Source organism: Nostocoides veronense, assembly GCF_039531185.1.
GTDB classification, from domain to species: domain Bacteria; phylum Actinomycetota; class Actinomycetes; order Actinomycetales; family Dermatophilaceae; genus Nostocoides_A; species Nostocoides_A veronense.
Genome location: NZ_BAAAPO010000001.1, coordinates 72,026 through 126,940, shown reverse-complemented (window position 1 = coordinate 126,940; position 54,915 = coordinate 72,026). Strand labels below are relative to the sequence as shown.

General features: G+C 68.5%; 47 protein-coding genes, 1 tRNA gene, 1 other RNA gene and 1 pseudogene (1 of these 50 running past the window's edge). 31 read left to right on the top strand and 19 right to left on the bottom strand.

Going from position 1 to position 54,915, the window contains the following annotated elements; genetic code table 11:
• The first annotated feature begins 83 nt into the window (after positions 1–83).
• The gene (locus tag ABD225_RS00605) at positions 84–2,087 is read left to right on the top strand and encodes a GH32 C-terminal domain-containing protein (protein ID WP_344079734.1); all 2,004 of its coding nucleotides are present in this window, start codon (positions 84–86) and stop codon (positions 2,085–2,087) included.
• A 141-nt stretch (positions 2,088–2,228) separates the two neighbouring features.
• Here the strand turns inward: ABD225_RS00605 and argG are convergent, their stop codons facing one another.
• Positions 2,229–3,644 carry an argininosuccinate synthase gene (argG, locus tag ABD225_RS00600; protein ID WP_344079731.1) on the bottom strand — a complete coding sequence of 472 codons (1,416 nt, stop codon included), beginning with the start codon at positions 3,642–3,644 and terminating at the stop codon, positions 2,229–2,231.
• 26 nt (positions 3,645–3,670) lie between these two features.
• On the opposite strand from argG, the gene ABD225_RS00595 reads away from it, so the two are divergent.
• Positions 3,671–4,459: a maleylpyruvate isomerase family mycothiol-dependent enzyme gene (locus ABD225_RS00595; RefSeq protein ID WP_344079728.1), complete on the top strand. Its 789-nt coding sequence runs from the start codon at positions 3,671–3,673 to the stop codon at positions 4,457–4,459.
• Positions 4,459–5,496: a glycerophosphodiester phosphodiesterase family protein gene (locus ABD225_RS00590; protein WP_344079726.1), complete on the top strand. Its 1,038-nt coding sequence runs from the start codon at positions 4,459–4,461 to the stop codon at positions 5,494–5,496. The genes ABD225_RS00595 and ABD225_RS00590 overlap by 1 nt, the downstream gene beginning before the upstream one ends.
• An 18-nt stretch (positions 5,497–5,514) precedes the next feature.
• On the opposite strand, the gene ABD225_RS00585 is transcribed toward ABD225_RS00590, so the two are convergent.
• Together ABD225_RS00585 and ABD225_RS18635 are read right to left on the bottom strand one after the other, a co-directional pair.
• The gene (locus ABD225_RS00585; RefSeq protein WP_344079723.1) at positions 5,515–6,138 is read right to left on the bottom strand and encodes a chitobiase/beta-hexosaminidase C-terminal domain-containing protein; all 624 of its coding nucleotides are present in this window, start codon (positions 6,136–6,138) and stop codon (positions 5,515–5,517) included.
• 97 nt (positions 6,139–6,235) lie between these two features.
• Positions 6,236–6,682: pseudogene (locus ABD225_RS18635) on the bottom strand (Ig-like domain-containing protein); the annotation flags it as partial.
• On the opposite strand from ABD225_RS18635, the gene ABD225_RS00580 reads away from it, so the two are divergent.
• Positions 6,582–7,049 carry a formate--tetrahydrofolate ligase gene (locus tag ABD225_RS00580; RefSeq protein ID WP_344079720.1) on the top strand — a complete coding sequence of 156 codons (468 nt, stop codon included), beginning with the start codon at positions 6,582–6,584 and terminating at the stop codon, positions 7,047–7,049. The pseudogene ABD225_RS18635 and the gene ABD225_RS00580 overlap by 101 nt on opposite strands.
• A gap of 81 nt (positions 7,050–7,130) precedes the next feature.
• On the opposite strand, the gene ABD225_RS00575 is transcribed toward ABD225_RS00580, so the two are convergent.
• From ABD225_RS00575 to ABD225_RS00540, 8 genes are all read right to left on the bottom strand, one after another.
• On the bottom strand, positions 7,131–8,018 hold the full coding sequence (locus ABD225_RS00575) for a hypothetical protein (protein WP_344079717.1): 888 nt from the start codon (positions 8,016–8,018) through the stop codon (positions 7,131–7,133).
• A 12-nt stretch (positions 8,019–8,030) separates the two neighbouring features.
• Positions 8,031–9,431: an FGGY-family carbohydrate kinase gene (locus ABD225_RS00570; RefSeq protein WP_344079714.1), complete on the bottom strand. Its 1,401-nt coding sequence runs from the start codon at positions 9,429–9,431 to the stop codon at positions 8,031–8,033.
• Between the two features lie 118 nt (positions 9,432–9,549).
• On the bottom strand, positions 9,550–10,638 hold the full coding sequence (locus ABD225_RS00565) for an ABC transporter substrate-binding protein (RefSeq protein WP_344079711.1): 1,089 nt from the start codon (positions 10,636–10,638) through the stop codon (positions 9,550–9,552).
• A 14-nt stretch (positions 10,639–10,652) separates the two neighbouring features.
• Complete coding sequence (locus ABD225_RS00560; protein WP_344079708.1) at positions 10,653–11,726, bottom strand: ABC transporter permease; 1,074 nt, start codon at positions 11,724–11,726, stop codon at positions 10,653–10,655.
• Positions 11,723–12,490, bottom strand: a complete 768-nt coding sequence (locus tag ABD225_RS00555; RefSeq protein WP_344079705.1) for an ATP-binding cassette domain-containing protein — start codon at positions 12,488–12,490, stop codon at positions 11,723–11,725. Before ABD225_RS00555 ends, ABD225_RS00560 begins: the two co-directional genes overlap by 4 nt.
• Positions 12,491–12,572: 82 nt before the next feature.
• The gene (locus ABD225_RS00550) at positions 12,573–13,595 is read right to left on the bottom strand and encodes a zinc-dependent alcohol dehydrogenase family protein (protein ID WP_344079702.1); all 1,023 of its coding nucleotides are present in this window, start codon (positions 13,593–13,595) and stop codon (positions 12,573–12,575) included.
• A 203-nt stretch (positions 13,596–13,798) separates the two neighbouring features.
• Positions 13,799–14,791 carry a LacI family DNA-binding transcriptional regulator gene (locus ABD225_RS00545; RefSeq protein ID WP_344079699.1) on the bottom strand — a complete coding sequence of 331 codons (993 nt, stop codon included), beginning with the start codon at positions 14,789–14,791 and terminating at the stop codon, positions 13,799–13,801.
• Between the two features lie 31 nt (positions 14,792–14,822).
• Positions 14,823–15,371 (bottom strand): P-loop nucleotide/nucleoside kinase family protein, encoded by a 549-nt coding sequence (locus tag ABD225_RS00540; RefSeq protein WP_344079696.1) that lies wholly within the window; start codon positions 15,369–15,371, stop codon positions 14,823–14,825.
• A 40-nt stretch (positions 15,372–15,411) separates the two neighbouring features.
• Here ABD225_RS00540 and ABD225_RS00535 point away from each other — a divergent pair, with 40 nt between their 5' ends.
• Positions 15,412–16,446 (top strand): glycerophosphodiester phosphodiesterase family protein, encoded by a 1,035-nt coding sequence (locus ABD225_RS00535; protein ID WP_344079693.1) that lies wholly within the window; start codon positions 15,412–15,414, stop codon positions 16,444–16,446.
• On the top strand, positions 16,433–17,452 hold the full coding sequence (locus ABD225_RS00530; RefSeq protein ID WP_344079690.1) for an NAD-dependent epimerase/dehydratase family protein: 1,020 nt from the start codon (positions 16,433–16,435) through the stop codon (positions 17,450–17,452). Before ABD225_RS00535 ends, ABD225_RS00530 begins: the two co-directional genes overlap by 14 nt.
• 57 nt (positions 17,453–17,509) lie before the next feature.
• On the opposite strand, the gene aceE is transcribed toward ABD225_RS00530, so the two are convergent.
• A complete protein-coding gene (gene aceE, locus ABD225_RS00525) occupies positions 17,510–20,284 on the bottom strand; it encodes a pyruvate dehydrogenase (acetyl-transferring), homodimeric type (protein ID WP_344079687.1) in 2,775 nt (924 codons plus the stop codon).
• A gap of 137 nt (positions 20,285–20,421) precedes the next feature.
• Between aceE and ABD225_RS00520 the strand changes: the two genes are divergently transcribed.
• From ABD225_RS00520 to ABD225_RS00465, 12 genes are all read left to right on the top strand, one after another.
• Positions 20,422–20,910, top strand: a complete 489-nt coding sequence (locus ABD225_RS00520) for a PH domain-containing protein (protein WP_344079684.1) — start codon at positions 20,422–20,424, stop codon at positions 20,908–20,910.
• A complete protein-coding gene (locus ABD225_RS00515; RefSeq protein WP_344079681.1) occupies positions 20,907–22,634 on the top strand; it encodes a PH domain-containing protein in 1,728 nt (575 codons plus the stop codon). The genes ABD225_RS00520 and ABD225_RS00515 overlap by 4 nt, the downstream gene beginning before the upstream one ends.
• The gene (locus ABD225_RS00510) at positions 22,631–23,053 is read left to right on the top strand and encodes a DUF3052 domain-containing protein (protein ID WP_344079678.1); all 423 of its coding nucleotides are present in this window, start codon (positions 22,631–22,633) and stop codon (positions 23,051–23,053) included. Before ABD225_RS00515 ends, ABD225_RS00510 begins: the two co-directional genes overlap by 4 nt.
• A gap of 29 nt (positions 23,054–23,082) precedes the next feature.
• Positions 23,083–23,571: a peroxiredoxin gene (locus ABD225_RS00505; RefSeq protein WP_344079675.1), complete on the top strand. Its 489-nt coding sequence runs from the start codon at positions 23,083–23,085 to the stop codon at positions 23,569–23,571.
• 64 nt (positions 23,572–23,635) lie between these two features.
• Positions 23,636–23,708: transfer RNA gene (locus tag ABD225_RS00500), tRNA-Val, on the top strand.
• A gap of 1 nt (position 23,709) precedes the next feature.
• Positions 23,710–24,552, top strand: a complete 843-nt coding sequence (locus tag ABD225_RS00495) for a Nif3-like dinuclear metal center hexameric protein (protein WP_344079672.1) — start codon at positions 23,710–23,712, stop codon at positions 24,550–24,552.
• 10 nt (positions 24,553–24,562) lie between these two features.
• Positions 24,563–25,303 carry a zinc ribbon domain-containing protein gene (locus ABD225_RS00490; RefSeq protein WP_344079669.1) on the top strand — a complete coding sequence of 247 codons (741 nt, stop codon included), beginning with the start codon at positions 24,563–24,565 and terminating at the stop codon, positions 25,301–25,303.
• Between the two features lie 6 nt (positions 25,304–25,309).
• Positions 25,310–26,542 carry a bifunctional RNase H/acid phosphatase gene (locus ABD225_RS00485; RefSeq protein WP_344079667.1) on the top strand — a complete coding sequence of 411 codons (1,233 nt, stop codon included), beginning with the start codon at positions 25,310–25,312 and terminating at the stop codon, positions 26,540–26,542.
• Between the two features lie 52 nt (positions 26,543–26,594).
• Positions 26,595–27,266, top strand: a complete 672-nt coding sequence (locus ABD225_RS00480) for a CDP-alcohol phosphatidyltransferase family protein (protein WP_344079665.1) — start codon at positions 26,595–26,597, stop codon at positions 27,264–27,266.
• Complete coding sequence (locus tag ABD225_RS00475; RefSeq protein WP_344079662.1) at positions 27,263–27,787, top strand: VTT domain-containing protein; 525 nt, start codon at positions 27,263–27,265, stop codon at positions 27,785–27,787. The genes ABD225_RS00480 and ABD225_RS00475 overlap by 4 nt, the downstream gene beginning before the upstream one ends.
• A gap of 195 nt (positions 27,788–27,982) precedes the next feature.
• Positions 27,983–28,468 carry a hypothetical protein gene (locus ABD225_RS00470; protein ID WP_344079659.1) on the top strand — a complete coding sequence of 162 codons (486 nt, stop codon included), beginning with the start codon at positions 27,983–27,985 and terminating at the stop codon, positions 28,466–28,468.
• Positions 28,465–29,223: a substrate-binding domain-containing protein gene (locus ABD225_RS00465; protein WP_344079656.1), complete on the top strand. Its 759-nt coding sequence runs from the start codon at positions 28,465–28,467 to the stop codon at positions 29,221–29,223. Before ABD225_RS00470 ends, ABD225_RS00465 begins: the two co-directional genes overlap by 4 nt.
• A gap of 68 nt (positions 29,224–29,291) precedes the next feature.
• On the opposite strand, the gene pulA is transcribed toward ABD225_RS00465, so the two are convergent.
• Positions 29,292–35,189, bottom strand: coding sequence for a pullulanase-type alpha-1,6-glucosidase (pulA, locus tag ABD225_RS00460; RefSeq protein WP_425564290.1), 5,898 nt, complete (start codon positions 35,187–35,189; stop codon positions 29,292–29,294).
• 156 nt (positions 35,190–35,345) lie between these two features.
• On the opposite strand from pulA, the gene metZ reads away from it, so the two are divergent.
• Genes metZ through ABD225_RS00445 form a run of 3 tightly spaced genes read left to right on the top strand, consistent with a single transcriptional unit; the run spans position 35,346 to position 37,225 of the window.
• Entirely contained in the window at positions 35,346–36,536 is a 1,191-nt protein-coding gene (gene metZ / locus ABD225_RS00455; protein WP_344079650.1) for an O-succinylhomoserine sulfhydrylase, read from the top strand.
• A 37-nt stretch (positions 36,537–36,573) separates the two neighbouring features.
• Positions 36,574–36,807 carry an AbrB/MazE/SpoVT family DNA-binding domain-containing protein gene (locus ABD225_RS00450; RefSeq protein WP_344079647.1) on the top strand — a complete coding sequence of 78 codons (234 nt, stop codon included), beginning with the start codon at positions 36,574–36,576 and terminating at the stop codon, positions 36,805–36,807.
• Complete coding sequence (locus tag ABD225_RS00445; RefSeq protein ID WP_344079644.1) at positions 36,791–37,225, top strand: type II toxin-antitoxin system VapC family toxin; 435 nt, start codon at positions 36,791–36,793, stop codon at positions 37,223–37,225. Before ABD225_RS00450 ends, ABD225_RS00445 begins: the two co-directional genes overlap by 17 nt.
• A 7-nt stretch (positions 37,226–37,232) precedes the next feature.
• Here the strand turns inward: ABD225_RS00445 and ABD225_RS00440 are convergent, their stop codons facing one another.
• From ABD225_RS00440 to ABD225_RS00430, 3 genes are all read right to left on the bottom strand, one after another.
• A complete protein-coding gene (locus tag ABD225_RS00440) occupies positions 37,233–38,432 on the bottom strand; it encodes a hypothetical protein (RefSeq protein WP_344079641.1) in 1,200 nt (399 codons plus the stop codon).
• Positions 38,429–38,917, bottom strand: a complete 489-nt coding sequence (locus tag ABD225_RS00435; RefSeq protein WP_344079638.1) for a SigE family RNA polymerase sigma factor — start codon at positions 38,915–38,917, stop codon at positions 38,429–38,431. Before ABD225_RS00435 ends, ABD225_RS00440 begins: the two co-directional genes overlap by 4 nt.
• Positions 38,918–38,996: 79 nt before the next feature.
• Positions 38,997–39,743 (bottom strand): YaaA family protein, encoded by a 747-nt coding sequence (locus ABD225_RS00430; RefSeq protein ID WP_344079635.1) that lies wholly within the window; start codon positions 39,741–39,743, stop codon positions 38,997–38,999.
• Between the two features lie 79 nt (positions 39,744–39,822).
• Between ABD225_RS00430 and ABD225_RS00425 the strand changes: the two genes are divergently transcribed.
• The 5 genes from ABD225_RS00425 to ABD225_RS00405 all read left to right on the top strand — a co-directional run bounded on the left by ABD225_RS00425 (position 39,823) and on the right by ABD225_RS00405 (position 43,269).
• Complete coding sequence (locus ABD225_RS00425) at positions 39,823–41,298, top strand: RNB domain-containing ribonuclease (RefSeq protein WP_344079632.1); 1,476 nt, start codon at positions 39,823–39,825, stop codon at positions 41,296–41,298.
• A gap of 70 nt (positions 41,299–41,368) precedes the next feature.
• Positions 41,369–41,754: RNase P RNA component class A (rnpB, locus tag ABD225_RS00420), an RNA gene on the top strand.
• 41 nt (positions 41,755–41,795) lie between these two features.
• Positions 41,796–42,452: an MBL fold metallo-hydrolase gene (locus tag ABD225_RS00415; protein WP_344079629.1), complete on the top strand. Its 657-nt coding sequence runs from the start codon at positions 41,796–41,798 to the stop codon at positions 42,450–42,452.
• Positions 42,453–42,458: 6 nt separating this feature from the next.
• Entirely contained in the window at positions 42,459–43,013 is a 555-nt protein-coding gene (locus tag ABD225_RS00410; protein WP_344079626.1) for a class I SAM-dependent methyltransferase, read from the top strand.
• A gap of 70 nt (positions 43,014–43,083) precedes the next feature.
• Positions 43,084–43,269, top strand: coding sequence for a hypothetical protein (locus ABD225_RS00405; protein ID WP_344079623.1), 186 nt, complete (start codon positions 43,084–43,086; stop codon positions 43,267–43,269).
• A 3-nt stretch (positions 43,270–43,272) separates the two neighbouring features.
• Here ABD225_RS00405 and ABD225_RS00400 read toward each other — a convergent pair whose 3' ends face one another.
• Positions 43,273–43,476, bottom strand: a complete 204-nt coding sequence (locus ABD225_RS00400; protein WP_344079621.1) for a methionine aminopeptidase — start codon at positions 43,474–43,476, stop codon at positions 43,273–43,275.
• 54 nt (positions 43,477–43,530) lie between these two features.
• Between ABD225_RS00400 and map the strand changes: the two genes are divergently transcribed.
• Positions 43,531–44,394 (top strand): type I methionyl aminopeptidase, encoded by an 864-nt coding sequence (map, locus tag ABD225_RS00395; protein ID WP_344079619.1) that lies wholly within the window; start codon positions 43,531–43,533, stop codon positions 44,392–44,394.
• 107 nt (positions 44,395–44,501) lie between these two features.
• Here map and ABD225_RS00390 read toward each other — a convergent pair whose 3' ends face one another.
• Positions 44,502–45,419: a DUF559 domain-containing protein gene (locus ABD225_RS00390; protein ID WP_344079617.1), complete on the bottom strand. Its 918-nt coding sequence runs from the start codon at positions 45,417–45,419 to the stop codon at positions 44,502–44,504.
• A gap of 162 nt (positions 45,420–45,581) precedes the next feature.
• Positions 45,582–46,445 (bottom strand): 3-methyl-2-oxobutanoate hydroxymethyltransferase, encoded by an 864-nt coding sequence (panB, locus tag ABD225_RS00385; protein WP_344079615.1) that lies wholly within the window; start codon positions 46,443–46,445, stop codon positions 45,582–45,584.
• Between the two features lie 216 nt (positions 46,446–46,661).
• Here panB and ABD225_RS00380 point away from each other — a divergent pair, with 216 nt between their 5' ends.
• The 4 genes from ABD225_RS00380 to hisD form a co-directional block, all read left to right on the top strand.
• Positions 46,662–48,986, top strand: a complete 2,325-nt coding sequence (locus tag ABD225_RS00380) for an immune inhibitor A domain-containing protein (protein ID WP_344079614.1) — start codon at positions 46,662–46,664, stop codon at positions 48,984–48,986.
• 146 nt (positions 48,987–49,132) lie between these two features.
• On the top strand, positions 49,133–50,470 hold the full coding sequence (locus tag ABD225_RS00375) for a glutamine synthetase family protein (RefSeq protein WP_344079613.1): 1,338 nt from the start codon (positions 49,133–49,135) through the stop codon (positions 50,468–50,470).
• 216 nt (positions 50,471–50,686) lie between these two features.
• A complete protein-coding gene (locus tag ABD225_RS00370) occupies positions 50,687–53,722 on the top strand; it encodes a bifunctional [glutamine synthetase] adenylyltransferase/[glutamine synthetase]-adenylyl-L-tyrosine phosphorylase (RefSeq protein ID WP_344079612.1) in 3,036 nt (1,011 codons plus the stop codon).
• A gap of 44 nt (positions 53,723–53,766) precedes the next feature.
• Positions 53,767–54,915 carry the 5' portion of a histidinol dehydrogenase gene (gene hisD, locus ABD225_RS00365; RefSeq protein ID WP_344079611.1) on the top strand. Its footprint extends 189 nt past the window's final position, so only the first 1,149 of its 1,338 coding nucleotides appear in the window; its start codon is at positions 53,767–53,769; its stop codon lies beyond the right edge, outside the window.

Below are 54,915 nucleotides of genomic sequence, written 5' to 3'. Positions count from 1 at the left end.
TCAGGCACGCCGCCAACCTGTGGGCTGATTTCCCAGCCAGATGCCGATCTAAGTCAGACGCATAGCAGGGGACCTACTGGGTCATGGCGGCCGTGGAGGCACTCGAGCACCGCGTGCTGCTTTACAAGTCGACAGACCTGAAGAACTGGACCTACCTGAGTGACTTCGGCCCCGCGAATGCCGTTGGCGGGCAATGGGAATGCCCAGACCTCTTCCAGCTCGGAGTGCAGGGCACATCGACGCGCAAGTGGGTCATGGTCGTCAACATCAATCCCGGCGCGGTCAACGGCGGGAGCGGCGGGCAGTACTTCGTCGGTGATTTCGACGGCGAGCGCTTCACCTCCGAGACCACCGTGACGGCGGATTCCCTACCGCCGGGCCGCTCGTTCGCCGACTTCAACGACGGCAGCTATGGCGACTGGACGGTTGAGAACGAGCCGGGCAACTGGAAGAACGGTCCGTGGGGCTCCGCGCCCGCGACTGGCACCCTCGATGGCCAGAACCCCGTGAGTGGGTTCATCGGCAATGGCCTGGTCAACGGCTTCCTGGACCACGACTGGCCGTTGGGGAAGATGACGTCTCCGGAATTCACGGTCGATTCGGCATACCTCAACTTCCTGGTCGGCGGCGGCAACCACCCGCACGTTCCGGGCGGGCAGTTGGCCAATGACCCGCCGGCGGGCACGCTGCTGTGGGACGGTTTCGAGTTCCCCGACGGCACCTCCCTTGCGGACACCGGCTGGTCCATGACCGGCGATTTCGCCACCGAGCCATGGCGCAATCCCTCGACCGCAGGCGGCGACTATTACATCGGTCGCAAGCGCATCAACAGTTGGGAGGGCGGGCCGCGCGGCGACGACAACCAGGGCACGATGACCTCACCCGCTTTCGAGGTCACCGGCGACCATCTGAGCATGCTCGTGGGAGGCGGCAAGCGCACTGACGGCAGTCTCGAGGTGCAATTGCTGGTCGACGGCGAGGTCGTTCGCCGACTGACCGGCCCTGAGGGTGGGTCCTTGAACTGGCAGTCCTGGGATGTGTCGGATCTGCGCGGGCGTCAGGCGCAGCTTCGGGTGTGGGACAAGACGGGCGGCGGTTGGGGGCATTTGACCCTCGACCATGTGGTCATGGGCGAGGTAGCCGCCACGCCGCGCTCCGATGAGACGGCGGTCAATCTCGTCGTCGACGGGGAAGTCGTCGCGAGCGCGACTGGCGCGAACAGCGAGTACCTCGACTGGCAGTCCTTCGATCTGCGGCCATTCGCCGGCAAGACCGCTCACCTTGAGATCGTCGACAACAACCGTTTCGGTTGGGGCCACATCCTGGCCGACGAGTTCCGGTTCGGCGACAGTCCGGCGCCCTCGCGTGCCGAGAGCTACGACTGGCTCGACTATGGCCGGGACTACTACGCCGCCGTCTCGTGGAATGACGTCCCCGCTGGAAAGCGGGTGATGATCGGCTGGATGAACAACTGGGACTACGCCAACGACATCCCGACCTCGCCGTGGCGCAGCGCCATGTCGCTGCCGCGCAATGTCTGGCTCGCCAAGACCCCAGCCGGGCCGCGCATCGTTTCTCGCGTCGTTCCGCAGGCCGGTGACCTGGCCCTCTCCGGGCAGGCGTATGCCGCTGCGGCACAGTCTTTCTCGGGTCCCGTGGTGCTGCCGAAGCGGACCGGCCTGGCCCGCATCGATGCGGTCCTGCGCCCGGGCACCGCGAACAAGCTTGGGCTGACCGTGCACGCGTCGGCGGACGGTTCGGAGCGCACAGTGATCGGCTATGACGTGAGCACCGGACGGCTCTACGTCGACCGGACCAAGAGCGGCAAGGTCGACTTCAACGGCTCCTTCCCGTCGATCGATGATGCCCGGGTCGCGTTGGTCAACGGCAAGCTGACGCTGAGCATCTACCTCGATCGCTCGTCCGTGGAGGTCTTCGCCCAGGGTGGCAGGACCACGATCACCGATCAGGTCTTCCCGTCTGCTGGCAGCGACCGGATCGGCATCTTCGCCGAGGGCGGCTCGGCTCGCCTCGACTCCCTGACGATCACGCCGCTGGCGCCGTCGATGTTCGTGAGCGGGGGCTAGGTGTAGGTTTCCCGCCCGATGCCAGAAACCCTTTGTTTGTGCCGGAAAGAATCTGACACAAACAAAGGGTTTCTGGCACCGGGAGGAAAACCTGTGACGGGTGTGACGTGACCCGGGTGTGACGTGACCCGGGCGGAGGCGTCAGTCGGTGCCGAACTCCATGGCGGCGGCGTCGAGGGCGTCGTCGGCGGAGGCGTCGACGGAGGTGTTCTCGGCGATCTGGGCGGCGCCGCCGGACTCCAGCCTGCCGACCAGCACCTGGTGGCCGCCGGAGAGCTGGCCCTGGGCGGCATACAACTCCAACTTGGCGCGGGAGTCGGCGATATCGAGATTGCGCATCGTCAGCTGGCCGATCCGGTCCACCGGACCGAAAGCCGCGTCCTCGACTCGCTCCATCGACAGCTTGTCCGGGTGGTAGCTGAAGTTCTCGCCGCGGGTGTCGACGATCGTGTAGTCATCGCCGCGCCGCAGGCGCAGCGTGACCTGGCCGGTGATCGCGGAGGCGACCCACCGCTGCAGCGATTCGCGCAGCATCAGCGACTGCGGGTCGAGCCAGCGGCCCTCATACAGCAGCCGTCCGAGGCGGCGGCCCTCGGCGTGGTAGTTCGCGACGGTGTCCTCGTTGTGCACGGCATTCAGGAGCCGCTCGTATGCCGCGTGCAGCAGCGCCATCCCCGGCGCCTCATAGATTCCGCGCGACTTGGCCTCGATGATGCGGTTCTCAATCTGGTCGGACATGCCGAGCCCGTGGCGGCCGCCGATGGCGTTGGCCTCCATGACGAGGTCCACCGGCGACAGGTCGCGCCCATTGATCGCGACCGGCCGGCCCTGCACGAAGGTGATCGTCACGTCCTCGGCATCGATAGCGACCGACGGGTCCCAGTGCTTGACGCCCATGATCGGCTCCACCGTTTCCAGCGAAACATCAAGGTGCTCAAGGGTTTTGGCCTCGTGCGTGGCGCCCCAGATGTTGGCGTCCGTGGAGTAGGCCTTCTCCTGGCTGTCGCGATAAGGCAGCTTGCGCTCGGTCAGCCAAGCGCTCATCTCGTGCCGCCCGCCCAACTCGGAGACGAACTCTGCGTCCAGCCACGGCTTGTAGATCCGCAGCGCCGGATTCGCGAGCAGCCCGTAGCGGTAAAACCGCTCGATGTCATTGCCCTTGAAGGTCGACCCGTCGCCCCAGATGAAGACCTGGTCCTCGTGCATCGCGCGCACCAGCAGGGTGCCAGTCACCGCGCGCCCGATCGGGGTGGTGTTGAAGTAGGTCTTGCCGCCGCTGCGGATATGGAAGGCGCCGCACGCGATCGCCGACAACCCCTCCTCGACCAGCGCGCTGCGGCAGTCGACGAGCCGCGAGATCTCGGCGCCGTACTGCCCCGCGCGCCCCGGCACGGTGTCGATCTCCGGCTCGTCATATTGCCCGAGATCGGCGGTATAGGTGCACGGGATCGCGCCCTTCTCGCGCATCCAGGCCACCGCTACCGAGGTGTCGAGGCCGCCGGAGAAGGCGATGCCGACGCGCTCGCCCACGGGAAGTGAAGTCAGGACTTTGGACACGGCGCCCAGCCTAATGAGCCCCACGTATGCCGTGCGCCCACCGTCCGGATGGTGCGCGGGTCGGCGACAATGGCGGCGTGGACGTCTACGCCGACCTCGCCGCGGAGGAGGAGCAGCTCGCCGCCCTGCTCGATGCGCTGCCCCCGGAAGACTGGCGCGCCCCGTCGCGATGCGCGGGCTGGACGGTGACCGATGTGGTGCTGCACCTGGCGCAGTGCGAGGAGGCCGTCGTCGGCGCGGTCACCGGCGGCACGGCATACGCCCCCGTCGACTGGACCCGGCTCGGCAACACGGTGGAGACGGCGATGGACGCCTATGTCGAGACCGAGCGCGCCGACGCCCAGAGCGTGCGGCGGCGGTGGGAGTCGGCGCGGGTGGCCGCCCTCGGTGCCCTGCGCGCCGCCGATCCGAAGCGGAAGGTGCAGTGGGTGACCAATCTGCTGAGGCCGACGACGCTGGCGACGACCCGCCTGGCCGAACACTGGGCGCACGCGCTCGACATCGCCGAGCCGCTGGGGCGCGACCATCCCGACACGGCCCGCCTGCGGCACATCCTGTGGCTCGCGCACGCGACGCTGCCCTACGCCTGCGCTGTCGACGGCCGGGCCGCCCCGGTGGTCCGGATCGAGGCCACGGGACCCGTGGGCGAGCACTGGGCGATCTCCCCTGAGGACGCCGACGTGGTCCTCTCCGGCGGTGCCGGCGAGCTGTGCCGTATCGGGGCGCGCCGGCTCGACCCCGCCGCCTCCTCGGTGACCGCGTCCGGCCCCGGCGGCGCCGAGGTCCTCTCGCTCCTGCGCACCTTCGCCGTCTGATGGCGCCGAGTCGGGGGCTGCCCGTCGATCCCGCGCCTCCGCCGACCCGGGCGGCCAGGGTGGTGGCCCACCGCGGAGCGAGCGGATATCTGCCCGAACACACCCTGGCGGCCTATGAACTCGGCATCCGGCTCGGCGCGGACGCCTTCGAGATCGACGTCGTGCCGACGGCCGACGGGCATCTGATCGCCCGGCACGAGAACGAGCTGTCCGGATCGACCGATGTCGCGCAGCGGCGACGGTTCGCCGATCGCCGCACCACCACCGTGATCGACGGGGTGACGCACACCGGATGGTTCGCCGAGGACTTCACCCTCGCCGAGGTGCGCGAGTTGCGGGCGCGCCAACCCCTGCCGGGGCTGCGCGGCACCGAACACGACGGGCGGTACGACGTGCCGGCCCTCCCCGAGATCCTTTCTCTGCGAGCGAGATTGGCCGAGGAAATGGATCGTGAGGTGGGCCTCGCCCTCGAGGTCAAGTCGCCGGTGCACTTCGCCGCGATCGGTCACGCCGTCGAGGAGCGGCTGATCGCCGACCTCGAGGCCGCCGGCGGATCGGGGCCGGACTCCCCGGTCGAGATCATGAGCTTCGACCTGGCCCATTTGCGTGACCTACGCCGCCGCGGGATCAAGAACCGGATGGTCTTCCTCGTCGAGGAGGACTCCGAGCGGGTGGTGCCGGGCGAGGACGGCGCCACCTACGGCGAGCTGACCACCCCCGCCGGGCTCGCGCGTGTCCGGGACCTCGCCGAGGCGGTCGGGCCCGGCCGCCACGCGCTGTTCACCGGTATGCCGGGTGCTCGGCTCGGCGCGCCGCGGCGGCTCTTCGCGGACGCCAGGGCGGCCGGTCTGCGGTTGGACTGCTGGACCTTCCGCGCCGAGAACGCCTTCCTGCCCGCGGATTTCCGCCTCGGCGACGACCCGGCCACGCTCGGCGACCTGGCCGGCCTCGTCACGGCATACGTCGAGCACGGCCTGGACACCGTCATCACCGACCACTCCGACCGGGTCTTCACGGCCACCCTGGCCGTCGAGTGAGCGCAACACGCCGAGTTCTCACGTGAGAACTCGGCGTGTTGCGCTCACTCGACAGGCCGGGTCGCGGGTGCGCGGTGGCGCCGCGGGAGGGCCCGCCTCGATCAGCGCGTCACGGTCACGGTGACCACGGGGGATTTGCGGTAGTTGCCGGCCGCATCGAGCGCCGCGACCTGGAGGGTGTGCGAACCCACGGCGGCGGTGCGGGTGTCCCAGAGCCATTGCAGGGGCGCTGGTTCGCGACCCCACCTGGACCCCGTCGATCCAGAACTTCACGCGCACGACGCCGACATCGTCGGCGACGGACGTGGTGATCGCCGTGGTGCCGGTGACGGTTGCTCCCGCGACCGGCGCCGTGATGACCGCCCGGGACGGCGCGACGGTGTCCACCTGCAGTTCGAGGGTGTGGACCTCCTCCGCGTTTCCGGCCCTGTCGTAGGCCCGGTAGCGCACGGTGGCACTCGAGCCGATGGAGAGGGGAGAGTCGTAGGTCGTGCCATGACTGATAGTCGGCTCGCTGCCGTCCGTCGTATAGCGGATGACGTCGACCCCCGATCCGGAGTCGAGCGCCGCCAGCCGGACGTTCTGGCCGGACGCCACCCAGGTCGTGGGGCAGGCGGTCCCGCCACAGGTGGCGGTGCTCACCGGCGGCGTGACATCGCTCGCGAGATTGGCGCCGTGACGGTGACGGGGTCCGACGTGGCGGCGTTCCCGTGCGGTCGACCGCGGTCGCGGTGATCGTCGCGGGCCCGTCGGGCAGGGCGGATGAGTCCAGCATCACCTCCCACGGTGCCGAGCTCGTCGTGGCGACGAGCTGTGTGTCGACGGCGAACTGCACATAGGAGATCGCATCGTCGTCGCTCGCCTCGGCGCCGCAGGTCACCTGGCCGTTTAGCACATCGTCCGGCGCCGGCGAGGTCAGCACCACGCTCGGTGGCGTGGTGTCCACGGGGCTGTCGTTGGCCACGGTCACCATGCGGGCCGTCGTGACCGTGACATTCCCCGCGCGGTCGGTGATGCGGGCGTCGATGCCGAGGGTCCGGTCCGGGACCGCCGTCGTGTCCCAGGAAACCGTGTAGGGGGCGCTGGTGGCGGTGCCGACCGGAGTGCCGCCGGCGAAGAACTCGACCTTCGCCACGCCGCCGGCGTCATCGGCCTGTGCCGTCAGGTCGACCGTGCCACGAATCACCGAGTTGTCGGCCGACGACGCGGCCCACCTGGTCGCCAAGATCGAGGCCGTGGCCAAGCAGGTGTATGGCGCGGACGGCGTCGACATCGCACCCCCGGCAGCGAAGGCGCTGGCGGAGTATGAGCGGCTCGGGTTCGGTGGCCTGCCCGTCGTCATCGCCAAGACCAACCTGTCGATCTCACACGATCCGGCGCTGCTCGGCGCGCCGACCGGCTGGCGGCTACCGGTGCGCGAGGTCCGCGCCGCCGCGGGCGCCGGCTATGTCTATGCCATCTGCGGTGACATGCGCACCATGCCTGGCCTGTCCAGCCACCCGAACGCCGAGAAGATCGACCTCGTGGACGGGGAGATCACCGGACTGAGCTGACCTCGACACCAGATCGCCGGGTCGACACCCGTTGCAGGGGGTGTCAACCAGGCGATCTGGTGTCGAGGTGACGATCTGGTGTCAGGCTCCGTCGACGGCGGTCGCGAGCTCGCGCAGGCGCGGCAGGGCGCGCTCGGTGAGCAGGTCGGCGCGACGCTGGGGATCCACGGCCAGGCTGTCCTTCCACAGCGACCGTCCTGCCATGGCGCCGGCGCAGCCATTGGCGACGGCGGTGCGCACCTGCTCGATGAAGGTCTCGTGATCCACGCCCGCGGAGAGCACCGCCCACGGCACGCCCGCGGCCGCCTCGGTGACCGCGGCGCACGCCTCGGCCGATCCCGGGTAGGGCAGCTTGAGCACCTTGGCGCCGCACTCGACGCTCAGCCGGGCGACATCGGCGATGAAGCCGGGGAAGGCGGCTGTGTAGTCCTCCTCGCTCTCGCCCTCGAGGCCATAGGTGAGGATCTCGACGATCAGCAACACGCCCTCGGCCGCGCACGCAGCCGTCAGGTCCCGGATCTCTTGCCCCACACGGGAATCGGCGTCCTGCCGGTCGGGCCGGACATACCACAGCATCTTCGCCGCATCGCCGCCGAGGTCGCGCACCGTCCGGGGCGTCACCCCCTCGACGAGGCGGGTGAACCGCAGCCCGTCGACCGTCTCATACCCGGACTGGTCCATCCCGACGACCAGCGCCGAGCCTCGGGCGAGCACCCCGTCGTCCACGACAGCGGGCAGAGCCACCTGGGGGTCGAGCAGGATCGCCGGTGCATCGTTGCCGAGGTGGCGCACCAGGTCGGCCTTGGCGTCGACGAGCTGCTCCGTGGTCACCGAGTCCGCCCCCGCAGGTGCGTCGGCCATGACCGCCTTCATACTGTTGCGTTGGTCGGCGGCGACGATGAGCATGTGCCCGGCAGGGGTCGAGATCCGTTGCAGGGCACGGCGTTCGATGGTGGTCATGGTGGTCATGGGATTCTCCTGTCAGAGGGTGGTATGCGGTGTGCGCGCCGGTGGCGGCGCGGTCTGGTCGGTGAGTAGTCGGGCGGCGATCCGGGCGGCGCCGTACGCCGTGTCCTCACCCCGCGTGGACACCTCCAGGCCGGGAAGCACCTGGGACCGGGCCCGGCGGACGCTGGCCATGCCGGCCCAGCCGCCGGTGAGGATTGTGGAGCGAGCCGGCGGTATGACGCCGTCCAGCACCTCGACGAGGCGGACGATCTCGTCGTTGCCGTGTCGCAGAACGGCATTGAAGAGCTCGGCTGGCGTGGCACCGTCGCCGCGCACCGTCAGCGACAGGACGCCGTCGTCGTTGCGAGCGCCGCGCACCTCGATAGCGTCCCGTGGCAGGAGGCCTTCCAGCGGGATGGCACATGCGGCCGCATCGAGGGTGTCCCGGCCCGCACGGTCGGAAATGCCCGCCAGTTGCAGCGCCCGGCGCATCAACAGGCCGGTCTTCACGCCGGCGACGACGGCATACTGCCCCGGCACGATATGCCGCACGCAGTTGATCAGATAGCCGGCGAGGTGGGCGCGCGCGGCATACGGGATCGGCTCGTCCAGCACGCGCAGCAGCACTTCGGCGGTGCCCATCGACACCAGATAGCGGTCCGGGTCGAGGCCCCCGCCGGCCACAGTGGACACCAGGTGGTCATGTCCGGCGACGGTCAACCGCGCCCCGGCGAACATCGGCGGGGCCCACGCGGCCGCCACTGCGCCGGTGTCGGTGCCCGAGGTCACCATCGGCGGCAGGAAGTCGTCACCCACCCCGAGATGGTCGGCGAGCTCCCACCACAACTGCCCCGAATCCTGATCCAGCAGACCGGTTCTCGAGGCCAACGACAGCTCGCCGGCGGATGTGCCACCGAGGGCCAGCGCGACATACTCGGGCAGGTTGAACCACCGGCATCCGGTCAGGGGGACGCCGTTGTCACGCAGGTGCAGCAGTTTGACCGCCGAGACCTGGACCCCCAGCGGCAGACCGGTCCGCCCCGCGAAGTCGCCGCGCAGCGTCTCCGGCAGTGCGGCGACCTGCTCCGCGCCCCGCGGATCGAACCAGGCGATGCCCGCGGATCGTGGACTGCCCTGCGAGTCCACGAGCACACCGGTTTCGCCCATGCCCGAGATGGCCAGCGCCTCGACCCGGCCGCAGCCCGGGCGATCGTCGAGCCGCGAGGCCGCTTCGTCGAGGAGACCGGCCAGGGTGTCGAGGAGGGCCCGGGGCTCGAGCTCCGTTGTGCCACCCGGGCCGTGCTGCCAGGGGGTCGGCCGCTGCAGCGCGAGGAGCTGCGTTCCCGCCTCGTCGGTCACCAGGATCTTGACGCCGGTGCTGCCGAGGTCGAGACCGGCGACCCATCTCGACGAGGCCGGCGCTGACTGGGTCATGACCTACCTCCCGTGATGGTCGAGTCGAGACGTGCCGTCATCATCCCGGGCACCGGCGCCGGGTGGGCGTGCCGCGCGAAGCGGAGCACCCACCCGGATCGGGCCGTTCAGTGGGTCGTCAGCACTTGGACTGGTAGATGGCAGGGTTGCCGTCGACGTTCTCCTTGGTGATGACACTGAAGCCGGTCTGCACCAGCGGCGGCACGGTGCCGCCGTCGAGCGCGGTCACGGCGGCGTCGAGGCCGTACTGACCGATGGTCGCCGGCTGCTGCGCCACCAGGGCCTGGACGGTGCCCTCGTTGAGCGCCTTGACCTGGTTGGGGCCGGCGTCGAAGCCGACGACGCTCACGGCGCCCGCCTTGCCGGCCTGGCGCAGACCGGTCGCCGTGCCCTCGGCGGCGAAGAGGTTGGCCGCGAAGACGCCGACGATGTCGGGGTCCTTCTGCAGCTGCGCGCTGATGAGCTGGGCAGCGGTCGCCGGGTCGTTGTGCGAATACTGCACGCCGACATACTCGAACTTCGAGTCGGTCTTGACGGCCTCCTCGAAGCCCTTGACACGAGCGTCGACCGTCGAGATGCCGGGGTCGGTCGACATGACCATGACCTTGCCGCCCTCGGGCTTGAGCTGCTGGATCGCCTCGAAGGCCGCCTTCCCGCCACCGAGGTTGTCCGAGGCGATGCCGGTGACGGCGATCGACGGGTCGTTCAAGGTGGTGTCGACGAGGACGATCTTGGTCCCGGCGGCGGCCGCCGCGGCGAGCGGCGTCTGCATCGCGGTCACGTCGGTCGGGGCGATGAGGATGGCGTCCGGCTTGCCCGCGGCGACCGAGTCGACGATGGGCTTCTGCAGGGTCGGGTCGAACTTCTGCGGGCCCTGGGTGTTGACCGTGACGCCGAGCTTCTCGGCCTCGGCCTCGATGCCGCACTGCATGGAGATATAGAACTCGTCGCCGGCGACGCCCTGGATGAAGGAGATGTTGTAGTTCTTCGATGCCTTGGCGGGCGCGGTGATCGAGCTGGCGGCACCACCGGTGTCGCCGGAGGCGGATGCCGACGCGGACGTCGAAGCGGAGGCGGACGCGGAGGTGCCACCACCGGCGCTCACAGTGACCGTCTCGGCCGGCTTGCTATTGCTGCAACCGGCCGCGGTGGCGAGGGCTAGGAGTGCGACGGCTCCTGCGGAGGTGCTGGCGCTGAAGCGCTTCATAGGGGTTATTCCTTTCACTTGTTCCGGCGCAGGAGTGCGCCCAGCCGGGAGGTGGATTTGGCGCCACGCAGGGCGGCGGCTCGGCGGGACTGGTCGATATAGACGGCGGCCACGAGGACGGTGCCGACGGCGACGCCCTGCCAGAACGGCTGGACGCCGATGATGACGAAGCCGGCCTGCAGGACGGCGGGGATGAACAGACCGACGATGGTGCCGAAGATCGAGCCCTCGCCACCGAAGATCGAGGTACCGCCGATGACGACTGCCGCGATGACATTGAGGTTGGTCAGCGACTGGCCGGCGATCGTCGTGGTGCCGAACTGCGCCAGCGACATCATCGCGGCAAAGCCCGCGAGCAAGCCGGAGAGCGCATAGATGGCGATGAGGTGCCGGTCGACCTTGACGCCGACCCGACGCGCGGCCTCCTCATTGGACCCGACGGCATACGTGTAGCGACCGAACTTGGTGCGGTGCAACAAGATCCCGCCCAGGATCAGCACGATGAGGGCGATGAAGGGCAGCGTCGGGATGCCGGCGATCTTGATATAGGTGTTGAAGTCCGTCAGCGCCTCGGGCACCGAGCGCACGTCGATGCCGTCGGTGATCACCTGGGCCAGGCCCAGGGCGACCGACAAGGTGCCCAGGGTGACGATGAGCGCGGGGATCTTCGCCTTGGCGACCAGGACCCCGTTGAGGGCGCCCCAGAGCACGCCACAGACAAGAGCGGACAGTATGCCGACCAGGGCCGTGCCCCAGCCCTGCCCACCGACCGCTTCCATCACCTTGGCGGCGACCACGCTGGAGAAGACGAGCACGGAGCCGATCGACAGGTCGATGCCGGAGGTGATGATGACGAAGGTCATCCCGACCCCGAGCACCGCCCATACGGCGACGTTCTGGGAGATGAGCGAGAAGTTCGACGCCGAGAGGAATTTGTTGCCCGCGACGATCGAGAAGAAGGCGACGATCGCCAGCAGGACCCCGAGGATCCACACCGACTGGGTGTTGGCCAGGCGCTTGCCGAGCGTGCCGGACCCCTCGGACGGATCGACGACGGCGACATCGTCGGGCTGGGTGACGACACTCATGCCGCGTCCCCCTTCTTGTCCAGGGCGCCGGTCATGGCGCCGACGAGTTGTTCGACGCTCGTGTCGGCCGCGTTGTAGGTGGCGACGCGCGTCCCCAGGCGCAGCACCTGCACCCGGTCGGCGACCTCGAGCACGTGCGGCATCGAGTGCGAGATCAAGACCACGGCGATGCCCTTGTCGCGCACTCGCTTGATGCTGTCGAGGACGTTCTGGGTCTGCACGACACCGAGGGCCGCGGTGGGCTCGTCGAGGAAGACGATCTTGTCGGCCCAGCTGATCGCCCGGGCGATGGCGACCTGCTGTCGCTGGCCACCCGACATCGAGCCGATGGGGGCGGTCATCGACCGCACCGTGCCCCCGAGCTCGGCGAAGCTGTTCCGTGCGGCCTCGGTCATGGACTTCTCGTCCATGAACCCGAGCTTGCCGAGGATGCCTTTGCGGGGGATCTCCCGCCCGAGGTACATGTTCTGGACCGGGTTCAGGTGCGGGGCGAGAGCCAGGTCCTGATAGACGACCTCCATGCCCAGCGCCGTCGCTTCTTGCGGAGTGTTGATCGACACCGGTCGGCCCTCGAACAAGATCTCTCCGGAGTCCAGGGCGAGGTTGCCGGTCAGTGCCTTGACGAGCGTGGACTTGCCCGCGCCGTTGTCGCCGATGATCGCGACGACTTCGCCGGGTGCGATATCGAAATCACAGTCGATCAAGGCCCGGACGTGGCCGAAGCTGCGCGACAGTTGTCGCGCTTCGAGTATGGGTTGCGTCATTGCTAACCACCTGTGCGTTGATGGGCTGGTCGCCCGGGGTGTGGTGATGGGCTCGCTGGTGGGCGCGCCCGGTAGCGCGGCGTCAGGGGTGGATGACGACCTTGTGCGCGGAGCGATCGTTGGCCACGGCGTCGAGAGCCTCGGCGTACTGATCGAGCGAGAAGCGGTGGGTGATGATGCCGTCGGTGCGCACCCGCCCGGCGCGCAGCGCATTGATCGCTGCGCCGAAGGACGTGATCTCCGCAAACGATCCCTTGATGGTGATCTCGCGGCGGAAGACGTCGAAGGGGTGGAAGCTGACAGTCTCCTCGGCGGTGGTCACGCCGTAGACGAGGACCGTGCCCCCGTTGCGGGTGAGGGGGACACAGATGTCGAAGACATCGGTGGAGCCGGTGGCCTCGATGACATAGTCATAGCCGTCGGCACCGGATGCCTCGAGCAGGGCGGCCTTGTTGGCCTCCATGTCGCCGCGGTCGATGAGGACGGTCTTGTCGATCCCGAGCGCGGTCGCGGTGTCCAGTTTGTATGCCGTCGGCGCCGCCACGGTGACCGACGTGGCTCCTCCTGACTTGATGAGCTGCGCCAGGAGGAGTCCGGTCGGGCCGGCTCCGAAGACGAGCGCAGAGCCACCCGGGCGCATCGCCAGACTCTCCAGGCCGTGCATGGCGCAGGCAGCGGGCTCGGTGAACACCGCAGTGTCGGGTTCGATGCCATCGACCGAGAAGACGAGATCCTCTCGGACAGTGACGAATTCGGCGAAGAATCCCGGGAAGTTGCTCCCCAGCCCCTTGAGATTGGGGCACAGGATGAGCCGGCCGGCAAGGCAGTAGTCGCAGTTGCCGCAGTGCACATTGGGGTTGACCGTCACCTGCTCGCCGACCACGACTCGGGTCACGCCTTCACCGATCTCGTCGACCGTGCCGACGAGTTCGTGGCCCGGGATCAACGGAAAGACCGCGTTGAAGTCACCGTGGTGGATGTGCAGGTCCGTTCCGCAGATGCCGACCTGGATGACCTTGATGCGCACTTCCCCAGGCCCGACCGACGGCACGTCGATGTCCCGCACCGCATAGACCTCAGGTGCGTCGTAGACGACTGCTTTCATGGCAACTCCTGCCTGTCACGAATGTCGGGCGGCGACCTGCGATCGACGACGATGTGGTCGTCGTCGACCGGCCCGATAGCCCGAGACTAGAGCACTGAGTGGCGATGTGTCACCGGTGACATACAAGTTTTTTTCGAAAGATGTGTCACCGGTGTCATGCGAGGGGGGTGCCACGGCTCGCCCATCCCCGGGGGTGGTGGCGATCAGATATCCAGCCGGCAGGACTCCCGCTCGATGAGGTGAACCGGGAGCACCGTGCGGCGGCGCATCCGCTTGTCCGGATCGGCGATGCGCGCGAAGAGCCTCTCGGCGGCGAAGGCACCGAGCGCGCTCGCGTTTTGATCGATGACGGTGACCGGTGGCGTGAGAGCGTCGGCGAGCGGGAAGTCGCCGAAGCTCACGACCGCCAGCCTGGGACCCGCTGCATTGGCGAGTGCCGGGATCAGGCGAAGAGTGCACCGAGCGTTCGAGGAGAAGATCGCCGTCGGGGGCCGGGACAGGGCACCGACCCCGCGAACCGCTTCTGCCGCCGAGCCCGCATCGGTGACCTCGGCACGCACGAGGTCGTCGTCGCGCGGGATGCCGGCGTCGTCGAGCGCTGCCAAGTAGCCCTCGAGCCGTTTTGCCGTGGTGGTGACAGTCGGGGGGTCGCCGAAGAAGGCGACCCGTCGATGCCCGTGGCCGATCAGGTGTGTGGTGGCCTCATAGGCTCCCCCGCGGTCGTCCTCGATCACGCTGTCGGCGGTGATCCGCCCTGGTGACCGGTCGACGAAGACGACCGGCGTCCGCAGCAGCCACGACTTCAGATAGGACTGGTCCGTTGAGACCGGGCACGCGATCAGGCCGAGCACCTGCCGTTGGAGCAACGTTTCGACAGCTGCCTGCTCGCGACTCCCGTCATAGCCCAAGCTCGTGACGATGACCGCGATATTTCGTTGGCGCGCGACGGATTCCACCGCTTGCACGATCTCCGCGAAATAGGGATCGGCGATGTCCGGCACCGCGACTCCGACCGCTGCATCGCGTCCTGCGCGAAAAGTGACCGCCAGCAGGTTGGGGACGTAGTTCAGCTCGTCGACGGCAGCGAGGACGCGGGCGCGGGCGTCCTCGGAGGCGTAGCCCTCGCCGCGCAACACCCGCGAGACGGTCTTGGCGCTCACGCCCGCGCGCGCAGCGACCTCCCGCATCGTGCTCATCGTCGCCTCCGGTCCTGGTGTCGCGCCGAGACTATGCCAGCAGCACCTCTCCCAGCACGTCCTGCGCGATCTTCGCGGGCGTCCGGCGTGCGTCGACCGCCACGTGAGCCACCGCGGGGGGCTCGAGGTCGAGCGCCGCCACCCACTCCGGGTCGACCTTCGCCAGGTCCCGGCCCGCGCCGCGGCCACGGATTCGCCGGGCCACCTCCTCGGCGTCGATCCGCAACCAGATCAATATCGCTCGGCCACCCGCTTCCGCCATCCGCAACCGGGCGGTCTCCCAGGCAGCGGGATCGCGACGCTCACGCGTGAAGGGCGCGACCAGGACCACATCCGTCCCGACGCGAAGGGAGTCGAGGGCGAGCGCCTCGATCGCGGCATACCGCGCATCCCGGGTGGCTCGTGCGAGCCGCGGATCGTCTAGATCGTGCACGCCGAGAAGGTCACCGACGACCGCGGTCATGGTCTCGGTGGCGGTGTCCAGATCGATCAGCGCGCCGCGCAGGCGCCTGGCCAGTTCGGCCCCCACAGTGGATTTGCCGGACCCCGGGGCACCGGTGACGAACAGGGCGAGCGACATACGGTCAGTATGCGCAGCGGGTCGGGTCACACACACCTTCTTGCCGCGGCGTCACTCGATCACCGCATCGGCACCCGGGGCGAGTGGCTACCTTCCCGAGCACACGCTCGCGGCCTATGAACTCGGCATTCGCCTCGGCGTCGACGCTTTCGAGATCGACGTCGTCCCGACCGCAGACGGCCAACTCGTCGCGCGCCATGAGAACGACCTAACCGGCTCGACGGATGTTGCCGCGCACCCCGAGTTCGCCGCGCGGCGCACCACAAAAATGATCGAGGGGGTCCGGCATACGGGCTGGTTCACCGAGGACTTCACCCTCGCCGAGATCGGCACGCTGCGCGCTCGCGAGCCGCTCCCCGCCCTGCGCTCAACCGAGCACGATGGGCAGTATGCCGTCCCCGCCCTCCCCGAAATCCTCACTCTCCGAGCCCAATTGGCGCAGGAAATGGGTCGCCCAGTCGGTCTGAAGCTCGAGGTGAAGTCTCCGGTTCACTTCGCGGGCATTGGCCATGCTGTCGAGGACCTGCTGCTCCGGGACCTCGCCGCGGCGGGCATGCTCGGCCGGGAATCGCCGGTCGAGATCATGACCTTCGACCTGCACCACCTGCGCCCGCTGCGTGAGCGTGGCGTCGAAAACGGCATGGTTTTCCTCGTCGAAGAAGACCCGTCGCGCCCCGTGCCCGGCGAGGCCGGCGCGACCTATGGCGACCTGACCACCCCCGCGGGTCTGGCCCGGGTCCGGGAGACCGCCCAGGCTCTGGGGCCCGGTCGCCACGCCCTCTTCACGGGTATGCCGGGCACCCCCCTCGGCGAGCCCCGTCGCCTCTTCACCGACGCCAAAGCCGCGGGTCTGCGGCTCGACTGCTGGACCTTTCGCGCCGAAAACATTTTCCTACCAACAGATTTCACGCGCGGAGACGACCCAGCCGGGCTGGGTGACATGGCCGGTCTCGCGGCGGCATACGTCCGCGCCGGCCTCGACACCGTCATCACCGACCACCCCGACCGCGTGCTGGCGGACGGTGTTCGCCGTAGCAAAGCCGCTGGCCGACGGATCTGTGATGCGGCAACCTGACGTCATGCGCATGCTCATCCTCGGCGGCACGGCCTTCCTCGGGCGCGCGCTGGCGCGGCGGGCCGTGGCCCAGGGCATCGAGGTCACCGCTCTCGCGCGGGGCAGCGCTCCGGTGCCGGACGGGGTGCGATTTATCCGCGCTGACCGGGACCGCGACGATGCGCTCGTGCCGGTCGCTCACGAGCAGTGGGACGCAATCGTCGATCTGACGCGACAGCCCGGTCACGCACGTCGAGCCGCCACGGGTCTTCACGCGCGGCACCGGATTCTCATCTCGTCGGCCAATGTTTACGCCCGCTTTGATCAGCCCGAACGATCAGAGGACGCGGCGCTCCTGGCACCCCTGGACGCCGATGAGCTGCCGGACATGAGCCACTACGGCGAGGCGAAAGTCGCGTGCGAACAGGCCGTCTCGCTGGCCGCGCGCCGAGATGGATCGACGGCGACCATCATTCGGGCCGGGCTCATCGGTGGGTATGGCGATTGGTCCGGTCGCAGTGGCTACTATCCCTGGCGCTTTGCCCACCCCACCGGCCGAGACGTGCTCGTCCCACCGGACCTCGACTTTCCGGTGGCGCTCATCGATGTCGACGATCTGGTGGCGTGGGTGCTGCAGTGCGCCGAGCGGCGCGTCGATGGGGTCTTCAACGCCACGGGCGAGACGACCACGCTCGGCCATCTCCTCGACATCTGTAAGGGTGTCGCCGCCAGTCCAGCCCGACCGCGCCCGGTCGAGGCCCACCACCTCGCCGCCGCGGGAATTGGTGCCTGGATGGGCACGCCATCGCTGCCGCTTTGGATCGATGACCCGGATTGGCGCTGGTTCGCAACGCTGGACACGCGGGCGGCTCGGGCGGCCGGCCTGCATACCCGGCCCCTCGCCGAGACGCTTCGCTCCGCGCTGGCCTACGAGCAGCAGCGCGAGGTCGCTCGCGCCACCGGACTCACCGACGACGAAGAACGCGCACTCCGCGCCCGCCTGACCGGTGACACCACCCTCACGTGAGTGGGACCAGGGCCATGACCCTGGTCCCACTCACGCGACGCCCGACGTCGAGGTGACTTAGGCGTCGCCGCCCGCGTTGCCGGAGGCGCCGGCGGTGACATCGAGCAGGCGGTACTTCTCGGCCGCCTGAGCCGGCACGGAGGCGTCGATCTCGCCCCGCGCCGCCAGCGCCTGCAGCGCTCGCACCGCCACCGACGGGCCGTCGATGTGGAAGTAGCGGCGCGCGGCAGCGCGGGTGTCGGAGAAGCCGAAGCCATCGGCGCCGAGCGAGTGGAAGTCGCCGGGCACCCACTGGGCGATCTGGTCCTGGACTGCACGCATGTAGTCGGAGACCGCGATCACCGGGCCGGGCATGCCGCTGAGGCGCCGCGTGACATACGGATCCTCAACCTCGACCTCGGGGTGCAGGAAGCGCTTCTTGTCGACCTCCAGCGCCTCTCGCCGCAACTCGTTCCATGAGGTCACCGACCACACATCGGCGTTGACGCCCCAGTCGTCGCGCAGCAACTGCTGGGCCTCCATCGCCCACGGCACCCCGACACCCGAGGCGAGCAGTTGCACCGACGGATTCGCCTCTCGCCCAGCGCGATCCGCGTCGGCGAGCCGGTACATCCCCTTGATGATGCCCTCGCTGTCGACATTCTCCGGCTCGCTCGGCTGCACCATCGGCTCGTTGTAGAGCGTGAGGTAGTAGATGACATTCTTGGCGTCGCCGTCGCCGGTCTCTGCATACATCTCCTCCAGGCCGCGCTGCATGATGTGCGCGATTTCGTACCCGAAGGCGGGGTCGTATGACCGGATGGCCGGGTTGGTCGAGGCCAGCAGGTGCGAGTGCCCGTCCGCGTGCTGCAGGCCCTCACCGGTCAGGGTCGTGCGACCGGCGGTGGCGCCCAACAAGAAGCCGCGGCTCATCTGATCGGCCGCCGCCCAAATCGAGTCAGCGGTGCGCTGGAAGCCGAACATCGAATAGAAGATGTACATCGGCACCATGACCTGGCCGTGCGTCGCATAGGACGTGCCGGCGGCCGTGAAGGCCGCCATCGAGCCGGCCTCGTTGATGCCGGTGTGAATGATCTGGCCCGCCTCAGACTCCTTGTAGGCCAGCATCAGGTCGGCATCGACCGAGGTGTAGTGCTGCCCGTGCGGGTTGTAGATCTTGATGGTCGGGAAGAAGCTGTCCATCCCGAAGGTGCGCGCCTCGTCGGGGATGATCGGCACGACGCGCTTGCCAAAGTCCTTCTCGCGCATCATGTCTTTCAGCAGTCGCACCCACGCCATGGTGGTCGCGATCTGCTGCTTGCCGGAGCCCTTCTTGACGGCGGCATAGGCCTCCGGCTTGGGCATCGGGAGGGGGTCGTATGTCGGTCGCCGGGCGGGGAGCCCGCCGCCGAGCTTGCCGCGCCGCTCCAGGGCATACTTCACGGCCTCGTCCTGCGGGCCTGGGTTGTAGTAGGGCGGCTCGTAGGGGTTGGCCTCGAGCACCTCATCGGAGATCGGGATGCGCAAGCTGTCGCGAAGGCCCTTCAGGTCATCGAGCGTGAGCTTCTTCATCTGGTGGGTCGCATTGCGGCCGGCGAAGTGGCTGCCCAGGCCATAGCCCTTGATGGTCTTGGCGAGAATGACCGTCGGCTGACCGGTGTGCTCAACGGCGGCCTTGTAGGCGGCATACACCTTGTGGAAGTCGTGGCCACCGCGCTTGAGCTTCCACCAGATGTCGTCATCGGACCAGCCATCCACGAGCTTGGCGGTGCGCGGGTCCCGCTCGAAGAAGAACTCCCGGACGTACTTGCCGTCATTGGCCCGGAACGTTTGGTAGTCGCCGTCCGGCGTCTTGTTCATGAGGTTGACCAGCGCACTGTCGCGGTCGGCCGCGAGCAACGGATCCCAGCCGCGGCCCCACACGATCTTGATGACATTCCAGCCGGCCCCGCGGAAGAAGGCCTCCAGCTCCTGGATGATCTTGCCATTGCCACGGACCGGGCCATCGAGGCGCTGCAGGTTGCAGTTGATGACGAAAGTCAGGTTGTCGAGCTCGTCATTCGCCGCCGTCTGCAGCAGACCGCGCGACTCGACCTCGTCCATCTCGCCGTCGCCGAGGAAGGCCCACACGCGCTGCTGGCTGGTGTCCTTGATGCCGCGGTTGTGGAGGTACTTGTTGAACTGCGCCTGATAGATCGCGTTCATCGGGCCCAGGCCCATCGACACCGTCGGGAACTGCCAGAAATTCGGCATCAACCGGGGGTGCGGATAGGACGGCAGCGCCTCGACCTGGCCATCGACGACATGGCTGTGCTCCTGGCGGAAGCCGTCGAGTTCGGTCTCGGTGAGGCGGCCTTCGAGGAAGGCCCGGGCATACATGCCGGGGGAGGCGTGTCCTTGGAAGAAGATCTGGTCGCCACCGCCGGGGTGGTCCGGGCCGCGCCAGAAGTGGTTGAAGCCCACTTCATACAAGGTCGCCGCGGAGGCATAGGTCGAGATGTGCCCGCCCACGCCGACGCCGGGGCGCTGGGCTCGGTGCACCAGCACGGCGGCGTTCCAGCGCAGGTAGGCCCGGAAGCGCCGCTCGATCTCCTCATCGCCGGGGAACCACGGCTCCTTCTCGGCGGGGATGGTGTTGATGTAGTCGGTGGTCGTCAGCGACGGCACCCCGACATTCATCGCCCGCGCGCTCTCCAGCAGGCGCAACATGACGTACCTCGCCCGGTCCCGCCCCGCCGAATCGACGAGCCCGGCAAGCGATTCGACCCATTCGCGGGTCTCTTCGGGATCGATGTCCGGCAATCCGGTCGGGATTCCGTTGAGGATCGGGCCTACATCCTGCGTCTCGGCCACGAGGGCCCTCCTAAGATCGGCGTCGGTCTTGGGCGTCAACCCCCATCCTCTACCCGAACGTGGCCGTTATCACAATCGGGGCGCCCCGATTCGTCCGCAGGGCGGAATCGCCCCCGCCGAGCAGGCAGACTGGTCGCGTGAGCGTCACTCTGTATGGCGAGAGCCCCGGCATCCTGTGGCAGCCGGTCAGCCCCCGGCTGGCCGTCGCGCGGCGAGTCGGCGCGCTCGCCGGCGCCGTGCCGACGCTGGCTGCCGCCGCGGTCGTCGCCGTGCTGTGGACGCGGTGGGCGTGGATCGCCTTCGGCCTGCTGGCGCTCGGCCTGGTGATCGAGCTGGCAATCATTGGCCGGCAGGTCAGCGCCATTTCGTATGCGGAGTTGCCGGACGAGATCATCATCCGCCGGGGCCGGTTGATGCGCCGCCTCGACAGCATCCCGTACGGCCGGCTGCAGTATGCGGACATGCAATCCGGGCCGATGGAGCGCCGGCTCGGCCTGGCGAGCGTCACGATTCATACGGCAAATCCCGCGACCAGCGGCAACGTCCCCGGCCTGCCGCTGGCGGAGGCCGAGGCGCTGCGGGAGCGCCTGACCGCCCGCGGCGAGGCGCAGCGGGCTGGCCTGTGAGCCTGACCGGCCCCGACGGGCCGCCGCCCGCCGTCGGCGATCAGCCGACCGGCGCCCAGCCCGCCGTCGGCCAGCCGACCGGCGCCCAGCCCGCCGTCGGCCAGCCGACCGGCGCCCAGCCCGCCGTCGGCCAGCCGACCGGCGCCCAGCCCGTGGATCAGCAGCCCGGCGACCAGCCCGCCGTCGGCCAGCCGACCGGCGCCCAGCCCGTGGATCAGCAGCCCGGCGACCAGCAACGGGAGTGGCAGCGCTTCCACCCGCTGACGCCCCTGCTGCGCGGTGGCGTCGTGGCGCTCGGCGTCCTCGGGTATGTCATTTCCGGACAGCTCAACCGCATCTTCGGCGCCGACCCGGACGATCCGACTCAGGGCCACTGGGGGATCGCGGCCGTCGTGCTCGCGGTCGTCGTGCTCGGGGTCATCGGCTTCAGCGCGATCGCCTGGCGGGCGGCGTCATACCGCCTCGGCACGACCACCGTCGAGCTGCGCACCGGCGTCTTCGCCAAGCAGCACCGGCAGGTGCGCTATGACCGCATCCAGGCGGTGGACATCAGTCGTCCGCTGCTCGCGCAACTCTTCGGGCTCTCCTCGGTGCGGGTCGAGGCGGCCGGTGGCAGCGACTCCAATATCGAGCTCGCCTACTTGCCCAAAGGCGAGGCCGACGCCCTGCGCGCCGATCTGACGCGACGAGCCGGCCAGGCTCCGTCGCCCACCGAAAACGGCACGCAGGACACCGAGGAGGCGCCGGCCACGCCGGAGCGGTTGATCGCCGCCATACCGGCCGGTCGGGTCTGGCTGGCCACCGCGATGAGCTTCAACAGCGCCGTGCTCATCGTGACCATCCCGCTGCTTCTCGGCGCCCTGGTCACCGGCAATCTCGGCCTGGTGCCGGTTGTTGGGCCGATCGCGCTCGGTTCGGCCGGCGCCCAGTTCGGCCGGTTGTCGTCGTGGATGAACTTCCGCGTCGAGGCCGGTTCGCAGGCGATTCGCGTCCGCCACGGCCTCACCGAGCAGCGCACCTCCACCATTCCGCTGCACCGGATTCAGGCAGTCGAGATCAGCCAGCCGGCCCTGTGGCGCGCCCTCGAATGGTGGCGGATCCGGGTCAATGTCGCCGGGGTCCACGGCGAGCCGGGTAAGCAGGAGGACGCGCTGATCCCGGTCGGCACCCGCGAGGAGGTGCTGACGATCCTGGCCGCGATGGGTCCGCGGTGGTCCCTCCCGGAAGTCGTGGAAGGCCTGGATGCCCCGGGGCCCTCGCCGTCCTTCGTCGGCGTGCCGCCGGCCGCGCGCTGGCTGGATCCGTTGTCCTGGAAGCGCATTGGGTATGCCGAGACCCCCACGGCCCTGCTCTCGCGCGGCGGGTGGCTGGGCCGGAATGTCACCCTGGTGCCCTACGCGCGTATGCAGTCGCTGGTGCTGGAACAGGGCCCGATCGAGCGCCGGCTCGGGCTCGCCGGGGTGCGTCCGATTTCCACCCATGGCAGCGTGCGGCCAGCGGTGCGCCACCTCTCACTCGCCAGCGCCAATACCCTGCTGGTGGCCACCGCGGATCGCGCGCGGGCCGCCCGCCGCGCCGAAGCAGACCCGACCCTCGTCGTGGAGCCCACAGAACCGACGTCTCCGCAAACACCCACGGCAGAGCAGCCCGCGCTACCGTTCAGGGACCACGGTGTCGACCTGTCGGCGCCAACATCTGGTCAGCAGGATGGAGAGACGGCGTGAACACCCCCGCCGCGTCTGGGCCCCCCGGTCTGGGCAAGCTCGGTTTCGCCGAGGGGCAGATCGTCCAAGAACTCGGCTACGACGATGACGTGAGCAATGACTTCCGCTTCAGCGTCGAGGATCGGATCGGCAGCGAGTTGGAGTATGACGATTACACCGGAGTCACCGATGCCGTGCTTCTGTGGTGGCGCGAGGGCGATGGCGATCTCGTTGACGCCCTCGTCGATGCGCTGACCAATTTGAGCGAGGGCGCGAGCGTCATACTCCTGACCCCCAAGGCCGGCCGGCCCGGCGAGGTCGATGCCGCGGAGATCCAGGAGAGCGCGACGACGGCCGGGCTGCATACGACCGCCACGGCCGGCATTGGCGCGGACTGGACCGCGACCCGGCTGCTGGCGCCCAAGGGCGCCCGGCGCTGACCGCCGCGGGCGCGGTCATACTGAGAGGTATGAACGCGTCCACCCCGATCGAGATCGGCTCTCGGGCCCCTGACTTCTCGCTGGTCACCCAAAACGGCGACCGGCGTGGCCTCGCGGAGCATCTGGGGGTCAAGAATGTGCTGCTCGTGTTCTATCCCTTCGCGTTCTCGGGCATCTGCACCGGGGAGCTGAGCGAGATCCGCGACCATCTCGAGGACTTCGAGTCCGAGGATGTGCAGGCGTATGCCGTCTCCTGCGACCCGATGTTCGCCCTGCGCGGCTGGGCCGACCAAGAGGGCTACTTCTTCCCGTTGCTGTCCGACTTCTGGCCGCACGGTGAGGTCGCCCGCGCGTATGGCGTCTTCGATGAGGAGCGGGGTATGTCGATTCGCGGCACCTTCCTCATCGACACCGAGGGCATCGTGCGCTGGACCTTGGTCCACGGCGCGGGGCAGGGCCGCGACTTCGACGGCTACCGTGCCGCGCTCGCGGACCTCACGGGCGTCTCCGCTCGGTGAGCCGCAGGCACCGGCGCCGGCCTGGCACAATGGCCGTCGCGATTGCCGCCGCCCCGGCGATCGGGGGCCTGTAGCTCAGTTGGTAGAGCGCCACGTTTACACCGTGGATGTCGTCGGTTCGAGCCCGGCCGGGCCCACGTGCACGACGATCCCACGCTCGCCGATGTCGTCGCGATCCTCGCCGAGCGATTCCCGCCCGACACGGCGCAGTCGTGGGACCAGGTCGGCCTGGTCACCGGGGATCCGGCGCAGCCGGTGCGGCACATCCACCTGGCCCTCGACCCGACGCTCGCGGTGATCGAGGAGGCTCGGGCGGTGGGAGCCGATCTGCTGGTGACGCACCACCCGTTGCTGATGCGAGGCGTGCACTCGGTGGCAACGACCTCGGCCAAGGGAGCCAGCGTCACGGCCCTCGTCGTCGCCGATATCGCCTTGTATGTCGCCCACACCAATGCCGATATCGCCGAGCGCGGCGTGAGCGAGGCCCTGGGCCGGGCCTGCGGCTTGAGCGAGATGGAGCCGCTGGTCCTGGAGGAGGGGCGAGCGATGGGCCGCGTGGGGGAGCTGCCCGAGCCAATGACGTTGGGGGAGTTCGCGACTCGGGTGGCGAACGGCATACCTCAGGCCCCGGTGGGGCTGCGAGTCAGCGGCGATCCGGACGCCCAGGTCCGGCGGATCGCGGTCGCCGGAGGCGCGGGTGATGGCTTCTTCGCGGCTGCGCGGGCGCACGGCGCGGACGTCTATGTGACCGCCGACCTGCGCCATCACCCGGCGTTGGAAGCGCGCGAAGAGTCCCGGGGTGGGCCGCCCTATCTGATCGACGCAGGGCACTGGGCGAGCGAGGCGTGCTGGCTGCCGCTATTGGCGGACGATCTGCGGTCGGCGCTGCCGGGCGTCGACCTCACGGTGAGCTCGATCGTGACCGATCCATGGACCTTCGTGCTTCCCGGCAACGAGGGCGCTCGGGCGCACCGGCTTTAGGGTGGGGCTTGTGAAAGCCGACCCTCGCGACCAGCAGCGCCTGCTCGACCTGCAGGCCATCGACACGCGCGCCGCGCAACTCGACCGGGCCCGCTCCAAGTTGCCGGTCCTGGCCCGCCTGGAGGAACTGGCACGCACCCGGATGCTCGCCAATGATGATGTCGTCTCGGCGCAGACGGAGCACGGCGATCTCGAGCGCGAGGTGACCAAGGCCGAGGCCGATGTGCAACTCGTGCGCGACCGGGCCGCCCGCGATCAGGCGCACCTGGACTCCGGCCGCGGCACCGCCAAGGAACTGACGGCCCTGCAACACGAGATGGCCTCCCTCGCCCGCCGGCAGAGCGAGTTGGAAGAGATCGAACTCGATGTCATGGAACGCGCCGAAGCGGCCGAGATGGAACTCGCTCGCGCCCGGACCCAGCTGGCGCAGGTGGATGCCCAGATCAGCGAAGCGCGTGCCGAACGCGATGAGCAGCAGGCCGATCTTGGGGCGCAACTGGCCGAGGCGCTGGCCCCGAGGGATGCCCTTGTCGCCGAGCTTCCAGAGGATCTGGTTGCCCTGTACGAGAAGCTCCGCGCCAGCCACGGCGGGCTCGGGGCGGCCATGCTGCACGCGCGCCGTTGCCTCGGCTGCCAGCTCGAACTCAATGCCGCAGACATGACGCGCATCCGCGACGCCGCCGCCGATGAGGTGCTGCGCTGCGAGGAGTGCAGCCGCATCCTCGTGCGGACCGCCGAGTCCGGTCTCTGAGGCTGTATGCCGCGCGTCCTGCGCATCGAGGCCGACGGCGGGTCCCGGGGCAACCCCGGGGTGGCCGGGTATGGCGCAGTCGTCCTCGACGAATCCGGAGCAGTCCTGGCGGAGCGAGCCGCGCCGCTGGGGCAGGCGTCGAATAACGTTGCCGAGTACTCCGGCCTCATCGCCGGTTTGGAGGCGGCCCGCGCCATCGACCCCGGCGCCCGGATGAGCGTCGCCATGGACTCCAAGCTCGTCGTCGAACAAATGGCAGGCCGCTGGAAGATCAAACACGAGGACATGCGGCGGCTGGCCCTGCAGGCCAAGGAACTCGTCAGAGCGGTCGTCGCGCAAGGCGGTTCGGTCTCCTTCGAGTGGATTCCCCGCGAGCGCAACAAGAAGGCCGACAAGCTGTCCAATGACGGAATGGACGGATTGACGATCGAGCGCGACCTCTGGCGTGGGGCGGAAAGGGGGAGCGAGCCCGCCCCGCCCGAAGCGCCCGAGCCGGCGCTCGCCGAAGTCAGCGAACCGGGGGCCGAGGCTGAAGCCGGGGGCCTTGCGGCCGGAGACCCAGCACTTGAGGACCGGGCACCAGCGGATGCATCCCGAAGGGCGTCGTCCTCGACGGCCTCCCGGGGGCGGGGGGAGCCGACACGGATTGTGCTGGTTCGTCATGGCGCCACGGAGTTCACCGAACAGTTCCGGCTCGACGGGCGCGGCGGCGCCGATCCATCGCTCTCCGCGCTCGGACGCGGCCAGGCCGAGCGGGCGGCAGAGCTCGTGGGTGCCCTCCTCGCCGGCGCACCAGCCAACCTGACGACCTCCACCTTGGCCCGAGCCGTGGAGACGGGGGCCGTCATCGCCGCCCGGCTAGGGCTCACACCGGCAACCGATCCGGCATGGGATGAGCAGAACTTCGGCGACTGGGATGGCGTCGCCATGCCCGAGCTGCTGCGCACCGATCCCGAGGCGGTCGACTCCCTTCGCAGCGACCCGGCCTACCGCCGGCCCGGCGGGGAGAGCCACGAGGAGTTGACGCAGCGGGTGCGGTCCGCATACTCCCGGCTCGTGGCGGGTGGCGGAACCCATGTCGTCGTCTGCCACCGCAAGCCGATCCTCGTCGTCCTGGCCGAGGTGCTCGGACTCGATATGACGCTCGTCTGGCGGCTCGCGGCCGCACCGGGCTCGCTGACCGGAATCGAGGCGTGGCCCGACGGCGCGGCAACCGTCGCCTTCACCAATCGCACCTGAAAATGGGGGCTCAGGGCACTCCGGCCCTGGTCGGACGCGGGGAGGAGGCCGTATGTCGCCTGCCCCTGCCCCGCGGCATAGCCCCCTCCCGTTGCTGCCCCGCGAAAGCGTCCGCACGCTGGCGAACCTCGTCACCGTGGTCCGAACGATTCTCGGGATCGGCTTCGGCGTCATCGCGCTGGCGCAGCATTCCCTCGGCTGGCTCGTCGCGGCCTATCTGACCTATTGGGCCGGCGACATTCTGGATGGAATCGTGGCCCGTCGCCGCGGCGAGGAAACAATCATCGGCGCGGTCTTCGATGTCGTCTGTGACCGCGCCTGCACGACCGTCGCGGCGGCCGCGTTCGTCGCGATCGAGCCCTCGGTGGCGCCGGCGATCGGGGTCTTCCTCGTGCAGTTCTGCATGCTCGACACGCTGCTAACGCTGGCCTTCCTTTATGCGCCGGGAGTCATCAGCCCGAACTACTTCTATCGCGTCGACGGCCCGACCTATCGCTGGAACTGGTCGCCCGCCGCCAAGGCCGCGAACACCAGCTTCGTGGTCTTGCTGTGCCTCGCCGGCCTGCTCTGGTCCTCGGCCTTCATCCTCGTCGCGACAGCCTGGGCGCTGCTGATGATGGTCCTGAAGGTCGTCTCCGTACGCCGGGTGCTGGCCATCCTCGACGGGTCGCTGGCGCCCGCGCCGCGTCCCGTGGACGCCCGACCAAGCCCGCTGTTCGGGTGACGCCGATCGAGTCCTCGGTCGCCGGGATCGAATTGACGGCGGCCAATGTGTTGCCGGTTGCGCTGGCCTACGGTTTCGGATCGGCGTGGATCCCGATCCTCAATGCCGAGGTCTTTGTCGCCGCCCTGGTCGCGGTGATGCCCCATGCGTGGTGGTGGCCAGTCATCGTCCTCGCCGTCGGGCAGACCCTCGGCAAGTGCGCGATGTTCCTGGGCGCCCGGCGCGGGGCAACCTGGTTGACCTCGCGCGAGCGGCCCCGCAAGGAGCGGGCGGCTCCCGGACCGTGGCGCACCCGCGTGGCCGTGTGGAGCCGGATGATGCTGGAGTTGCTTGATCGTCGGGTGCAGGGATTCCTCGTCGTCTTGCTCGCCGCGAGCGTGGGAATTCCGCCGCTGGCGATCGTCGCCGTGGTCGCGGGCACGCGTCGGCTGCCCTTGCCGGTCTTCTTCGCCGCCTGCCTGCTGGGACGAGTGGCCCGATTTCTGGTGCTGGCCTGGCCCATCGCCCGCGCCGTGTCCTGACCCTTCGGCGGCGCCGGTCGAGAAAAGAAGACTGGGCATCGCTGCTGCGGCAGTGGCAGCGCTGACCGGTGGCGGCTTGTTCGCGCGGTCGCCTTGGAGCGGTCGCTAAGGGTCTGGCGCCACCTCAGGCTCCCAGACCTCGACTCGTCGAAGTCCACCACGACGGCGACCAACGGCTGCCCACCGCCGCTGCGCTTGTGGGCCGGCAGTGCCAAGGACCCGCTGCTCGCCCCCATCGCGACGTCCTCTGTGGCGGCCGAGCACCCCAAGTGCGCGATGCCGCAGACCTCTGAGTTCGCGGCCGCTGACGCGGCGGCGGCGGCCGTCACGATTGCCCCGGCAACCGAGCCGACCAGCAAGCCGGTGGCGACCAGCCAGGTCGTTTTCGGGATGCCGCAGGAGATGGCCCGCGCCCTGGGCTGGCCGCAGGCGCTCACCCCCGACATGGCCCAAGACCTTTTCAACGAGAAGGTCACCTGGAAGTCGCTCGGCTACCCGCAGTGGGGCACCTTCCGCATCGCCAGCCCGGATCCGAACAAGACGCTCGTCGGTGCGGTGGGTTCGGAGCCATCACCACGCTGGCCAATGGCGGGCAGTTCCTCACCAAGGCGCCGGACTATGCCAATCCCAGCGAAAGCGATTTCGCTGTTGTGCACTCTGAGCAGCGCATTGAGACGGTGACGAACACCTCCGAGGAAGCCGATGCCCTGATAGGCGCCGCGAGCCTCGAGGAGTTCACCAAGTCGGCATCCGCGATCATCACCACCGAGCGGGCTGTGATCGCCCACAACCAGGCCGATCCGAAGAACCCCTTCGTCGCCATTCCCTTCCTCGATGGCGCGGCGAGCGTCCCGATCGTCGTGACCCCCAAGGACCCCAACAACGCCGACGCCAAGGCCTTCGCCGACCATTTCGCCACGCCAGCCGCCGCAGCAGCCTTGCGTCAGGCCGGTTTCCGCGGCGTCATGGGCGAGCTTCCGAGCGTCGGCACCTCCGCCCTCGCCAAGACGTCCACCGGTCCGTTTCCCTTGACCGCCGAGATGCTCGCGGGCGTGCGCCGGGCCTGGTCCTTGATGCACGCGCGCAGTTCCACGCTCGCGGTCATCGACCTGTCCGGGTCGATGCGCAATGCCTTCGACCCCTCGCGTTCCTGGGGCGGACCATCCCGATCGCCCAAGGGAGCCACCGGCTTGCCCCGCCCGCACTCACCCGAGTCCGCCACCTCGTTGACGCTCGCGCAGTTACAGGCGTTCGTTCAAAAGACCTTCGACAAGAACCGCCCGGTCGCCATCAACTTCTTCCTCATCGACCCGGGCGTGCACCTCGAGCCGCTGCAACGGATCGCCGAGTTGACCGGCGGCACCGCGGCCCATGTGACCCAGATGTCGCAGGTCCCCGACGCCTTCGCGCAAGCACTCTTCAGCGCGCCGAAGTAGTCCACGCCCCCAACGGTGAGGGGGCGGGAGCCGACCGGCTCCCGCCCCCTCACGTGTTTCCGGGTGGGTCAGGGCTGGACGAAGACCGCCACAGTCCGGGCCGGGACGTATGCCGTCCCGCTCGCCGCCGTCCACGTCGCGTCCTTAGCCACCGAGTCCGCGCCATTGGCCTGGACCGGCGACAGGGTCAAGCTCGCCCCGGCCAGGCCGGGCACGGCTTGGCTCACCGGTTCCGGCGTGGCATTGAAGACGACGACGAGTCCCTTCAGCGCCGGGTCGAGATCGGCGCCCACGGTGTCGTCGATCCGCATGACGATCACGCCCGGAGTCGCCTGATCGGTCCCGCTGAGCGGGAAGCTGACCTTCGCCTTGATCGCGCCGGTGGTGCCAAGGCGGAACAGGCGCGTGGAATTGCGCAGTCGCAGCAGGTCCTGGGCGGCGGCTGTGGCCGCCGCGACATCGGACGCCGCTGGCTTCAGCGCCGCATTGGCCAGCAGCGGCCGCATATACGCCCACTTCGCCTCGTTATCGCCCTTGAGCGGCAGACCGTGACCAAAGCCATTGTCGGTGCCGGTCCAGTCGAGTCGGTTGAACCAGTCGCCGCTGTCATAGGAGTTGCGGTCCAAGGACTTGCTGCGCAGCAGATCCGCGCCGGCATGCCAGAAGGAGGGCGTCTGGGACAGTGCCGTGGTGGCGAGGGAGAGCGTGTTCATGCGCACTCGGTCCGCCATCGAGGTCGCCACTGGCAACTTGAAGGTCAAGCTGTCGAAGAGCGTCTCGTTGTCGTGCGCGTCGACATAGGTGATCACCTCGTCGGGGGCGCTGGCATAGCCGGCGGGGGAGCCGTTGTAGTCGACCTCCTTGCCGGTGACGACCTGGCCCGAGGAGTTGAGCCGGAAGCTGAAGTCCTTGAGATTGCCGGCCAGGCCGAGTTGGACGAGGTCGGTGTCATGCCGCAGCGAGGCCTCCGCGCCACTGTTGATGGCCGCGCCATTGCCGTCGGTGAACTCTCCGCTACCGAAGCCCTGCTTGCGGGGGTCCTCATCGAATGGCCCACCGCCGCGGACGGCATCGCGCAAGCGGTCACTGAAGGTGCCGATATGCGTGCCACCGAGCTGGCCTTGGGTGGCCTGCGTGAAGAGGGCGTTGTCGGCGACCTCGCCGAAGTTCCAGCCCTCCCCATAGAGGTAGACCTTGGTTCCGTCGATACCGCTATTGGCGGGGGTTAGCTTGTTCAGTGCCGCGCGGATCGCGAGCATATTCGCGCGGCTGTGATGACCCATGAGGTCGAACCGGAAGCCGTCGATCTTGTAGTCGCGGGCCCACATGACGACGGCGTCGACCATGATCTTCTGCGCCATCTTGTGCTCGGTCGCGATGTTCTGGCAGCAGGTGGAGGTGTAGACATTGCCGCGCGCGTCGAGCCGCTGGTAATAGTCCGGCACGACCTTGTCGAGCACGCTGGTCGGGGCCAGCCCCGAGGCCGGCGTGTGGTTGAAGACCTGGTCGAGCACCACGCGCAGCTTGGCCTTGTGCAAGGCACCGACCATCGTCCGGAACTCCGCCACGCGCTTTCCGCCATCCGCGGCGGCGGCCGTGGACGCATAACTGCCTTCGGGCGCGAGCCAGTGGAAGGGGTCGTAGCCCCAGTTGAAGGCGTCAGTGCCGCGGATCGCGTCGATGCACGCCTGCTGCTGCTCGCTATCTGGGGGATAGCTGGCCAGATCGCACTGCGGGGTGGACTGCTTGGCCGGGTCCTCCTCGATCGAAGCGATATCGAAGGTCGGCAGCAGGTGGATGGTGTTCAGGCCCGCGGCGGCAAGAGTCTTGAGGTGCCGCATACCCCGGCCGTCGGTGTTGAAGGCGAGATAGGAGCCGCGCACCTCGGCCGGCACGCTGGTGTCGCTGATCGAGAAGTCGCGGACATGCAACTCATAGATCGTGGTGTCGACATTGCGCGCGACCTTCGGCTGTGGCGTTGCCGACCAGATCGACGGTCGGTAGGCGCCGTCCTTGAGGTTGACCGCCACCGATCGCGTGGAGTTCAGGGTCAACGCCACCGAATATGGATCGGTGACCTGGAGCGTCTCGATCTTGCCGGTGGAGCGGACATACACGACGACCTCGTAGAGGTAGCGGGCGTTCTTGACCCCCGCTGTCACCGACCACGAGCCGTCCGCGGCCCGGACCATCGCGGTTCGCTTGGCGCTGGTCAGTGGAGCATCGCCCGGTGCCGTTGGCGACCAGGTCAGCAGCGTGACCTTCCTGGCCGTGGGCGCCCAGACCCGGTAGGTCGGGGAGGACCCGGAGAAGGTCGCGCCATAAGTGCGCGAGCCGGCGGAACCGGCATACAGCGCGTCGAGGACGTAGGCCGTTTGCACCCCCGTCGCATCGAGCAGTGCGCCGGAATTGGAGTAGACCGCGACCGCCACTTGGCCGCGCAGGATGCTGCCGGCCTTCGCCGCTGTCGTCGAGCCGAGCCGCAGGGCGAGATAACCCTTCAGTTCAGGTCGAGAAGCAGTGACCGAGGCGGGCAGGCCCTTCGGGTCGTATGCCAGGCCGGCCGAGGTCGAGCCGGGTAGGTCTTCCGCGTCGATTGTCATCCCGGCGTTGGCTGCCCAATGCAGACGCCACTTCAGAAGGGCCGGGTTGGCGTCCGCGGGAATGCCGTCGGCCGGCCAGGCCAGCAGGCCCGGCTGGACCCAGAACGCCTTAGCCGCCTTCAGGTCGGGCGCGGCGCCGCTGCTGGAGGTGCTCACGCGGATCTCGTGGGTCGCGAGGACATAACTGATGGTTACCACAACGCCGTCCTTGGTCACCGCGAGCGGGATGTTCGCGCCGCCCGGCGCGCCGCCGGCACCATAGTTCTCGTCCCAGGACAGGCCGTGGGCGATCTTGAACTCATAGTTTCCGGCCGGGATGGCGTCGGACGACCAGGTGTAGGTGCCATCGCCATCAGGATCCTGCAGCCACGGGTTCATGCAGTCCGGAGCCCAATCGCCGGGGCACCCGAGTTCGGACTGGAACGAGCCGGGCGCCGTGATGATCGGGCCCTGGGCATCCGAGGTCACCCAATGGGTGGCTTGGTCGTAATAGAACGTGACCGGGGCCCCCGTGGTCGTCAGCGGGATATTCGGGCCATTGGACACGCCGCCCAGGCCGTAGTTGACATCCCAGTTCTTGTTCAGCGCCGCCTTGTACTCGTAGTCACCCACCGGCAGGGTGTACGTGCCCTTCCAGATCGAGTCCTTGGCGTCCAGGCTGAGTTGCGCCTGCGGGCAGTCCGGCTGCCAGTCGCCCGGGCACGCCATCTCAGAGTTGAGCGAGCCGGCCACGGAGACGAAATCGGGCTGGCTGACCGGCGCGAGAGCGGCGGCCACAGCGTGACCCGCGCGGGCGCGAGTGGTGGCGCGGGCGTTCGTCATACTCACCGGATTGGCGCTGGCCCGCCCGAGGGCGCTGCTGTCGGCCGGTGCCTTGGCGCGGGCTGCGCTGGAGCCGTCGACCATGGCATAGGACGAGGACGCGCTGTAGTTGCCGCTGGAGTCTTTGACGATGGCGCGGTATTCGATCAGCGTCCCGTTCACCAGGCCGGAGACATCGTGGAAGACGGAATATGGTGCGCTGTCGTCGGTCCCGATGGTCTGCCAGGCGGTGGTGCCGACCGGCCGGAAGGCGAAGGTGGTCTGGGCGAAGGTCTCGCGCGTGGTTGCCGCGGCGATCTCAGCGCGCCCCTTGACGGTCCCGCCAGCGGTCGGGGAGGTGACATAGACCGGCGGCGCGGACGTGGTGGCGGCGACCTTGGCGCCCGCCTTGAAGACGCGCACCGACAGGGCCGGCACGGTCACCGAGACGCGGGTCCCGGGGCCAGAGGTCACCCCCGAGCCGCCGCCATAAATGGGGGAGTACCGCACACCCTTGGTGTAGGTATTGAAGCTCGCGGACTTGGCGCTCGTGGCGTTATTGGCTACGACGAGGTACTCGATCCCGCTCGCGCGATCAACCCGCGAGAAGGCGTAGATTCCGGCCGCGTTGCTGGCATACCGGTGGATCTGGGCGCCATCGGCGAGCGCGGGATGGGCCTTTCGCAACGCGGCCAGGCGCTTGATGTGGAGGTAGAGCGGTGCGGTCGTGGAGTAGCGGTTGAGCGAGCCGGAGGGGCCGGTGAGGTTCGGCTCCGCGGCATACTGCGCCACCTTCGTGGCGAAGAGGTCTTGGCGGGCGTCCTTGTCGCCGCCGGCGCCGATGAAGCCCTGCTCATCGCCGTAGTAGGTGACCGGCTGCCCGCGGGTGAGGTACATCAGCGAGTCCGCGAGCTTGACCCGCGCCAGCCGCTCAGCACCGCTGAAGCCCTTGTCGGAGATGAACTTTCCGACCCGGCCCATGTCGTGATTGCCCAGGAAGGTCGGCAGCGAGTAGACGTTGGAGTCGGTGTCGGTGTACCAGTCGTCGGTGGCGAAGAAATCGCGGAGCGCGGTGGTCTCGGCGCCGCCCGCGAAGTTGACGGCATTGGACTGGAAGGCGAAGTCCAGGGTCGCTGGCAGCTTGCCGCTCGTGGTGTATTGCGACATGAACTTGGCGTTGGCCTCGAAGACCTCGCCGAACATGAAGAAGTTGGGCTTGCCGATGGCCTTCGCGTGCGCGAGCACGGTCGGAGCGAACTGCTGCCAGAACTCCATATTGACGTGCTTGACCGTGTCGATCCGGAAGCCGTCGATGCCGAGATCGACCCAGGCGTTGTAGATCGCGCCCATGCCCTCGACGACCTTGGGCTGCTCCGTGAACAGATCATCGAGACCGAAGAAATCGCCATACTCGCTGGACTCCCCGCTGAAGGTCGAGTTGCCCCGGTTGTGGTAGACCGTCGGGTCGTTCAGCCACGCCGGCACCTTGACGCTCGCGTCGGACGGGGTGCGGTAGGTCGGGGTGTAGGGGAAGGAGACCTGCGGGTCCAGGGTGGGGAAGCTGTCGCCGCCGGCGTATGCCGTGTCATCGAAGACCTGCCCGCTCGCGTCCTTGTAGGGGGCGGTGGCCTTGCTTATGTAGGAGTAATCGCTGGCATTGGCGTAGTCGAGGATGTCGGCCGTGTGGTTGGTGATGATGTCGAAATAGACCTTCATCCCCTTGGCGTGTGCGGCGCTGATCAGGGACTTCATCTCGGCATTGGTGCCCAGGTGCGGGTCGATCTGGGTGAAATCGGTGACCCAATAGCCGTGATAGCCGGCGCTGACATCGCTGCCGCTGCCTTGGACCGGGCGGTTCTTGAAGCTGGGGGTGAGCCAAATCGCCGTGGTGCCGAGGCCCTTGATGTAGTCCAGCTTGTTCTGGATGCCCTTGAGGTCACCCCCGTGGAAGAAGCCCCTGTCGGTCGGGTCGAAGCCGGTGACCAAGCGGTCCCCGCTCAGGCCGCCGCGGTCATTGGCGGTGCTGCCATTGGCGAAGCGGTCCGCCATGACGAAATAGAAGCGCTCGCGGGTTGGGCCATCGCGCAGCGAGTCGCCGGCAATTGCCTTGTCGGCGGCGGTCACGCCGCCGGCGAGGGTCATCGGCTTCAAGGCGATCTTGTGGGTGGCATCGTCATAGCTGAACTTCACGCTCGCCGGGCCCTGCAGGGTCAGCGCGAAGTTGCCCCCGCCGGCCGGGCCATAACTTTCGTCCCAGGAGTGGTCGATCGCGACCTTCCACTCATAGCTGCCCGCCGGCACCTCGAAGACCCGCTCGTATGTCGTGGTCCCCGCCACCGGCGTCAGATCCGTCGCCGGGCAGTCGGGTGTCCAGTCGTTGCACGCCGAGAGTTCGCTCTGCAGGTTGCCGACCAGGGTGGCCGTGCGGGTCGCCGCTGCCGCGGGATTCATGGCAATTCCGGCGGTGCCCGTTGCGGTGAGCGCAGCGGTCAGGACAGCGATGAGGGTGCGTCGAATCTGCACGTCGGCTCCTTCGGCGAGGCAGGGGATCGCCGCAACCATATAACCGGGCACCGACAGCCGCGACCCGACGCGACCGAGCACGCCCCGCTCTCACCCTTTCGGGCGGGACGGCATACCCCCTGCGCGGGCACGACTGCTCGTCCAGCTCACGGAAAGCCCGAGAGCGGCCGAACCGTGCTGACTAATGTGGCGCGCATGGCCTCTGATCAGGAGCGGCGCCTGCGCCGTGACACCCTCGCCGTTCGTGCCGGGCTGCGCCGCAGCCAGTTCGAGGAGACGGCCGAGGCGATGTTCCTGACCTCGGGATATGTCTATCCCAACGCGGCCGAGGCGGAGGCGACCTTCAAGGAAGAGGTCGAGCGCTACTCCTACAGCCGCTACCACAACCCCACCGTCTCGATGTTCGAAGATCGCCTCGCGGCCCTGGAGGGGGCCGAGCGCTGCTATGCCACGCCGACCGGCATGTCCGCAGTTTTCGCGGTGCTCGGTGGGCTGTGCGCCGCCGGCGACAGGATCGTGGCCAGCAAGGCGCTCTTCGGGACGTGCTACACGATCTGCGCCGATGTGCTCCCGCGGTGGGGGGTCGAGGCGGTCTTCGTCGACGGCACCAATCTCGATGAGTGGCGCGAGGCGCTCTCGGTGCCCACCACGGCCGTCTTCTTCGAGACGCCGAGCAATCCGACCCTGACCCTCGTAGACATCGCCGCGGTCTCCGAACTGGCGCACGCCGCCGGCGCAACCGTGGTCGTGGACAACGTCTTTGGGACACCGCTGTTCTCCACGCCGCTCGCGCATGGCGCTGATGTCGTCGTCTATTCCTCGACGAAGCACATCGATGGTCAGGGCCGCATCCTCGGTGGCGCAGTGCTGGGGCGCGAGTCGTTGTTGCGCGAGGTGGTGCGGCCGATGATCCGCAATCTCGGCCTGACCTTGTCGGCCTTCAACGCCTGGGTGCTCGTGAAATCGCTGGAGACCATGGACCTGCGTCTGCGAGCGCAGGCCGCGAACGCGCTGCAGGTAGCGCAGTGGCTGGAGAGCCGGCCGGACGTGGTGTCGGTCTGTTATCCCGGCCTGGACTCCCACCCCCAGGCCGAGCTCGCCCGCCGGCAAATGACGGGCTTCGGGACGGTGGTGACCTTCACCGTGGACGCCGACAAGGAGGGCGCTTTCCGGGTCCTCGATGCGCTCCAGATCATCGACATCTCCAACAACCTCGGCGACACCAAGTCGCTGATCACGCACCCGGCCACGACGACACACTCCCGCTTCTCCGCCGAGGAATTGGCGGATATGCAGATCACGGCTGGCACCATGCGCTTGTCCGTCGGGCTGGAGGACCCGCTTGACATCATCGAGGACCTAGAAGCCGCCTTCGCCGCCCGCTGAACCACAGGTATGGGGGCAGTGTTCGTACTCTAATGGTATGAAGACGACCATCGATCGGGCAGGGCGCCTCGTGATTCCTCGAGAGCTCCGGGCCCAAGTTGGTTTGAGCGCAGGCGACGTCCGCGTGACCGTTGTGGGCTCGGGCGTCTTCATCGAACCTATTGCTCACGACGACGTTGAAGAGGAGGAAGGTCGGCTTGTGATCCCCTCGAAAGGCCTCACGCTTACGGCCGACGCGGTGGGCGACCTTCGATATGCCGACCAAAAGTAGGGACGCAAAGTCGCTCCTCGTCGATACGAGCGTGGCGCTCGCACTGCTCGCCGTGGACCATGAGGAGCATCGGGCGGCAATCGAGCACGTCCGCGGTAGAACCCTGGGGCTTGCCGGGCACGCGCTCTTCGAGACGTACTCACTGCTGACGCGCCTCCCACCGCCCCTTCGTGTGTCGCCCCACTCGGCCGAGCGACTTATCAGTGCGGGTTTCCCCATTGCTGCTCAGCTTTCCCCCAGGCGTTCGGTCGCTCTGCTTGCCCGACTTGCCGGGGCAGGCATTGCTGGAGGTTCCGTCTATGACGCTCTCGTTGCCGCCGCCGCCATTGAGCACGATCTGCCCTTACTCTCGCGAGACAGACGGGCCGTAGGGACGTACCAGGCGCTTGGAGTCAGGCTTGAACTCCTCGCGTGTTGACGTGGCATCAGCCGAGGATGCCGCGGAACCAGCGCTGCCAGGGCGCTGAGTCCGACCAGGAGCCGCCTGCGACATACGCCTTGACCGCGCCATTGTTTTTGGCCCAAGGGGCCACATTCGCCTCGGTCGCGGCGACCGTGACGAGCCGGCCGGCGGCGTCCCGCACGACATACTGCCCGTCGCTGGGGGAGAAGTGATCGAAGCGGCCCTGGCCGCTGGCAAGAGTCACGCGGATGAAAACCCGGTCGTACTCCTTCGCCGGGGCGGCCGTGCGGCCCTCGCCGAGAGGTTCGCCCTTGGTCGTCGCGGCGGCATATGTCGCGGCCGCCGCGGGGGAACTGGTCGTGGAGAACAGCAAGCGGTCGCTCTGGTCGTAGGCGCAGACGGACATCCCGGTCGCCTCGCCAGTGGCGCTCCACGTGCTGTGCTTCCCGACATCGGGCGCCACGGTGGGGCAGCCATTGGCGTCGACCGAGACCTCGGAAGCGGAGTCGAGGATCTGCGCCCGAAGCGCAGCATCCTTGCTGAAAACGGTGACGCCGACGCTCCCGACATTTCGGGTTTCGCGGACCATGCCATCGGAATAGGTTTCGGTTCCGGGCTCGATGGCCACCGCGCCGAAGATCACTGCATCCACGCTGGGATGCCCGCCGCCTGCGCCTGCGCAGGCATCCGTCATCATCACGGGCCGCCCCACATAGGGCAGGTCGGCAGACATTTGTTCGTATGCCGAACTGCCCGGCCGTGTGTATGCCCGCCAGCTCGCGCAATCGATGCTCTCCCCACCATTCCAATCGAACCGAGCCGGGGCGCCACCCCAACCCCACGTCGGCGGCACCCACACCTGCACCCCGGCATACGACTCGGAGCGCCAATCAGCAGGTATGCCGGCCGGCCGGGCCGCCGGGTCTCGCGTCGGGTTCTGTTGGGCGAGCGTCGAGGTGCTCGGCGATGCGACGGTGGCCGATCCGTCGCTCAGGAGATTGCGCACGAGTATGCCGCCCGGCACGGCGAGCGCGACGGCGGCCGCTGCGGCGGGGGCCAGCCACCGCAGCCGCGAGTGAGAGTGCGTAGGCAGGTCAGAGTCGGCGGTCACCTCGCCTGAACTGGGCAGCGGCGCGCCGAGGTCGGTCGGGGCGTCGGCGGCGTGGCGCCGAAGGCCGGCGCGAATCATCGTCTCGAGGTCGTTGTCGGTGGGCGTGTTCATGATGGGTCCCCGGAGGTGAGTTGGGTGCGCAAACGGATCAGGGCGCGATGAATGTGCGAGCGGGCTGTTGCCTCGGGGCAGTCGAGCACCCGGGCGATCTCGGCATAGTCGAGGTCTTCGTAGAACCGCAGAACGACGGCGGCGCGTTGTTGCGGCGGCAGCCCCGCGCACATTCGCCAGACGGCGTCATGGTCGGCGATCGCGGCGCTCGGGTCGGGCAGGTGGCCGGGCGTCGGCTCGGCCACGGGGACCTGCCGGCGGCCATGGGCTCGCCAGGCCGAGATGTGGGCGTTGGTGATCATCCGTCGGACGTATTGCTCTGGATGATCCCGGGTGCTGACGTGCTCCCACTTCTCGTAAGCCGAGGCCAGCGCGGTCTGCACCGCGTCCTGAGCGGCATCGTAGGAGCCGGTCACGAGATAGCCGAACCGGAGCAGGTCCGGCAGGCGCGGTCTGACCCAGGTCTCGAATGCCGTGGGCGTCATGGTGGTCACCATGCCCTACTCACGCCACAGCGATGGGGAATGTTGCAGCGAGCGCCGCCAGCTTCTCTGAATTCGCGTCTCAGCTCTGCAGGACGTCCAGCTGCCACGGCCGTCCCGGGCGTTCCGGCTCCGTCAAGGTCACTTCGAAGTCGTTCTCCAACAAGGGGATCAGTCCCGCCGGAGGTTTGGGATCGGCCGCGCTTTCGCAGAGGGCTCGGGCGACGAGACCGCGGGCGTGTTTTGCCATATGGCTGGCACCGGGCACGCGCACGGCGACCCAGCGGGCGGCGAGCGTGCGGTTCGGCGTCCAGGTCGCGGCATACGGCCCGGAGCGGCAGTCGACGATCAGGCCCGTGCCGGCGGCGGCGTCCAAGGCTGGCGCGAGGCTCTCCTTCCAACGGGCGGTGATCCGACCGACGCCGGGCAAGTGCGCGCCGATATCGGTGCGATAGGGCGCGATCCGATCGCCCGCGCGCACCACGCCATAAACCGCGGAGGAGAGGACCAAGCGGCGGGCGGCGCGGCGCTTGCCGACGGGGGAGAGGGTGGCTGCGTCCAGCGCGTCATAGAGCACGCCCTGATAGATCTCCAGCGCCGGCCGGGCAGGCCGCGTGCGGATGCTCAGGTTGCCCTGCACCTCCTCACCCAGGGTTGCGGGCACACCGAGGACGGACATGGCGTCCGGGAGGGCGGAGGCCGCCACGAGCCCGTCGATGATCTCCTCGCGCACGCCGGTCAGTTCTGGGAAGGACAGTGCCTCGACGCGCATTGCCGCGCCACGACGCGGGCGCGCCTTGGTCTCCGAGGGCGGCAACAGGATCAGCACGCGCTCAATGTATGTTGCCCGGCTCGCCCCGGCCCGCCTGCCCCCATGCTGTCGGAGCCAGCGGTTAGGGTCACGGACTATGGCTCAGCTACACCGGCGGTCCCGGATCCGCGAGAGCAATATCTCTGCCCTGAGCGACGAGCGGCTCAGGGCACGGTTCGCGGCGATCCGCGCAGAATTTGAGGTGCCGGAGGGTTTTCCGGAGCCGGTGCTGGCGGAAGCCGAGCACGTTGCCTCGGCGCCGCTGGACTGGCCGGACCGGGACGAGACCGCAGTTCCCTTCTTGACCATCGACCCGCCCGGATCGATGGACCTGGATCAGGCGATGCACATCGAGCCGATCGACGAGGGCTTCCGAGTGCGCTACGCGATCGCCTATCTGCCGGCCTTCGTGGCACCGGGAGGCGCTATCGACACCGAGGCTCACACGCGAGGGCAGACGATCTACTCCCCGGATGTGCGCACCCCGCTGCACCCGCCGCAGGTCAGCGAGGGCGCGGCGAGCCTGCTCCCGGGGCAGGTGCGGGCGGCATACGTCTGGGACATGACGGTGGGCTCCGACGGGGAGGGCACGGAGGTCACCGTCTATCGCGCGCTGGTGCGCAGCGTTGACCGCTTCGACTATGCGCAGGTGCAGGAGTTGCTGGACGGCGGCACCGATGACAGCCGGCTGCGCGGACTGCGCGCGGTGGGTCGGGCCCGGATCGCTTTCGAGCAGCGGCGCGGTGGTGCGAGTCTGCCGATGCCCGAGCAGGAGGTCACCACCGATGACTCCGGCGCCGTCGTGCTTGGCTTCCGGCCGCCGTTGGAGGTCGAGGAGTGGAATGCCCAGATCTCGCTGATGACCGGGATGGCCGCCGCCGAACTGATGGTCGGGGCCAAGGTCGGAATCCTGCGCACGCTGCCCGCACCCCGGCCGGAGGCGATCGAGCGCTTCCGTCGCGAGGCCAAGGCGCTGGGCGTCGAGTGGCATGACGACCAGCCGTATGGCGAATTCCTGCGCGGCTTGGATCGCACGAACCCCAAGCATTTGGCGCTGATCTATGACGCGACGGGCTTGTTCCGGGGCTCTGCGTATGCCGCCTTCGACGGCCAGGTGCCGGACAATCCCGAGCACGGTGCGCTGGCCTCGATTTATGCGCACGTTACGGCGCCGCTGCGCCGATTGGTCGACCGTTATGGCCTCGCGGTGTCGGAGGCGATCTCGTCGGGGCAGACGATCCCTGAGTGGGCAAGGGCGGGACTCGCCGAGCTGCCGGACATCATGGCGCGCACCAGCCGGACGGCCAATGGCGTCGAGCGCGCCTGCACCGATGCCGTTGAGGCGGCCGTGCTCAGCCAACGAATCGACGAGGAATTCGAGGCCGTGGTTGTCGACAACAGCGAGCACGGCCGCTGGCTCATTCAACTCACCGACCCCGCCGTCATCGCGGCGGCCTCGACCAAGGTGCGGATCGACAATGGCGATATCGTCACCGCGCGCCTCGTCAAAGCCGAGGTCGAGGCGGGCGAGGTCCGCTTCGAGGTCCTCGAGCGGCGCGGCGCGCTCACCTGAGCCCGCGGGCGGGCGCGCACCCGGGCGGCATACCCGGAGTGGCCAGCACGGCATACACTCTGCGGCGGGAAGAGTCGGCCAGACGGTCGCGTTCCGTGGCCCTCGTCGGCCACGGGCCGAGGAACGTCCGGACTCCACAGGGCACGGTGGTGGCTAACGGCCACCCGGGGCGACCCGCGGGACAGTGCCACAGAGAGCAGACCGCCTCATCGCGTGCGGTGAGGTAAGGGTGAAAGGGTGGTGTAAGAGACCACCAGCGGCCTGGGTGACCAGGTCGGCTCGGTAAACCCCACCGGGAGCAAGCCCAGATATGCGTGCGTTCGACGGCGGCCCGCCGGAGCACGCGGGTAGGGCGCTCGAGCCCGTCGGCAACGGCGGGCCTAGATGGATGACCGTCACCGCGCGCAGAGCAATCGGCGCGCGGCACAGAATCCGGCGTACCGGTCGGCTCTTCCCACCACCCCGGCGCCGCAGCTTGCCGACCTATATTGGGCGCCATGATGCTGACCCACCTCGGGCACTCGTGCGTCCTGGTTGAACTCGCGGACACCCGACTGCTGATCGACCCAGGTGTCTTCACATCGAACCTGAGCGCCGCCACCGACCTGGATGCGGTGATCATCACCCACCAGCATCCCGACCATCTCGACCAAGCTCGGCTCCCGGAGCTGATGACGGCGAACCCGCGAGCTCGCCTGATCGCCGACCCCGAGTCGCTGACGGTTCTCCGGGGCTTGGGCCTCGACGCCAGCGGCCATGACGAGGGCACGGCCATGATTGGTGGGGTGACGGTGACGCCGGTCGGCCGGCAGCACGCGGTCATCAACCCGGCCCTGCCGGTCATCACCAATGTCGGGGTGCGGCTCTCGGCGCCGGGTGAGCCGTCGATCTACCACCCGGGCGACACGCTCGCGGAGGACCCGGGTGCGGTGGACGTCTTGCTCTTCCCGCTCAATGCGCCGTGGCAGGCCAGCCAGGAGATGACGGCCTTCATCGGCCGGATCGGCGCGCGCCAGGCGGTGCCGATCCACGACGGACTGCTACGCCCGAACGGCCGGGCCATCTACCTCCAGCACGCCCGCGACTTCGGCCATCCCGACACCGAGATCATCGATCTGGCCGGCGAAGGCCAGCACACCGTGCGCCTCGACTGAGCTGCCGTGTCTGGTCTGCCAGTCGATGCGGACAGCATTCGCGAACGGGGACCGGGCGTCGTGGCCGCACGCTTCGTCGCGGGCCGGCTCGCTCGCCGTGGTCGTGTTCTGGTCGTCGGTGCGGGCGAGGGTCTGGCGGCTACGGCCCTGAGCCGGGCCGGTTTCGCTGTCGTCGGGGTCGAGGACGATCCAATGCTCGTGGCTGCCGCGCGCGCCCGCGACGCCCTGACGACGTGGGTTGCCGGGGCCGACGGAAAGGTCGCCCTCACCGGCACCCGATTCGATTCCGCACTGCTCGGTGAAGAGTGGATCCTCGCTCGCCGGCCGGGCGAACTTGCGTCTCGGCTGGCGAGCGTGGCACGCCACGTGCGCTCTGGGGCGGAGCTCGTTGCCGGCCTCCCCACGCGGGCGACGGACTCCTCGGACGCGCTGGCGCTCGCGACCTATGACCGGGCCGCCCTGGTCGCCGGACTCAGCTATGCGGCGCGCTTCGGGGACTGGGTCGGCACGGCATACCACCCGGGTTTGCCCTTCGCGGTCTCGGTGCACCGGCAGCCCTGAGTGTTCCACGGTGTGGAACGTCATAGACCAGCGCTTTGGTGCAGGACTTAGGTGACCCTAAGCTCATGGTGTGGGCAAGTCGAAGACCATCCGGGCCAAGGGCAAGTGCTGCAAGGACAAGCCGCGCTGCAAGAAGTGCCCGGTGACGCTCAAGAGGCTGGCCGAAGCGGGGCTTTACCGGCGGCTCGACAAGCGGTCGTTCGAGATCCTCAGCACCCCGGACAGCAAGGCTCTCAAGCTCGCCCGCGTGCGCTGAGGTCTACCAGCTGTCGCCGGACGAGGCGCTTCCGCGCTCTTCCCACTCGGCGTCCTCTTTGTCCCATTCCTTGGTCTTCGCCGCTGCGATCTCGAGCGCTTTGGCGGCTTCTTCCTGGCTCTCATAGGGACCCATCAGGTCATCGCCCGGACCCTTGGTGTCGTCGCTCTCGACGGTGCCGCTGACGACGTTGTACCAAAAAGCCATGGGGCCTCCTTCGCTCGTCTCGCGCGCCCACGCGCGATGCCTAGACTCCACCGTATGCCGTTGACCTACGAGAGTGTGGCGCCGGGCGTGATCTCTGCGCGCCGGCCGGTGCCCGCCGCCATCCCCCGCCCGGAGTATGTCGATCGCCCCGCCCCCGCGAAGTACACCGGGCCCGAGGTCAAGGACGCCGAGACGATCGAGCGGATGCGCATCGCGGGGCGCATCGCGGCGCAGGCGATGGCCGCGGCGGCGGCCATCATCGAACCCGGCGTCACGACCGACGAGATCGACCGTGTTGGTCATGAGTTTCTGCTTGACCATGGTGCCTATCCGTCGACGCTGGGCTATCGCGGCTTCCCCAAGTCGTTGTGTACTTCCGTCAACGAGGTTGTCTGCCACGGCATCCCGGACAGCCGGCGCCTCGAAGACGGGGACATCGTCAATATCGACATCACGGCCTTCATCCACGGAGTGCACGGGGACACGGACGCGACCTATTTCGTCGGAGATGTCGATGAGGAGTCCCGGCTGCTGGTGGAGCGCACGCACGAGGCGATGATGCGCGGTATCAAGGCCGCGCAGCCCGGCCGGGCCATCAACATCATCGGCCGGGTCATCGAGAGTTATGCCCGCCGCTTCGGCTATGGCGTGGTGCGCGACTTCACCGGCCACGGGATCGGCACGGCCTTCCACTCCGGGCTGATCGTTCCGCACTATGACGCGGCCCCGGCATACGCCACCCTCATCGAGCCGGGCATGACCTTCACCATCGAGCCGATGCTCAACCTCGGCACGCACGAGTGGCAGATGTGGCCTGACAACTGGACCGTGGTGACCAAGGACCGGGCCCGCTCGGCCCAGTTCGAGCACACGATCCTGATCACCGAGCGCGGCAACGAGATCCTCACCCTGCCCTGAGCTTTCCGTTTCGCGCGGGGGACCGCTGCGATGCCAATGCCTGCCGCCCGACCGATTGCCCCGCATACCCACCGGCGTGCCGGGGCGCTATTGGCATAGCGCAGGGCTCACGACGCCCGGTCCCGCAGGTATGGCGAGTCGTCCGGGATAGCGGGTAGCGGTCGGCCGTCCTCGGTGGCGAGCCACGTAAGCAGCACCCAGCGCACCCACTCTGGGTGCTGCATGACGTCAATCCACACGAACCGAAGCACGCGATACCCGTACGCGCCCATCTCGGTGTACCGCCGCGCGTCCCGAACGAAGCCTGCCCGGGTGCCGTGGTGTTCGTAGCCGTCAGCCTCGATGACGAGTCGGCGGGCGCGATCGAGCAGGTCGACGATGGCGTAGAGCCCCGGTTCCGCGATGGTCTGCTGTGGAGCGAGATCGAGGCCGGGAATGTCCATAGTGATCGCCCGCACGACGGATTCGAATGGATTAGCGGCTCGCCCATCAGCCGCCGCGCACACGCGACGCACCCTGCTCGCGCCCGGACCACGTGCGGTGAGACCGGCCGCCTGAAGCTCGGCCTGCGACACCATCCCTGAACGCACGGCGGAGTCGGCGACCGCCAGGGCCTCGTCGAAGGGCAGCGCTCGCGCACAGTCGATGACCGTCCGCAGGGGCGCCGTGACACCGGCGGCACGTTCGGCTTCGGTCAGGTGGGCGCGGCCGACGTGGGCTGCCGACGCCCGCAAGGATGTCGGAATGGGCCGCCCCGCCGTGACCAGCAGCCACGGCCGTGTGGGAGCCAGTTTTATCTTCCAACCGTGCTCCAGCGCTGCACTGAGGTGGGAGAGCACCGCTTGGTGCGCATGGGCGATGGCCGGGTGGGTGCGCACTTGCGGGACGGCATACCGGCCCCGAGCGGGGCGCACGATTGTGCCATTGCCCACGGCGTGCCGGATCGCCTTGCGCGAGTGGTGTTTTCGCAACTCTCGGGCGTCGGCGAATCCACCCAGGCGCTCAAGAGTTTCGACCACTGACATGCGTCAGAGCCTGCCCGCGGCCACCCACTTCGTCCACGCGGCCGATCTGCGGGTTGTGGATAACCCGGCAGCGGGGGCCGCTGGGATGCCAAAGCCAGGCACCCCACCCGGGTGCCCCGCATACGAACGGGCGTGCCGGACGCTATTGGCATAGCGCAGGGCTCACTCGAGGAAGGAGTGCTCCTCGGCGGGGAAGGTGCCGGCGGCGACCTCGGCGGCATACGCCTTGGCGGCGTCGCCGAGGGTGGTGCGCAGGTCCGCATACTTCTTGACGAACCGGGGGGCGCGGCCGCCGCGCAGGCCGGCCATGTCCTGCCAGACGAGCACCTGGGCGTCACAGTCGGGCCCGGCGCCGATGCCGATCGTGGGGATCCGCAGCGCGCGGGTGACCTCGGCGGCCGCCGGAGCGGGCACCATCTCCATGACCACGGCGAAGCAACCGGCGGCCTCGAGCGCCAGCGCATCCGCCATCAGCTTTTCCGCGCCCGCGCCGCGGCCCTGGACCTTGTAGCCACCAAGCACGTGCTCGCTCTGCGGGGTGAACCCGATGTGCCCCATCACGGGTATGCCGGCACGCACGAGCAGTTCGACCTCGGGGACCATCGGTGCCCCGCCTTCGAGCTTCACGGCGTGCGCGAGCCCCTCCTTCATAAAGCGGGTCGCGGTCGCGAGCGCTTGCTGGGGGCTGGCCTGATAGGAGCCGAACGGCAGATCGGCGACGACCATCGCGCGCTTGGCGGCGCTCGTCACGGCCCGGCATAGCGGCACCAGGTGATCGACGGTGACCGGCACGGTGGTCTCGAAGCCATAGACGTTATTTCCTGCGGAGTCGCCCACGAGCAGCACGGGAATGCCGGCCTCGTCGAAGATTTCCGCCGAGTACATGTCGTATGCCGTGAGCATCGCCCACTTCTGCCCGTCCTGCTTCAGCTGCATCAGGTGCGGAATGCGAACGCGCCGTTGGGGCGCGGCCTGGGCACCGGTGCCGTAGGGAGCGGTCGTCTCGGGGGCAGGGCTCTGGCTCATGGCCTGATCGTATGCCGCGGCCTCCGACGACGGAGGAGTTCCGGTTGCTGTGGTGCGTTACCAAATCGTGATGCAGATTCTCCGGCGTAAACGGCGACGGACAAGAAATTGACCCCGATGGAACCTACCCAGGGAACGGTATTCGTGCTTGCCTAACCCCTGGGTCGCCCGATCGGCGGCTCGAAATCTGCGCTAGTGCAAACCGGGAGGAAACACGTGAGGAAGCGTCACGTCGGAGCAGTGTCAGGGATTGCCGTTGCGGCAGTCGCCTTGGCGATGGCTCCGAGCACCGCTCAGGCCGGGCCCAGCCCCGCGCCCGCAGGGCCCGATGGGGCCATCAAGTTCCGTCAGGGCGGCGACAGCCTGCCCAACCCGCTCGCGGACCGGGCCGCTAAGTTGCGGCAGGATGCCGTCGCCAAACTGCTCAGCGGCGAAGCGACCCTTGAGGGCAGCGGAGCCAATCGAACCATCAAGATCCCGGGCTCCACGGCGCCCGAGGCGCGCGGCACCGCAGCGGAGAAGGGCCGCTGGGTGTGGTACCCGACCAACCGGGAGGAGACGATCTTCTCGATCCTCACCGACTTCGGAAACAAGACCATGGCCGGCACGAGCTCGACGCCTGGGCCGATGCACAACGAGATCCCGATGCCCGACCGCAACTGGGACGGCAGCGCGACGGACAACAACAGCACGTACTGGGTTAAGGACTTCAACCGCGCCCACTACATGAACATGATGTTCGGTGCTGGCGAGTCCTTCCGCGACTTCTATCTCAAGCAATCGCAGGGGCGCTTCCTGGCCAAGGGCGATGTCTCCAACTGGGTCAAGGTGCCCTACAACGAGGCGCGCTACGGCAGCAACGAGATCAGCGAGGCCGACGGCTACTGGAACTACATCAAGGACACCGGCAACTCCTGGTACGCCTCGCAGAAGGCGATGGGCAAGACCGACGCCCAGATCAAGGCCTACGTCTCGCAGTTCGACAAGGTCGACCGTTACGACTACGACGGCGATGGCGTCTACAACGAGCCCGACGGCTATATCGACCACTTCCAGGCCATCCACGCCGGTGAGGGCGAAGAGGCCGGCGGCGGCGCTCAGGGCACGGATGCCATCTGGAGCCACCGGTGGTACGCCTTCTCCACCGACTATGGCGTGACCGGCCCGGCCATGAACAAGGCCGGTGGCACCCAGATCGGCAACACCGGCATCTGGATTGGTGACTACACCACCGAGCCCGAGAATGGTGGCCTCGGTGTCTTCGCGCACGAGTTCGGTCACGACCTCGGCCTGCGGGACTACTACGACACCGCCGACGGCACGGGCATGGGCAACAGCACCGCCTTCTGGACGCTGATGTCCTCGGGTTCGTGGCTCAACCGTGGCAAGGACTCCATCGGCACCACCCCCGGCTACATGGGTCCGCACGAGAAGCTGCTCCTCGGCTGGCTGGACTACAAGCTGGTCATGCACGGCAGCAACACCGACCTCAAGCTTGGCATCGCCAACAAGGACGCGCTCAACATGCCGCAGGCGCTCGCGATCCTGCTGCCGAAGCGCACCCACACCGAGGTCTACAACAAGCCGTATGCCGGGTCCTACGAGTGGTGGACCGGCTCGGGTGACAGCCTCCAGAACACTCTGACTCGCAGCCTGGACCTGACCGGCGCCAGCACGGCCTCGCTCAGCGCGATGCTGTGGGCCGAGATCGAAGAGGACTACGACTACCTCTACGCCGAGGCCTCTACTGATGGTGGCAAGTCGTGGAAGCAGGTGTGGTCCTACACCGGCGAGAATCCCACGTGGGCTCCGATCAGCATCAACCTCGGTGCCTACGCGGGCAAGAAGATCGACTTCCGCTTCCGCTACGGCACTGACGGTGGTCTGGCGCTGGCCGGTGGCTTCCTCGACAACATCGTTGTCAAGAAGGGCTCGACGACCGTGCTGTCCGATGGCGCCGAGAATGGCGACAACGGCTGGATCGCCGACGGCTTCAAGCGCACGACGGGCACCGAGAAGGTCGAGTCGACGAACTACTACCTGGCCGAGAACCGTGTCTATGACGGCTACGACCGGACCCTACGCACCGGTCCGTACAACTTCGGTTGGGGCAACACCAAGCCGGACTGGGTGGAGCGCTTCCCGTTCCAGAACGGTCTGCTGGTGTGGTACATCGACAACTACTACGCCGACAACAACACCTACGCCCACCCGGGTGAAGGTTTCGCCCTCCCGGTCGACGTCCACCCCGAGCTGATGGAAATCGGTGGTAGCCCGATCACCAACCGCCGCAGCTCCTTCGATGCCACCTTCGGTGTCGAAAAGACCGATGTGGTCACCCTGCACAAGAATGGCGTTGCCAAGACGTGGCCGGCCCGCATGGGCGTTCGCACCTTCGACGACTCCAACCCGAACCGCTACTGGAGCGCGGGCAACCCGCAGAACTCCGTGAAGGTCGCCGGCACCGGCACCAAGATCACGGTGGCGAAGTCCAACTCCCGCGGCTGGGTGCTCGACCTGCAGGTTCGCTTCACCAAGTAACACCCCGATGACCGCTGGCGGACTCGTTCGCTGACGGATCGTCATACCGGCGGGGCCCGGGATGCCAAGCGCATCCCGGGCCCCGTCGCCTGTCCTGACCAGCCGCGGTTAACAGCGGCGTAACACGCGTGCGATTGGATCGCCCCATGGATCGTCAGCAGGAGTTCGTCCTGCGCACCATCGAAGAGCGAGACATCCGATTCGTGCGCCTGTGGTTCACCGATGTGCTGGGCACCCTGAAATCGGTGGCCATCGCGCCCGCCGAACTCGAGGGTGCCTTCGCCGAGGGGATCGGCTTCGACGGCTCGGTCATCGAAGGCTTCGCGCGCGTCTTCGAGTCGGACATGCTGGCCAAGCCCGACCCGGCCACCTTCCAGGTGCTGCCCTGGCGGGGAGAGCATCCGGGCACGGCGCGGATGTTCTGCGACATCATGACGCCGGACGGTACGCCGAGCATCGCCGATCCGCGCAATGTGCTCAAGCGCGCGCTGTCACGCTGCACCGACATGGGGTATTCCTTCTACACCCACCCCGAGATCGAGTTCTTCCTGTTGAAGAAGGCGTATGACGCGGGCACCCGGCCCGAGCCCATCGACCATGCCGGCTATTTCGACCACGTCCCCAAGGGCGTCGGTCATGACTTCCGCCGGACTGCGATCTCGCTCTTGGAGTCCGTCGGTATTTCGGTCGAGTTCAGCCACCATGAGGGTGCGCCGGGACAGAACGAGATCGACCTGCGTTATGCGGACGCGCTGACGACCAGCGACAACATCATGACCTTCCGAACCATCATCAAGGAGGTCGCCTTCGAGCGGGGGATCTACGCGACCTTCATGCCGAAGGTCTTCGCCGAGCACCCCGGCTCCGGGATGCACACGCATATGTCGCTCTTCGAGGGCGATGCCAACGCCTTCTACGAGCCCGGAGCGCCCTACCAACTCTCCGAGGTCGCACGCCAGTTCATCGCCGGCATCCTGCGCCATGGCGCCGAGATCACGGCGGTCACCAACCAGTGGGTGAACTCCTACAAGCGGCTCTGGGGCGGCGGCGAGGCGCCGGCCCACCTCACGTGGGGTCACAACAACACCTCGGCGATGATCCGCGTGCCGATGTACAAGCCACTTAAAGGCCAGTCCAGCCGCATCGAAGTGCGATCCCTCGACCCGGCGTGCAATCCCTATCTTGCGTATGCCGTGCTGCTCTCCGCCGGCCTCAAGGGCATCGAGCAGGGCTATGAGTTGCCGCCCGAGGCCGAGGAGGACGTCTGGAGCCTCACCGGCGGCGAGCGGCGCGCGCTCGGCATCGACGCTCTGCCCAGCTCGCTGCACGAGGCCATCACGGTGATGGAGCGCAGCGAGTTGGTCGCCGAGACGCTCGGCGAGCACGTCTTCGACTTCTTCTTGCGCAACAAGCGCCGCGAGTGGGAGGACTACCGCCGCCAGGTGACCGAGTTCGAGCTGGAGCGCTACCTCAACCGGCTGTAATCACTCTGGGTTCGGCTCCTGGCTGAGTTCTCTGGGTTCGGCTCATCCTCCCCCCGTGGTGTCGGCTCGTTCCTCGCCGTCCCCGCTCGCGTTCCTCGCCGTCCCCGCTCGGGGCATCGTCGGCCGAACCGCCGCACCTGCTCCCGGCATCGTCGGCCGACCCGGAGTCCGCTCGCGGACAACCACCCTCTCCCGGGTCGGGATAGGTTTTGGGGTATGCGGGAACGCGTCGAATCTGCGAGCGCCGCCTTCGCGCGGCTGGGCTTCGCTGACCCGGCTAAGGCGCAGCGGCTGGTGACCGATCCGGCACTCGCGGGGCTCATCGACCCGCTCGACGCAGACTTCGAGGATGGCGTCATCGAAGCGCTCGGTGAGGTCGCCGACCCCGACCTCGCGCTGCTCGCGCTCGTCCGGCTCATGGAGGCCCTGCGGGCACGCATCGGCGCCAATCCCGACGACGAAACCCTCGGCAAGGAGCTTCCCGCCCTCATCGCCACCCTGCGGGGCCCCAGCATCGGCCGGCAGCGACTCCTTGCCGTCCTCGGCGCCTCGATCACCCTCGGCGATCACCTCGTGGCCCATCCCGAGCACTGGCGCAGCGTCGCCGAGTCCCAACCTCGCACCCGGCAACAGCGGGTCGACCGACTTGTCAACCGCGTCACCGCACCACCCGATGGCCTGAGCCCCGACGACGCCCTCCGCGTCTATTACCGCCGCGGCCTGCTCGGGATCGCGGCCCTCGACCTGATCGCCCCGGACCCGCTCGACAAACTCCCGGACACCGCTGCCGCGCTCGCCGACCTCGCCGAGGCAGCCCTCGAAGGCGCGCTCGTCATCGCCCAGAACGAAGCCCCCCAGGACGCGGCCGCCTGCCGTCTGACCGTGATCGCCATGGGCAAGACGGGCGGCCGTGAGCTCAACTACATCTCCGATGTCGACGTCATCTTCGTCGCCGAACCCACGGACGGCACCAGCGAACAGGAGGCCATCGCCGCGGCCAGCCGCCTCGCCATGCGCCTGATGACCGCCTGCTCCGCCTCCACCGCCCACGGCACCCTCTGGCCGGTCGACGCGGCCCTGCGGCCCGAGGGCAAGAACGGCCCGCTCGTGCGGACCATCGCCTCGCACAAGGCCTATTACGAGCGGTGGGCCAAGACCTGGGAGTTCCAAGCCCTGCTCAAAGCCCGCGTGGTGGCCGGCGACCGGGAGGTCGGGGCGGCATACCTCGAGGCTGTGTCCCCGATGGTCTGGGAGGCGGCCTCCCGCGACAACTTCGTCGACGACGTCCAGGCGATGCGCCGCCGCGTCGAGGCGCACATCCCCAACGCCGAGGCCGACCGGCAACTCAAACTCGGCCCCGGCGGTCTGCGCGATATCGAGTTCAGCGTCCAACTCCTCCAGCTTGTCCACGGCCGCACCGACGCGCGCATCCACTCGGGCACCACTCTCGACGCGCTCGCCGCACTCTCGGAGTTCGGGTATGTCGGGCGCGACGACGCCGCGCAACTTTCGGCGGCATACCGGCTGCTCCGCACCCTGGAGCACCGGATCCAGCTGCTGCGGCTGCGGCGCACCCATCTGATGCCGACCTCGCCGGCCGAGCTTCGCCGCCTGGGCCGCGCTCTCGGTCACCGCCAGGACCCCGCGAATGCCGTTCTCGCAGAATGGAAGACGCAAGCCCGCGAGGTCCGCCGACTGCACGAGCGGCTCTTCTATCGCCCGCTGCTCAATGCCGTCGCGCGCCTGGGCACCGACGAGGTTCGCCTCACGCCCGAGGCGGCCAAGGAACGCCTGAGCGCGCTCGGTTTCCGCGACCCCGCGGGTGCCCTGCGCCATCTGGAGGCGCTCACCGAGGGGCTCTCTCGGCGGGCCGCGATCCAACGTCACCTGCTGCCCGTCATGCTCGGCTGGTTCGCTGCCGAGGCCGACCCCGATGGCGGGCTGCTCGCCTTCCGCACCGTGAGCGAGGCACTCGATGCCAGCCATTGGTACCTTCGCTTGCTCCGCGACGAACCCGCCGCCGCCGAACAGCTCGCGCGCACCCTGGCCCGCAGCCGGTTCGCCGCGCAGATCCTCATCTCCGCCCCCGAAGCCGTGCAAATCCTCGGTGAGCCCGGGGGAGTGGTGCCGCACTCCCGCGACGACATCGAACGCCGTATGCGGATCGCCATCCAGCACAAGTCGACCCCCGAGGAGGCAGTCGCCGCCGCCCGCCAGGTGCGCCGCGTCGAGTTGTTCCGCATCGCGGTCGCCGATCTCGTCGGGGGCCTTCCCCAACCCGAGGTCGGCCGGGCCCTCTCCGACCTGACCGGCGCGACGATCCAGATCGCGCTGGACGTCGCGATCGATCAAGAACAACGAAGAACCAGTGCCCCGCTGCTGACCGACCTGCTCGTCGTGGGCATGGGCCGCCTTGGTGGCAACGAACTCGGCTACGCCTCGGACGCCGACGTGCTCTTCGTCCACTCACCCCGCGTCGGCGCCGACGAGCACCAAGCGCAGTCCCAAGCGCTCGGCATCGTCAAGGACCTCCAGCGGCTCCTCAGCGTCCCCGGACCCGATCCCGCGATCGGCCTCGACGCCGACTTGCGCCCCGAGGGCAAGAACGGCCCACTCGTGCGCAGCCTCGATTCCTATCGCGCGTACTACGACCGGTGGGCGCTGATCTGGGAAGCCCAGGCCCTCGTCCGCGCCCGCCCGGTCGCCGGTCACGCAGACCTGTCGGCTGCTTTCGTCGACCTCATCGACCCGATTCGCTGGCATGGCGCCGGACTCTCGAGTCAGGACTTGCGCGAGATCCGGCGGCTGAAGGCCCGTATGGAGGCCGAGCGCTTGCCCCGCGGCGCCGATAAGCGCACCCATTTCAAGCTCGGCACCGGCGGGCTCTCCGATGTCGAATGGACGGTCCAGACGCTGCAGATGGAGCACGCGCACAGCTATCCCAGCCTGCGCACCACCTCGACGCTGCCCGCGCTGACCGCCGCCGCCCAGGCCCGGCTCATCTCCAGCGCCGACGCCGCCGATCTCGCCGAGGCCTGGCAGTTCGCGGCGCACGCCCGCAATGCGGCGATGCTCTATCGCGGCCGGCCCGTGGAGTCGATCCCGACCGACGCCCGCGAGGCCGATGGCACGGCCCGGATCATGGGCTTGCCGCCCGGCTCCGGACAGGAACTCGGCGAGGACTATCGCCGCATCGCCCGGCACGCTCGCACCGTCGTCGACCGCGTCTTCTACGACAACCCGCCCGCCTGAAACGCCGGTGAGGTCATCGCGGCAGGCAACCTAGACTGGCCGCCATGATGCAGCGACTGGATCTGCGTGGCCGATCCCTGTCCCTGCGCGAGCTTCGCGAGGGCTTGCCCAGGGCGCAGTTCGATGTCGACGCGGCACTGCATACGGTCGAACCCATCTGCGCAGCGGTCCGCGAGCGCGGCGCCGAAGCGCTCAAAGACTTCGCCGAGCAGTATGACGGGGTGCGCCCCCAGCGCCTGCGCGTCCCCGCCGCCGCGCTCCAGGCCGCGCTGGCCCAGCTCGACCCCGACGTGCGGGCGGCACTGGAGGTCAGCATCGACCGGGCCCGCCGCGTGCACGCCGACCAGGTGCGCACCGCGACCACCACCCAGGTCACCGACGGCGGCACCGTCACCGAGCGCTGGGTGCCCGTCGACCGTGTCGGTCTCTATGTCCCCGGTGGTCGAGCGGTCTATCCGAGCTCGGTGGTCATGAATGTCGTGCCCGCCCAACTCGCCGGCGTCGGCTCCCTCGCGGTCGCGAGCCCCCCGCAAAAGGAAACCACCGGGGAGCTCGCCGGCTACCCCCACCCGAGCATCCTCGCCGCGTGCGCTCTGCTCGGGGTCGAGGAGGTGTATGCCGTGGGCGGCGCCCAAGCGGTCGCCGCACTGGCATACGGCTTCACCGACGGCGAGGACGTCTGCGAACCGGTCAGCCTCGTGACCGGACCGGGCAATATCTATGTTGCCGCCGCCAAGCGGCTGCTCAAGGGCGTCATCGGCATCGACGCCGAAGCTGGCCCGACCGAGATCGCGATCCTCGCCGACGCCGGAGCCGATCCGGAGTATGTCGCGGCCGACCTGATCAGCCAGGCCGAGCACGACCCGCTGGCCGCCTCCGTCCTGGTCACCGACTCTGCGGGGCTCGCCGAGGCCGTGACTGCCGCGGTGGCTCGCCGGGCGGCCGCGACGAAGCACTCCGAGCGAGTCATTGAGGCCCTCACCGGCCCGCAGTCCGCGATCGTCCTCGTCGATGATCTCGAGCAGGGCCTTGCCGTCGTGAATGCGTATGCCGCCGAGCACCTCGAGGTCATCACCTCCGACGCCCCGGCCCTCGCCGCACGCGTCCGCAATGCCGGCGCGATCTTTGTCGGCCCGTACAGCCCGGTCTCGCTCGGCGACTATGCCGCCGGCTCCAATCACGTGCTGCCGACC

Excerpts from the sequence above, each read along its gene's own strand:
- ABD225_RS00375 (WP_344079613.1), top strand. The coding sequence starts at position 49,133 with ATGGATCGTCAGCAGGAGTTCGTCCTGCGCACCATCGAAGAGCGAGAC.
- map (WP_344079619.1), top strand. The coding sequence starts at position 43,531 with ATGCCGTTGACCTACGAGAGTGTGGCGCCGGGCGTGATCTCTGCGCGC.
- ABD225_RS00445 (WP_344079644.1), top strand. The coding sequence starts at position 36,791 with ATGCCGACCAAAAGTAGGGACGCAAAGTCGCTCCTCGTCGATACGAGC.
- ABD225_RS00440 (WP_344079641.1), bottom strand. The coding sequence starts at position 38,432 with ATGAACACGCCCACCGACAACGACCTCGAGACGATGATTCGCGCCGGC.
- ABD225_RS00565 (WP_344079711.1), bottom strand. The coding sequence starts at position 10,638 with ATGAAGCGCTTCAGCGCCAGCACCTCCGCAGGAGCCGTCGCACTCCTA.
- ABD225_RS00560 (WP_344079708.1), bottom strand. The coding sequence starts at position 11,726 with ATGAGTGTCGTCACCCAGCCCGACGATGTCGCCGTCGTCGATCCGTCC.
- panB (WP_344079615.1), bottom strand. The coding sequence starts at position 46,445 with ATGAGCCAGAGCCCTGCCCCCGAGACGACCGCTCCCTACGGCACCGGT.
- ABD225_RS00570 (WP_344079714.1), bottom strand. The coding sequence starts at position 9,431 with ATGACCCAGTCAGCGCCGGCCTCGTCGAGATGGGTCGCCGGTCTCGAC.
- ABD225_RS00590 (WP_344079726.1), top strand. The coding sequence starts at position 4,459 with ATGGCGCCGAGTCGGGGGCTGCCCGTCGATCCCGCGCCTCCGCCGACC.
- ABD225_RS00505 (WP_344079675.1), top strand. The coding sequence starts at position 23,083 with ATGAACGCGTCCACCCCGATCGAGATCGGCTCTCGGGCCCCTGACTTC.
- ABD225_RS00555 (WP_344079705.1), bottom strand. The coding sequence starts at position 12,490 with ATGACGCAACCCATACTCGAAGCGCGACAACTGTCGCGCAGCTTCGGC.
- ABD225_RS00530 (WP_344079690.1), top strand. The coding sequence starts at position 16,433 with ATGCGGCAACCTGACGTCATGCGCATGCTCATCCTCGGCGGCACGGCC.
- ABD225_RS00485 (WP_344079667.1), top strand. The coding sequence starts at position 25,310 with ATGCCGCGCGTCCTGCGCATCGAGGCCGACGGCGGGTCCCGGGGCAAC.
- ABD225_RS00370 (WP_344079612.1), top strand. The coding sequence starts at position 50,687 with ATGCGGGAACGCGTCGAATCTGCGAGCGCCGCCTTCGCGCGGCTGGGC.
- pulA (WP_425564290.1), bottom strand. The coding sequence starts at position 35,189 with ATGGTTGCGGCGATCCCCTGCCTCGCCGAAGGAGCCGACGTGCAGATT.
- ABD225_RS00575 (WP_344079717.1), bottom strand. The coding sequence starts at position 8,018 with ATGACCACCATGACCACCATCGAACGCCGTGCCCTGCAACGGATCTCG.
- ABD225_RS00540 (WP_344079696.1), bottom strand. The coding sequence starts at position 15,371 with ATGTCGCTCGCCCTGTTCGTCACCGGTGCCCCGGGGTCCGGCAAATCC.
- ABD225_RS00415 (WP_344079629.1), top strand. The coding sequence starts at position 41,796 with ATGATGCTGACCCACCTCGGGCACTCGTGCGTCCTGGTTGAACTCGCG.
- ABD225_RS00425 (WP_344079632.1), top strand. The coding sequence starts at position 39,823 with ATGGCTCAGCTACACCGGCGGTCCCGGATCCGCGAGAGCAATATCTCT.
- ABD225_RS00435 (WP_344079638.1), bottom strand. The coding sequence starts at position 38,917 with ATGACGCCCACGGCATTCGAGACCTGGGTCAGACCGCGCCTGCCGGAC.
- ABD225_RS00605 (WP_344079734.1), top strand. The coding sequence starts at position 84 with ATGGCGGCCGTGGAGGCACTCGAGCACCGCGTGCTGCTTTACAAGTCG.
- ABD225_RS00545 (WP_344079699.1), bottom strand. The coding sequence starts at position 14,791 with ATGAGCACGATGCGGGAGGTCGCTGCGCGCGCGGGCGTGAGCGCCAAG.
- ABD225_RS00595 (WP_344079728.1), top strand. The coding sequence starts at position 3,671 with ATGCCGTGCGCCCACCGTCCGGATGGTGCGCGGGTCGGCGACAATGGC.
- ABD225_RS00450 (WP_344079647.1), top strand. The coding sequence starts at position 36,574 with ATGAAGACGACCATCGATCGGGCAGGGCGCCTCGTGATTCCTCGAGAG.
- metZ (WP_344079650.1), top strand. The coding sequence starts at position 35,346 with ATGGCCTCTGATCAGGAGCGGCGCCTGCGCCGTGACACCCTCGCCGTT.
- ABD225_RS00550 (WP_344079702.1), bottom strand. The coding sequence starts at position 13,595 with ATGAAAGCAGTCGTCTACGACGCACCTGAGGTCTATGCGGTGCGGGAC.
- ABD225_RS00400 (WP_344079621.1), bottom strand. The coding sequence starts at position 43,476 with ATGGCTTTTTGGTACAACGTCGTCAGCGGCACCGTCGAGAGCGACGAC.
- ABD225_RS00480 (WP_344079665.1), top strand. The coding sequence starts at position 26,595 with ATGTCGCCTGCCCCTGCCCCGCGGCATAGCCCCCTCCCGTTGCTGCCC.
- ABD225_RS00390 (WP_344079617.1), bottom strand. The coding sequence starts at position 45,419 with ATGTCAGTGGTCGAAACTCTTGAGCGCCTGGGTGGATTCGCCGACGCC.